53 protein-coding genes and 2 pseudogenes (2 of these 55 cut by a window edge) are annotated in these 57671 nt (G+C 41.6%); 42 read left to right on the forward strand and 13 right to left on the reverse strand.

What is annotated here, in order from left to right; genetic code table 11:
- The 12 genes from ACIROD_RS18995 to rbsB form a co-directional block, all read left to right on the forward strand.
- Positions 1–704, forward strand: the 3' portion of a protein-coding gene (locus ACIROD_RS18995; protein WP_101223952.1) for an aspartate aminotransferase family protein. Its footprint begins 649 nt before the window's first position; only the last 704 of its 1353 coding nucleotides appear in the window; the start codon falls outside the window, past its left edge; the stop codon is at positions 702–704.
- A gap of 7 nt (positions 705–711) precedes the next feature.
- Positions 712–2220, forward strand: coding sequence for a pyridoxal phosphate-dependent decarboxylase family protein (locus tag ACIROD_RS19000; RefSeq protein WP_402943097.1), 1509 nt, complete (start codon positions 712–714; stop codon positions 2218–2220).
- Positions 2221–2222: 2 nt separating this feature from the next.
- Positions 2223–4025, forward strand: coding sequence for an IucA/IucC family protein (locus ACIROD_RS19005; RefSeq protein WP_402943100.1), 1803 nt, complete (start codon positions 2223–2225; stop codon positions 4023–4025).
- On the forward strand, positions 4015–4599 hold the full coding sequence (locus ACIROD_RS19010) for a GNAT family N-acetyltransferase (protein ID WP_260358841.1): 585 nt from the start codon (positions 4015–4017) through the stop codon (positions 4597–4599). The genes ACIROD_RS19005 and ACIROD_RS19010 overlap by 11 nt, the downstream gene beginning before the upstream one ends.
- Positions 4574–5902 (forward strand): lysine N(6)-hydroxylase/L-ornithine N(5)-oxygenase family protein, encoded by a 1329-nt coding sequence (locus tag ACIROD_RS19015; RefSeq protein WP_402943104.1) that lies wholly within the window; start codon positions 4574–4576, stop codon positions 5900–5902. Before ACIROD_RS19010 ends, ACIROD_RS19015 begins: the two co-directional genes overlap by 26 nt.
- A 22-nt stretch (positions 5903–5924) precedes the next feature.
- Entirely contained in the window at positions 5925–7736 is a 1812-nt protein-coding gene (locus ACIROD_RS19020) for an IucA/IucC family protein (RefSeq protein WP_402943107.1), read from the forward strand.
- A gap of 319 nt (positions 7737–8055) precedes the next feature.
- Positions 8056–9042, forward strand: coding sequence for a LacI family DNA-binding transcriptional regulator (locus tag ACIROD_RS19025; RefSeq protein ID WP_402943110.1), 987 nt, complete (start codon positions 8056–8058; stop codon positions 9040–9042).
- Positions 9039–9923: a ribokinase gene (gene rbsK, locus ACIROD_RS19030; RefSeq protein ID WP_101223947.1), complete on the forward strand. Its 885-nt coding sequence runs from the start codon at positions 9039–9041 to the stop codon at positions 9921–9923. The genes ACIROD_RS19025 and rbsK overlap by 4 nt, the downstream gene beginning before the upstream one ends.
- Positions 9920–10312: a D-ribose pyranase gene (gene rbsD, locus ACIROD_RS19035; protein WP_063234273.1), complete on the forward strand. Its 393-nt coding sequence runs from the start codon at positions 9920–9922 to the stop codon at positions 10310–10312. Before rbsK ends, rbsD begins: the two co-directional genes overlap by 4 nt.
- Before the next feature lie 18 nt (positions 10313–10330).
- Positions 10331–11812, forward strand: a complete 1482-nt coding sequence (locus ACIROD_RS19040) for a sugar ABC transporter ATP-binding protein (RefSeq protein ID WP_101223946.1) — start codon at positions 10331–10333, stop codon at positions 11810–11812.
- Between the two features lies 1 nt (position 11813).
- Entirely contained in the window at positions 11814–12758 is a 945-nt protein-coding gene (locus ACIROD_RS19045) for an ABC transporter permease (RefSeq protein ID WP_101223945.1), read from the forward strand.
- 15 nt (positions 12759–12773) lie between these two features.
- A complete protein-coding gene (gene rbsB / locus ACIROD_RS19050) occupies positions 12774–13694 on the forward strand; it encodes a ribose ABC transporter substrate-binding protein RbsB (RefSeq protein WP_230176045.1) in 921 nt (306 codons plus the stop codon).
- Positions 13695–13877: 183 nt separating this feature from the next.
- On the opposite strand, the gene gdhA is transcribed toward rbsB, so the two are convergent.
- The gene (gene gdhA / locus ACIROD_RS19055) at positions 13878–15260 is read right to left on the reverse strand and encodes an NADP-specific glutamate dehydrogenase (protein WP_101223943.1); all 1383 of its coding nucleotides are present in this window, start codon (positions 15258–15260) and stop codon (positions 13878–13880) included.
- A gap of 160 nt (positions 15261–15420) precedes the next feature.
- On the opposite strand from gdhA, the gene gltC reads away from it, so the two are divergent.
- The 3 genes from gltC to ACIROD_RS19070 all read left to right on the forward strand — a co-directional run bounded on the left by gltC (position 15421) and on the right by ACIROD_RS19070 (position 19035).
- On the forward strand, positions 15421–16326 hold the full coding sequence (gltC, locus tag ACIROD_RS19060; RefSeq protein WP_101223942.1) for a glutamate biosynthesis transcriptional regulator GltC: 906 nt from the start codon (positions 15421–15423) through the stop codon (positions 16324–16326).
- Positions 16327–16732: 406 nt separating this feature from the next.
- Positions 16733–17725, forward strand: coding sequence for a PTS sugar transporter subunit IIC (locus ACIROD_RS19065; protein WP_101224027.1), 993 nt, complete (start codon positions 16733–16735; stop codon positions 17723–17725).
- Between the two features lie 110 nt (positions 17726–17835).
- On the forward strand, positions 17836–19035 hold the full coding sequence (locus tag ACIROD_RS19070) for a class I SAM-dependent rRNA methyltransferase (RefSeq protein ID WP_101223941.1): 1200 nt from the start codon (positions 17836–17838) through the stop codon (positions 19033–19035).
- An 82-nt stretch (positions 19036–19117) separates the two neighbouring features.
- On the opposite strand, the gene ACIROD_RS19075 is transcribed toward ACIROD_RS19070, so the two are convergent.
- Both ACIROD_RS19075 and ACIROD_RS19080 read right to left on the reverse strand, forming a co-directional pair.
- A complete protein-coding gene (locus tag ACIROD_RS19075; RefSeq protein ID WP_402943118.1) occupies positions 19118–19789 on the reverse strand; it encodes a lysoplasmalogenase in 672 nt (223 codons plus the stop codon).
- Between the two features lie 116 nt (positions 19790–19905).
- The gene (locus ACIROD_RS19080) at positions 19906–21174 is read right to left on the reverse strand and encodes a dicarboxylate/amino acid:cation symporter (protein ID WP_101223939.1); all 1269 of its coding nucleotides are present in this window, start codon (positions 21172–21174) and stop codon (positions 19906–19908) included.
- A gap of 166 nt (positions 21175–21340) precedes the next feature.
- Here ACIROD_RS19080 and ACIROD_RS19085 point away from each other — a divergent pair, with 166 nt between their 5' ends.
- The 3 genes from ACIROD_RS19085 to ACIROD_RS19095 all read left to right on the forward strand — a co-directional run bounded on the left by ACIROD_RS19085 (position 21341) and on the right by ACIROD_RS19095 (position 23645).
- A complete protein-coding gene (locus ACIROD_RS19085; RefSeq protein ID WP_402943121.1) occupies positions 21341–22147 on the forward strand; it encodes an alpha/beta fold hydrolase in 807 nt (268 codons plus the stop codon).
- A 276-nt stretch (positions 22148–22423) separates the two neighbouring features.
- On the forward strand, positions 22424–23179 hold the full coding sequence (locus ACIROD_RS19090) for a threonine/serine exporter family protein (RefSeq protein WP_230176051.1): 756 nt from the start codon (positions 22424–22426) through the stop codon (positions 23177–23179).
- Between the two features lie 16 nt (positions 23180–23195).
- Entirely contained in the window at positions 23196–23645 is a 450-nt protein-coding gene (locus tag ACIROD_RS19095) for a threonine/serine exporter family protein (RefSeq protein ID WP_170973997.1), read from the forward strand.
- A 106-nt stretch (positions 23646–23751) separates the two neighbouring features.
- Here ACIROD_RS19095 and ACIROD_RS19100 read toward each other — a convergent pair whose 3' ends face one another.
- Together ACIROD_RS19100 and ACIROD_RS19105 are read right to left on the reverse strand one after the other, a co-directional pair.
- Entirely contained in the window at positions 23752–25290 is a 1539-nt protein-coding gene (locus ACIROD_RS19100; protein WP_101223936.1) for a solute symporter family protein, read from the reverse strand.
- 13 nt (positions 25291–25303) lie between these two features.
- Positions 25304–25624 carry a DUF485 domain-containing protein gene (locus tag ACIROD_RS19105; protein WP_402944024.1) on the reverse strand — a complete coding sequence of 107 codons (321 nt, stop codon included), beginning with the start codon at positions 25622–25624 and terminating at the stop codon, positions 25304–25306.
- A gap of 273 nt (positions 25625–25897) precedes the next feature.
- On the opposite strand from ACIROD_RS19105, the gene ACIROD_RS19110 reads away from it, so the two are divergent.
- From ACIROD_RS19110 to ACIROD_RS19150, 9 genes are all read left to right on the forward strand, one after another.
- A complete protein-coding gene (locus tag ACIROD_RS19110) occupies positions 25898–26866 on the forward strand; it encodes an efflux RND transporter periplasmic adaptor subunit (RefSeq protein WP_402943126.1) in 969 nt (322 codons plus the stop codon).
- A 1-nt stretch (position 26867) separates the two neighbouring features.
- Positions 26868–27608, forward strand: coding sequence for an ABC transporter ATP-binding protein (locus ACIROD_RS19115; RefSeq protein ID WP_101223934.1), 741 nt, complete (start codon positions 26868–26870; stop codon positions 27606–27608).
- Complete coding sequence (locus tag ACIROD_RS19120; RefSeq protein ID WP_402943130.1) at positions 27535–28725, forward strand: ABC transporter permease; 1191 nt, start codon at positions 27535–27537, stop codon at positions 28723–28725. The genes ACIROD_RS19115 and ACIROD_RS19120 overlap by 74 nt, the downstream gene beginning before the upstream one ends.
- Before the next feature lie 110 nt (positions 28726–28835).
- Positions 28836–29507, forward strand: a complete 672-nt coding sequence (locus ACIROD_RS19125; protein ID WP_402943133.1) for a response regulator transcription factor — start codon at positions 28836–28838, stop codon at positions 29505–29507.
- Positions 29508–29517: 10 nt separating this feature from the next.
- Entirely contained in the window at positions 29518–30756 is a 1239-nt protein-coding gene (locus ACIROD_RS19130; protein WP_230176053.1) for a sensor histidine kinase, read from the forward strand.
- Positions 30757–30880: 124 nt separating this feature from the next.
- On the forward strand, positions 30881–31330 hold the full coding sequence (locus ACIROD_RS19135; protein ID WP_402943136.1) for a hypothetical protein: 450 nt from the start codon (positions 30881–30883) through the stop codon (positions 31328–31330).
- A 264-nt stretch (positions 31331–31594) separates the two neighbouring features.
- Positions 31595–32779, forward strand: coding sequence for a NupC/NupG family nucleoside CNT transporter (locus ACIROD_RS19140; protein ID WP_101223930.1), 1185 nt, complete (start codon positions 31595–31597; stop codon positions 32777–32779).
- Positions 32780–32924: 145 nt separating this feature from the next.
- Positions 32925–33884 (forward strand): peptide-methionine (R)-S-oxide reductase MsrB, encoded by a 960-nt coding sequence (msrB, locus tag ACIROD_RS19145; RefSeq protein WP_402943140.1) that lies wholly within the window; start codon positions 32925–32927, stop codon positions 33882–33884.
- 22 nt (positions 33885–33906) lie between these two features.
- Positions 33907–34761 (forward strand): STAS domain-containing protein, encoded by an 855-nt coding sequence (locus ACIROD_RS19150; RefSeq protein ID WP_402943142.1) that lies wholly within the window; start codon positions 33907–33909, stop codon positions 34759–34761.
- 64 nt (positions 34762–34825) lie between these two features.
- Here the strand turns inward: ACIROD_RS19150 and ACIROD_RS19155 are convergent, their stop codons facing one another.
- The 4 genes from ACIROD_RS19155 to ACIROD_RS19170 form a co-directional block, all read right to left on the reverse strand.
- Entirely contained in the window at positions 34826–36478 is a 1653-nt protein-coding gene (locus ACIROD_RS19155) for a glutamine--tRNA ligase/YqeY domain fusion protein (protein ID WP_230176057.1), read from the reverse strand.
- A gap of 299 nt (positions 36479–36777) precedes the next feature.
- Positions 36778–37518 carry an amino acid ABC transporter ATP-binding protein gene (locus tag ACIROD_RS19160; protein ID WP_095390614.1) on the reverse strand — a complete coding sequence of 247 codons (741 nt, stop codon included), beginning with the start codon at positions 37516–37518 and terminating at the stop codon, positions 36778–36780.
- 11 nt (positions 37519–37529) lie between these two features.
- A complete protein-coding gene (locus ACIROD_RS19165) occupies positions 37530–38195 on the reverse strand; it encodes an amino acid ABC transporter permease (protein ID WP_048685680.1) in 666 nt (221 codons plus the stop codon).
- 26 nt (positions 38196–38221) lie between these two features.
- Positions 38222–39001, reverse strand: a complete 780-nt coding sequence (locus ACIROD_RS19170; RefSeq protein WP_402943147.1) for a transporter substrate-binding domain-containing protein — start codon at positions 38999–39001, stop codon at positions 38222–38224.
- A 588-nt stretch (positions 39002–39589) separates the two neighbouring features.
- Here ACIROD_RS19170 and ACIROD_RS19175 point away from each other — a divergent pair.
- The 3 genes and pseudogenes from ACIROD_RS19175 to purU all read left to right on the forward strand — a co-directional run.
- Positions 39590–39688: pseudogene (locus tag ACIROD_RS19175) on the forward strand (DUF2599 domain-containing protein); the annotation flags it as partial.
- Between the two features lie 43 nt (positions 39689–39731).
- Complete coding sequence (locus ACIROD_RS19180) at positions 39732–40061, forward strand: hypothetical protein (RefSeq protein WP_249594599.1); 330 nt, start codon at positions 39732–39734, stop codon at positions 40059–40061.
- Between the two features lie 185 nt (positions 40062–40246).
- Positions 40247–41146, forward strand: coding sequence for a formyltetrahydrofolate deformylase (purU, locus tag ACIROD_RS19185; RefSeq protein WP_260358827.1), 900 nt, complete (start codon positions 40247–40249; stop codon positions 41144–41146).
- Positions 41147–41531: 385 nt separating this feature from the next.
- Here purU and ACIROD_RS19190 read toward each other — a convergent pair whose 3' ends face one another.
- The 3 genes from ACIROD_RS19190 to ACIROD_RS19200 form a co-directional block, all read right to left on the reverse strand.
- Positions 41532–42191 carry an SIMPL domain-containing protein gene (locus ACIROD_RS19190; protein ID WP_402943151.1) on the reverse strand — a complete coding sequence of 220 codons (660 nt, stop codon included), beginning with the start codon at positions 42189–42191 and terminating at the stop codon, positions 41532–41534.
- 138 nt (positions 42192–42329) lie between these two features.
- Positions 42330–42524 carry a YwbE family protein gene (locus ACIROD_RS19195; protein ID WP_402943154.1) on the reverse strand — a complete coding sequence of 65 codons (195 nt, stop codon included), beginning with the start codon at positions 42522–42524 and terminating at the stop codon, positions 42330–42332.
- A gap of 111 nt (positions 42525–42635) precedes the next feature.
- On the reverse strand, positions 42636–44156 hold the full coding sequence (locus ACIROD_RS19200; RefSeq protein WP_402943157.1) for an FAD-dependent oxidoreductase: 1521 nt from the start codon (positions 44154–44156) through the stop codon (positions 42636–42638).
- Between the two features lie 364 nt (positions 44157–44520).
- On the opposite strand from ACIROD_RS19200, the pseudogene ACIROD_RS19205 reads away from it, so the two are divergent.
- Positions 44521–44835: pseudogene (locus ACIROD_RS19205) on the forward strand (ParM/StbA family protein); the annotation flags it as partial.
- 108 nt (positions 44836–44943) lie between these two features.
- Here ACIROD_RS19205 and ACIROD_RS19210 read toward each other — a convergent pair.
- Positions 44944–45129 carry an FAD-dependent oxidoreductase gene (locus ACIROD_RS19210; RefSeq protein WP_363320564.1) on the reverse strand — a complete coding sequence of 62 codons (186 nt, stop codon included), beginning with the start codon at positions 45127–45129 and terminating at the stop codon, positions 44944–44946.
- A gap of 441 nt (positions 45130–45570) precedes the next feature.
- Here ACIROD_RS19210 and ACIROD_RS19215 point away from each other — a divergent pair, with 441 nt between their 5' ends.
- From ACIROD_RS19215 to ACIROD_RS19265, 11 genes are all read left to right on the forward strand, one after another.
- Positions 45571–46764 (forward strand): ParM/StbA family protein, encoded by a 1194-nt coding sequence (locus ACIROD_RS19215; protein ID WP_048680510.1) that lies wholly within the window; start codon positions 45571–45573, stop codon positions 46762–46764.
- Between the two features lie 8 nt (positions 46765–46772).
- Positions 46773–47315 carry a hypothetical protein gene (locus ACIROD_RS19220; RefSeq protein ID WP_048680506.1) on the forward strand — a complete coding sequence of 181 codons (543 nt, stop codon included), beginning with the start codon at positions 46773–46775 and terminating at the stop codon, positions 47313–47315.
- A gap of 493 nt (positions 47316–47808) precedes the next feature.
- Positions 47809–49527 (forward strand): right-handed parallel beta-helix repeat-containing protein, encoded by a 1719-nt coding sequence (locus tag ACIROD_RS19225; RefSeq protein WP_402943161.1) that lies wholly within the window; start codon positions 47809–47811, stop codon positions 49525–49527.
- 173 nt (positions 49528–49700) lie between these two features.
- Positions 49701–50873 (forward strand): glycosyltransferase family 4 protein, encoded by a 1173-nt coding sequence (locus ACIROD_RS19230; protein WP_402943164.1) that lies wholly within the window; start codon positions 49701–49703, stop codon positions 50871–50873.
- A gap of 99 nt (positions 50874–50972) precedes the next feature.
- Entirely contained in the window at positions 50973–52097 is a 1125-nt protein-coding gene (locus ACIROD_RS19235) for a DegT/DnrJ/EryC1/StrS family aminotransferase (RefSeq protein ID WP_402943166.1), read from the forward strand.
- Positions 52087–53064: a Gfo/Idh/MocA family protein gene (locus tag ACIROD_RS19240; RefSeq protein WP_402943169.1), complete on the forward strand. Its 978-nt coding sequence runs from the start codon at positions 52087–52089 to the stop codon at positions 53062–53064. Before ACIROD_RS19235 ends, ACIROD_RS19240 begins: the two co-directional genes overlap by 11 nt.
- Positions 53064–53690: a PIG-L deacetylase family protein gene (locus ACIROD_RS19245; RefSeq protein ID WP_157831073.1), complete on the forward strand. Its 627-nt coding sequence runs from the start codon at positions 53064–53066 to the stop codon at positions 53688–53690. The genes ACIROD_RS19240 and ACIROD_RS19245 overlap by 1 nt, the downstream gene beginning before the upstream one ends.
- Positions 53691–54422, forward strand: coding sequence for a WbqC family protein (locus ACIROD_RS19250; RefSeq protein WP_402943173.1), 732 nt, complete (start codon positions 53691–53693; stop codon positions 54420–54422).
- Positions 54423–54456: 34 nt separating this feature from the next.
- Positions 54457–55728 (forward strand): oligosaccharide flippase family protein, encoded by a 1272-nt coding sequence (locus ACIROD_RS19255; RefSeq protein WP_402943176.1) that lies wholly within the window; start codon positions 54457–54459, stop codon positions 55726–55728.
- Positions 55725–57008: a hypothetical protein gene (locus ACIROD_RS19260; RefSeq protein ID WP_402943179.1), complete on the forward strand. Its 1284-nt coding sequence runs from the start codon at positions 55725–55727 to the stop codon at positions 57006–57008. Before ACIROD_RS19255 ends, ACIROD_RS19260 begins: the two co-directional genes overlap by 4 nt.
- A protein-coding gene (locus tag ACIROD_RS19265) for a glycosyltransferase (RefSeq protein ID WP_402943181.1) crosses the window boundary here: on the forward strand, positions 57005–57671 show its 5' portion. It continues 455 nt past the right edge of the window; 667 of the gene's 1122 nt are visible here — the first part of the coding sequence; the start codon lies at positions 57005–57007; its stop codon lies off the right edge, out of view. Before ACIROD_RS19260 ends, ACIROD_RS19265 begins: the two co-directional genes overlap by 4 nt.

Below are 57671 nucleotides of genomic sequence, written 5' to 3' on the forward strand. Positions count from 1 at the left end.
CTGCCGGAATGATTTTGGAGGCAGTACAAGGCGAGGGAGGTTCCATTCCAGCTCCAATTCCATGGCTTAAGGAAATCAGGAGAATAACGAAAGAGAAGGGCATTCCGCTAATTATCGACGAAGTTCAATCAGGTATCGGCCGTACAGGGAAAATGTTTGCGTTTGAACATGCAGGTATCGTTCCGGATGTTCTTGTACTATCCAAAGCAATAGGCGGAAGTCTTCCATTATCGGTGGTTATTTATAACAAAGAACTGGATTTATGGTCTCCAGGTGCCCATATCGGTACATTCCGCGGAAATCAAATGGCGATGGCAGCGGGAACAGCAACTTTAAAATACATGAAAGAGACGAATCTTGTGGAGCATGCCGCTAAAATGGGAGAAATCTTAAAGGATATTTTAAAAGATTTGCAAAAAGATATTCCGCAGATCGGGGATGTCAGGGGCCGGGGATTAATGATCGGTGTGGAAATGATCAATCATGAAGAACCGCAAAATGCGAATGGGAGCCATCCTGCTGATTCGCAACTTGCCAGTGCCATTCAACAGGAATGTTTTCAAAGAGGGTTGATTCTCGAAGTTGGCGGCAGACATGGAAGTGTAGTGAGGTTCTTGCCTCCATTGATCGTTACGGAATCCCAGCTTCGCGAGGCCACTGCAATTTTTGAACAAGCTGTTCGTGCAGCTGTTGCAAGAGGGTGAATGATCAATGATCGAAATGATAAATAAAACGGATTTTTCCTATTCTCGATTTTTCCTGAATAACGAAGAAGGCTTCAATAACTACAGCCAGTCATTAAACATCATTGAAAAAAAGCTGACCAGCTTTTTAAAAGGGAATAATTCACCATACTCTGGGAAAAAACCGTATGAAATCGAAGCAAGATTAAACGAGCTGACACTCGCTTCTCCAAAAGGGAAGACACTTGAAGCGGTAGCGGATGAGCTGGCAGAGTTTGTTATTAATGACAGCATCAATGTACATAGCCCTGCTTGTATCGGACATTTGCATTGCCCGACATTAATACCTGCGGTGGCTGCTGAAATGATTATCGGTACGTTGAATCAATCCATGGATTCATGGGACCAAAGCTCGGCGGCAACCTTCGTTGAAGAGCGTTTAATAGATTGGCTTTGCAGTCAGGTAGGGTTGCCGGAAAAAGCAGATGGGATTTTCACAAGCGGTGGAACCCAATCTAATTATATGGGCCTGCTATTGGCTAGGGACGCTTATTGTAAGAAATTCTGGGGTGTTGACGTTCAACAGCATGGCTTGCCGGTCGAGGCGAAAAAATTGCGGATCTTGTGCTCCGAGGCTGCCCACTTTACGGTTCGTAAATCAGCGGCACAGTTGGGGCTGGGTGAACAGGCTGTAATCACGATTAAAACGGATTCAAATCACCGTCTGTCCGTAGCTGAATTAAATCAACAACTGCTGCATTTAGAGGAACAGGGTTTACTTCCCTTTGCCATCGTTGCAACTTGTGGAACAACGGATTTTGGTTCAATCGATCCGTTACACGAATTGTCCGAAGCTGCAAGGAAGAATGGGATATGGCTGCATGTCGATGCCGCATATGGAGGCGCGATGATTTTAAGTAAGGATTACAAAGAGTTAATCAGCGGAATTGAACGGGCGGACTCGATTACGGTCGATTTTCACAAATTATTCTATCAACCCATCAGTTGCGGTGCTTTTCTTGTCTCTGACAGCAACTCATTTCAATATATCCAGCATCACGCCGATTACTTGAATCCACAGGAAGATGAAGCGGAGGGCATGGTTCACTTAGTCAATAAATCGGTTCAAACGACGAGAAGGTTCGACGCACTGAAACTCTGGATGTCATTGAAGGTCGTTGGACTGGATGCCTTTGCCGAAATGATCGACTATACTTGTCACCTTGCACGTGAAGTGGCTGTGAAGATCGATAAAGAGGAAGGGTTCACAGTATTGAATAAAGAACCTGAATTGAATGCGGTTGTATTCCGTTATAATCCCGAAGGAGAAAGTGATCAGTTAGTAAATCTATTAAATAAACAGATTCAGCAAGAATTACTGAAAAGCGGACGTGCATTTTTAGCAAAAACACGTTTTGAAGGCCAGGTATATTTAAAAATGACACTATTGAATCCAATGACGAGGCTTGAACACATAGAGGAAATTTTAGACGAAATTCGAGTATTAGGTGAAATGTTCAAGATGATGGAGGAATGAATATGAATGGTAAGCAAATAGCTGAAAGGGCGACGATGCAAAGCTTTCTGAATTGTTATTTCCGGGAAACCGGAAATTGCAGTTTAGAAGAAACGAAAAACTGGCCGAGTTTGGAGGGATCCATTTCGGATTCATTAATGGTCAGTAAGCTCATATCCCAAGATATTGAATTGCTTGTTCCGCTTAAATATTGGTCGGAAACGGGGCGTCATATTTTTAACTTCCCGATTTACTATCAAACTGCATCCAAACAAGTGCATGAATTAGATTACGTGACAATGGTCTCGATTGTTTCTAAAGAATTATTGAATGAGCAGGGCCGGACGGATAGTGAAGATGAGTTGATGCTGCGCGTCATCCTAAGCAGCCAAAATATTCAACGGTATGTTGAAGCCAGGACAGAAGACGTTGATGCACTTCAAAGTCCTGATTTCACCTACATCGAAGCAGAGCAGTCGCTATTATTCGGGCACCTGTTCCACCCGACACCGAAAAGTAAGCAGGGAATTTCAGAAAAAGATGAATGGATCTATTCACCCGAATTAAAAGGGGAGTTTCAGCTGCACTACTTCCTGGCAGAACCTTCAATTGTCATCCAGGATTCCAGTGAAGTCACATCGGCAAGTGAGATCATTAAACAGGAATTAGCCGGTGACCTAGAGATTTCCAGTGAATTCCGAAGAACTTATTGCCAAAAGGAAAGCCAATATATCATCATCCCGGCACACCCGCTCCAGGCAAAAGTGCTTATCGAAAAAGAAGAGGTAAAGAGGCTACTCGAGCAAGGGACACTAGTTTATGCCGGACCGCTTGGGAAAAAATTCACGGCCACCTCTTCATTTAGAACGGTATATAGTCCCACATCGAAATATATGTACAAATTTTCCGTTCCGGTTAAAATCACGAATTCTTTACGTGCAAATCTGCAAAAAGAATTGGATCGTGGTGTCGAAATTGCAAAATTAATAGATTCTAAAGTGGGCGACGATCTAAAAGAACGGCACCCCTCCTTCCGTATCATCAAGGACCCTGCTTACCTAACGATCAAAACAACCGAGGAAGAATCAGGATTCGATGTTGATATTCGGGAAAACCCTTTTTATGAAAACGATAAACAAGCAATCCTGATTGCCGGCTTATGTCAGGATAATGCCTATGGTGCCCCATCAAGACTTGGAGCGATCATCCGCAAATTATCAGCTGATAAAAACCGCAGTACTGCAGAAGTGAGTAAGGATTGGTTCAAAACCTATCTATCAACGACATTGAAACCGATGCTTTGGCTATTTGAAGAGTATGGAATTGTTTTGGAGGCCCATCAACAAAATTCCATCATTCAGCTTCAAGATGGGTATCCAGCCACTTTTTATTATCGTGATAATCAAGGGTATTACTACTGTGAGTCCAAAGTAGACAGGCTGCTGAAGATCTTGCCTGAACTAAGTGAAAAAAGCTTCACGATTTGTTCTGATGAAGTCGCTGAAGAAAGACTTCAATACTATTTCTTCTTTAATCACCTATTAGGCCTGATCAATAATTTTGGTACGGAAGGATTAGTATCAGAAAAAACACTGTTACAGCTCGTTCAGGAACAACTGGAAACATGCAGCACGGAAAGCGGAGATGAAGGTTTGAATCGAGTTGTTTCAAAATTGCTTCATGCCCGGGAATTATCTTGTAAGGCTAATTTACTGACACGTTTTCATGATATGGATGAGCTTGTCGGTTCACTTGAGACACAATCCGTTTATACAACGATTGATAATCCGTTCGCACAGGGGGTTATGGCCGTCCATGAAAAATAGTTATGAAGAAATGCTTAAGGACTGTAATCAGCAGCTTTCATTTGTCAAAGTTGAATTTGAGAGGGATTTGGATACATTGCATAAATGGATGCATGAAGATCATGTGATACCCTACTGGAATTTGAATTTCACAAAAGAAAAATTCGCTGTTCATTTAAAAAAGGCATTGGCTGATACACACCAAACACTCTATTTAGGCTGTCTGGACTCCATTCCCATGAGCTATTGGGAATCGTATTGGGTAAAAGGCGATATCATCGAAGATTATTATGAAACCGAAGAGGGAGATCAAGGCATTCATTTACTCATTGGTGATTCGGATTACCTTGGAAAAGGACTGGCTTTGCCGTTTTTACGTGCAATGGTGAAATTCCAACTACTGACTTCAACAACAAACAAAGTGATGGCAGAACCGGATATCAGGAATGCAAAGATGATTCATTTATTTGAAAAATGCGGGTTTACCCCAATTAAAGAAATTAAGCTCCCAGATAAAACGGCATTGCTAATGTCATGTACACGGGAGAATTTCGAGAGGAAGTGGAACTATGGAGAAGCAACAATCTATCTATGACCTGGTAGGGATAGGGATAGGTCCCTTTAATCTTGGACTTGCGGCCCTTTTGGAGAAAACCCCGGAGTTGAATGCCGTCTTTTTTGAGAAAAAGCGGGAATTTAATTGGCATGAAGGGATGCTGTTGGAAGGGACAACTCTGCAGGTACCGTTCTTTGCCGATCTGGTTAGCATGGCAGATGTGACAAGTCCATATAGTTACCTGAATTATTTACAGCAGCATGATCGGCTTTATCATTTCTACTTCCTTGAAAAATTCTTGATTCCACGAAAAGAATATAACGATTATTGCCGCTGGGCTGCCCATCAACTTGATAGCTGCCGTTTTGGAAAAGCGGTGGAGGCGGTTGAATATATAGGGGATCAAGATGAGCCCTGCTATCAAATCAGTGTAAGGGATGCACAATCACAAAAGATCGAAGTCTATTATAGCCGTCATGTAGTCATGGGAATTGGCAGCGCCCCGACTGTTCCATCGGGTTTTCATCCATATATGGGAGAGAGCATCCTGCATTCGGCAGATTATTTACGGAATAAAGAAAATATCTTAAAGAAAAAATCCGTAACGGTTGTCGGATCTGGACAGAGTGCAGCCGAGGTCTTTCTGGATCTGCTTAATGAGCAGGAGGAAAATGGCTACCAGCTAAACTGGTATACAAGATCCAAGGGATTTTTCCCTATGGAATATTCAAAACTCGGATTGGAATATTTCACGCCGGATTACCTTGATTTCTTTTATCGGCTGCCTCAGGAAAAAAAGGATGAAATCCTGCCGAAACAGGATTTATTGTATAAAGGCATCAGCGCCACTACAATCGCAGCAATTTTTGACAAGATGTATGAAAAATCGATTGGAAATGCGGAACTGTCCATTGAACTTCGGGCAATGACCGAAGTTGCGGCAGTTACCCCTGCTGAAAATGGCTGGGAATTGAAATGCCGACAGTGGGTAGAAGATAGCGAATTTGATGTGGATACAGAGGCGATCGTTTTTGGGACGGGCTATAAATCAACCCTTCCGGCATTCCTTGAAACCATGGAGGACCATTTAGTCCGCGATGACTTGGGTCGACTTGCAATAACGAAAGACTATCGGGTAGGAATGGCCATCTCTACACCGAATCATCTTTTTATTCAAAATGGCGAGATACATACACATGGTGTGGGTGCACCGGATTTAGGCTTAGGAGCATTCCGAAATTCTATTATCATCAATCAATTGGCAGGTAAAGAAGTTTATCCATCCGAGCCAAAGGGTGCATTTCAGTCATTCCGTGTAAAAACACCCGTCATGGCTTACTAAGAGAAGGGAAGGGAGAATTTATATGCAGTTCATAAATGAAGTGGAACAGGCAGTTTCAGAAAAAAATTGGTCGATAGTAAACCAAAACCTGCTGGCCAAGATGATTTCTGAGTATATGTATGAAGATATGATCCATCCAGCTGTCCTGAACGAAAATACAGCAGGAAACTTATATGAGTTAAAGATAAATAAGGGGAAATCTTATCGGTTTTTGGCGAGGCCCCGTCTTTTTGACAGCTACGAAGTACAGGCTGAGTCGATCCAGGTATGTGAAACGGAAGGCTTTACACAGGCCAAGGATGCCATTCAATTCATTTTGGACATCCAGCCGTTAATTGGGATGACTGCAGAAACAACAGGACATTTAATGAAAGAATTCCATCATACGCTGCTTGCGGATCTCCAACTGCTTTCCAAACCTGAACAGGATGCGGATGATTTAGTCGAACTGGATTATGCATTACTTGAAGGAGAAATGAGCGGTCACCCTTGGATTGCTTATAATAAGGGAAGAATCGGTTTCGGTTATGATGATTATTTGCAGTTCGCTCCAGAAAACCAGAAGGAAGTTCAGTTATCTTGGATTGCCGTCCATAAAACGAGGGGTGAATTCAATTCAGTCGAAACGTTATCTTATAAGCAATTGATGGAGAATGAACTGGATGGGGAAACCCAAAAATCATTTGCAAAGATATTGACGGAAAAAGGGCTGAACGCAGAAAACTATTACTACCTCCCTGTTCATGAATGGCAGTGGAAAAATGTAATCATCCAGAACTTTACCGATGACCTGGCTAAAGGGCTGATCGTAGCTTTGGGAAATGGTCCCGATAAGTATTTGCCGCAACAATCCATCCGGACATTTGTTAATGTATCGAACAAGGATAAAAACCATGTCAAGCTGCCAATGAGCATTTTAAATACGCTAGTCTACCGTGGATTGCCAGCTGAACGCACAGTCATTGCCCCAAAAATCACAGCGTATATAAAGAACATTTATGAAAATGACTCATTCTTGAAAGAACAATGCAAAGTAGTGCTTCCTGGTGAAGTGGCCAGTCTAAATGTTGATCACCCGTATTATTCCAAGCTAGAGAATGTACCGTATCAATATTTAGAGATGCTGGGGGGGATTTGGAGAGAAAGTATTTACAGTTATATGGAGGAAGGCGAAAAGCCCATTACGCTTGCATCCCTTTTACATGTGGACAGCAAAGGTAAACCATATGTGGAAAGCCTTATTGAAAAATCGGGATTGACTGCAGAAGCCTGGACAGCTCAATTATTCGACGTCATCCTATCACCATTACTACATTTTATCTATCAATATGGATTGGTCTTCTCACCGCATGGTCAAAATACCATATTAGTTTTGAAGGATTACAAGCCTCACCGTTTGGCCATCAAGGATTTTGTAGATGATGTAAACATCAGTGATCAGCCGCTTCCTGAATTAAGCAGCCTTCCTGATGATTTAAGGAAAGTACTAAGAAGTGAGACTCCCGAGGGGCTTGTTCAATTCATTTTCACGGGACTATTCATCTGTCATTTCCGATACTTGTCAACACTTCTGATGAAGAGGTCCCTTTTGGATGAGAATGCTTTCTGGGAAGGCGTCGCCCTAACAATCCTGACACATCAGAAAAAATTCCCTATGTTACAGGATCGTTTCGATACATTCAATTTCTTTGCGCCAAAATTAACAAAACTCTGCCTGAATAGAAATCGGATGCTTCAATATGGGTATAGCGATGGTGAAGACCGTCCGCATGCATCTGAGTTTGGGTATGTGAATAATGCCCTTTATGAAAAGTTACCTGCAAAAACGCTATAAAGTTAAACTGGCTCAGACTTTTGAGCCAGTTTTCTTATGGGGTTTATCAATTTGACCGTTGATTTCCGCTCCAGGCACTCGCTTTCCGTGGGCGGTCAGGGAGCCTCCTCGGCTTGCGCCTGTGGGGTCTCCCTAGACACGCTTTTCCCGCAGGAGTCTCGTACCTTCCACTCCAATCAACTTAGCTTTACCGGTTAGGTAGAACTTCGAGTTTGGGTCAAATTCCCAAAAAAATATCTTTGGAAGAGGGCTTGCCGTGCATTTAAATTGGTGATAAGCTATGTGTAAACGGTTACACAAAATTATTGAGGGTGATATATTGGCAACTATTCGGGATGTGGCAAAGGAAGCTGGGGTTTCTGTGGCAACGGTTTCCAGAGTTATGAATGGCAGTGGTTATGCACATGAGGACACAAAAAAGGTGGTCATGGCAGCTGTTGAGAAATTAAATTATAAACCGAATGAAGTGGCAAGATCCCTCTACAAACGTAAATCCAAATTGGTTGGTTTGATTTTGCCGGACATTACGAATCCTTTCTTCCCAGAAATGGCTAGAGGTGTGGAGGATTATCTTCAGCAATTTGGTTTTCGGTTAATTTTTGGAAATAGTGATGAAAAGAGAGATAAAGAAATAGAATATATCGACACATTCCTGCAAAATAATGTAGTGGGCATGATTGCTTCAACTAGTGAAGAAGCCAATGAAAATTTCGATAATCTGGATATTCCAGTTGTCCTTCTCGACCGTACAGCAGAGAAATTACCAGCTGTTTATTCCGATCAAAAGACAGGCGGTAAGCTGGCAGCACGCGTATTGCTGGATAGAGGCAGTACGAATATCGTCCTCATTAGGGGGCCAGTCGAAATAAAGCCTGTTTATGAACGGTACATGGCAGCATACGAAGAATTGAAACAAGCAAAAGTTAACGTGCAAGTCATGGATTCATCCCTAACTCTTCAAGGCGGCCAAACTTGCGTGAAGCAGCTGTTCGAGCAATATCCGGAAACGGATGGAATTATAGCTTGTAATGATATTGTTGCAGCCGCCGCACTTCAAGAGATTTTAAAACGGGGAATACGGATACCGGAAGACATACAATTGATCGGCTATGATGATATCGCCTTCACAGCGTTATTGCACCCGCCGTTATCTACAATTAGGCAGCCAGCCTATGAGATGGGGGCACAAGCCGCGGAAATGCTAATTAAAAGGATCAATCAAGAAAAATTGGAAGTAACACATGAAAAGCTCCCTGTTTCTTTTGTGGAGAGACAAACAACGAGAAGGAAGGCGGAGAAGACATGATTAGAATTGCTGTAGTGGGAAGTTCCTCAATGGACTTAGTTGTGACATCAGCCAAGCGGCCAATGGCTGGTGAAACGGTTTTAGGGGAGTCATTTATCACGGTTCCTGGAGGAAAGGGAGCCAACCAGGCTGTTGCAGCGGCACGTCTTGGTGCAGAAGTGTCGATGGTTGGATGTGTAGGAGATGATGTGTATGGAGAGATCATCTTAGATAACCTGAAAAAAAATCATGTAAACACGAAGTATGTGGAACCGGTTACAGGTTCCGCTTCAGGGACAGCACACATTACCCTTTCGGAAGGTGATAACAGCATTATTGTCGTAAAGGGTGCGAATGATTTCATTACTCCTGAATATGTACAAAAGGCGAAAAAGGTAATAGAGGAATCGGATATCGTGTTGGTTCAGCAGGAAATACCTGAGGAAACGGTGGAATATCTGGCTGAGTTGTGCAGCACGCTTCAAAAGAGATTACTTTTGAACCCAGCTCCCGCCCGCAAGCTAAGTGAGGCTGTCATTCAACAGGCATCATTCCTTACTCCAAATGAACATGAATTCGAAATACTATTCAATGGGAGAGATAGAACGGAAGTCTTGACTGAGCATCCCAATAAATTATTCATTACCGAAGGAAAAAATGGCGTCCGTTATTTTGACGGACATGAAGAAAAGGTTGTTCCAAGCTTTGAAGTGGAAGCGGTGGATACGACAGGCGCAGGGGATACATTCAATGCTGCCTTTGCCGTGGCTGTTGCAGAAGGAAAAAGTTTTGACGAATGTTTGGTATTCGCGAACCGGGCAGCATCCATTTCCGTGACGAAGTTAGGAGCCCAAGGCGGCATGCCGCAAAGGATAGAGGTCGAGAGGGGCTTTGAAGCATGAAACGTCAAGGAATCATCAATAGTTCAATAGCCAAGGTCCTGGTTGACCTTGGTCATACCGATTATATTGTCGTAGGTGATGCCGGGCTGCCGGTGCCACCTGGAGTTTGTAAGATAGACTTAGCATTGACGCCTGGAACACCATCATTTCAAGATGTCGTCCGGGCAATTCACGAAGATATGGTTGTTGAAAAAGTTATCGCTGCCACAGAAGTGAAGGTTAAAAACCCGGAACAGCATCAATATATGGAGCAGCAATTCGGAGCAGCGATTGAATATGTTTCCCATGAGGATTTTAAAAGGCTGACAAGCAACGCGAAAGCAATAATCCGGACCGGGGAGACGACGCCATATTCAAATTGCATATTGCAGTCTGGAGTATTCTTTTAAAGAAATGAGATGATGAGCATGCAAATCGAAATGCACAATATTTATAAAGCATTTGGTCAAAACAAGGTATTGGAAGGTGTTCATTTTTCTTTAGAGGCTGGGGAAGTACATGCGCTAATGGGAGAAAATGGTGCGGGGAAATCAACCTTGATGAACATTTTGACCGGGCTGCATAAACAAGATCAAGGAACGATCGAGATTAACGGTAAAGAAACCTCATTCAAGGATTCAAAGGAAGCGGAAGAGGCGGGAATGGCCTTCATCCGTCAGGAATTGAATATTTGGCCAGAAATGACCGTGCTGGAGAATCTATTTATCGGCAGGGAAATGGTGAATGCCTTCGGTGTCCTGAAGACGAAACAAATGAAAGCGCGTGCAAACGAGATTTTTAAAACACTTAATATTTCCCTTCCTTTTGATAAGGAAGCCGGATTTTGTTCTGTCGGGGAACAGCAAATGATTGAAATTGCCAAGGCGCTCATGACGGATGCCGAAGTCATCATCATGGACGAGCCCACAGCAGCTTTAACTGATAGGGAAATAGAGAAGCTCTTTGAAGTGATGAAGGGTCTTACCAAAAAGGGTGTATCGCTTGTTTATATTTCTCATCGGATGGAAGAAATATTCGCCATTTGTGACAGGATCACCGTAATGCGTGACGGAAAAACCGTCGATACGAAAAGAATTGCAGATACAAATTTCGATGAAGTCGTTCAAAAAATGGTAGGGCGGGAGCTGGAGGATCGTTTTCCTCATCGTGAAGCGAACCTTGGCGACATAGTCCTTGATGTAAAGGGTTTAACTAAAAAGGGGCTTTTTGAAGATATCCATTTCGCGGTTCGCCAAGGTGAGATTGTCGGTGTCGCCGGATTGATGGGAGCAGGAAGAACAGAAATAATGCGTGCCCTTTTTGGTGTCGACCAAATAGACAGGGGTGAAATCGCCATTGAAGGCAAGAAGGTTTCCATACGAAAACCAACGGATGCAGTTCGACACGGCCTGGCTTTCATTACGGAAAATCGTAAAGAAGAGGGATTGATCCTGGACTTTTCCGTAAGGGAAAATATCGGCTTGCCGAATCTCAAAAGTTTTGCTCCTAACGGAATCGTAAAAACGGAAGATGAGATGAACTTTGCCGAAATGATGATTAAGCGGCTTCATGTAAAGACATCTTCTGCTGAAACGGTAATCGGCAATCTATCCGGAGGAAATCAACAGAAGGTGGTAATAGCCAAATGGATCGGGACTTCCCCTAAAGTTTTAATTATGGATGAACCGACCAGAGGCATAGATGTTGGCGCAAAACGTGAAATTTACGAGTTGATGAATGAATTGACGGAGCGAGGCATCGCCATAATCATGGTTTCGTCAGAGCTTCCGGAAGTCATTGGAATGAGTGATAGAATCCTTGTCGTTCACGAAGGTGAGATAGCTGGGGAATTGTTAAAGCAGGAAGCGACGCAAGAAAAAATTATGGCATTGGCGACAGGAGGGAACTAGGATGAAACTTGAGGCTACAGGGAAAAGCGGGATTTGGCAGAAATTCGGTCCTTTACTCGCCCTGGTACTTTTATTTATCGTAATAACCGTTTTAAATCCATCATTCATGGAACCGAATAATATATTGAATTTATTGCGTCAAACCTCCATCAATGCACTTATTGCATTTGGAATGACCTTTATCATATTGACAGGCGGCATCGACTTGTCCGTCGGTTCCATTTTAGCTCTATCCAGCGCACTTATGGCTGGTATGATGGTCTCGGGATTAGATCCGATTTTAGCAATATTAGTAGGCATTCTACTAGGTGCAATAATGGGTGTAATCAATGGGATACTCGTTTCAAAGGGAAAAATGGCCCCTTTCATCGTGACACTGGCCACCATGACGATTTTCCGGGGATTAACGCTTGTGTATACGGATGGAAAGCCGATTACCGGAATTGGCGATTCCGTTATGTTCCAGATGCTTGGGAGAGGTTACTTCCTTGGAGTGCCAGTACCGGCCGTTGTGATGGTCATCGCTTTTTTAATCCTATGGTTCCTGCTTCATAAAACATCTTTTGGCCGTAAAACTTATGCCATTGGAGGAAATGAAAGGGCTTCCCGTATTTCGGGGATTAAAGTTGACCGAGTCAAAGTGGCCATCTATGGTCTGGCCGGTACGATGGCGGCCATTGCCGGTGCCATTTTGACATCCCGTCTGAATTCGGCACAGCCGACGGCAGGCCAATCCTATGAAATGGATGCCATCGCAGCCGTGGTGCTGGGCGGAACGAGCCTTTCAGGCGGTAAAGGGCGGTTGTTCGGAACGCTGGTCGGTGTCCTGATCATCGGTACCTTGAATAACGGCATGAATTTACTTGGTGTATCCTCTTTTTACCAGCAAGTGGTGAAAGGTGCAGTTATATTAATCGCGGTCTTACTTGACCGTAAAAAATCATAAGAAGAGGTGTAATCAATGAAAAAATTAGTATCGATCATCATGGTTCTTTCTTTAATGGTCTTGGCTGCCTGTTCAATGGATTCTGGTCTAACAGATGATAAAAAGGAAAAGAAAGACTCCATGAAAGACGTGAAAGTCGGAGTCAGCATCTCTACTTTAAACAATCCATTCTTCGTTTCCTTAAAAGATGGTATTGAAAAAGAAGCAAAAGAAAAAGGCATGAAAGTCACAGTTGTTGACGCCCAAGATGATACGGCAAAACAAATCAGCGGAATTGAAGATCTAATCCTTCAAAAGGTTGATGTCCTTCTTGTGAATCCTACTGACTCTGCGGCAATATCTTCAGCCGTTCAATCAGCTAATGAAGCGGGCATTCCCGTTATCACGATTGACCGCTCTTCAGACGAAGGGGATATTGAAACGTTCATCGCTTCCGACAATGTGGCTGGCGGGGAAATGGCTGCAGAATATCTAGTTAAGGAGCTTGGCGAAAAAGCGAAAGTAGTGGAACTTGAAGGGGTATCCGGTGCATCTGCAACTCGTGAACGCGGGAAAGGTTTCCACAATATTGCGGACAAGCAGTTAGATGTCCAGACAAGCCAGACGGCGGAATTCGACCGGACAAAAGGGCTTAACGTCATGGAAAATATCCTGCAAGGCAATAAAGACATCCAAGCGGTATTCGCCCATAATGATGAAATGGCACTAGGAGCCATTGAAGCAATCAAGGCAGCTGGAAAAGACATCATCGTGGTTGGTTTTGACGGAAATGATGATGCATTGAAAGCAGTTGAAAACGGTGAACTAAAAGCTACAATCGCCCAACAACCGGCACTTATCGGTGAAGAAGCGGTTAATGCGGCTGAAAAAATCTTAAAAGGCGACAAAGTGGATGACACAATATCCGTTCCATTGAAATTGGTCACCAAAGAATGATTGTCAAACAAACAATGAGGGTGCCGGAACTTTTCCGGCACTCCTTTTTTAATTCCATTGATGTTATCTGATTGTGGATATTCAGCTTGAATTGATATGAATGAGAGAGTATAAGAAAGTGAGATCCTTCTTTTACAAAAGTAAGGCGGCCCATGTCGGACCGCCTCCTAAATCAACTGATTGCTAGAGTATACCTTGAGTCAGCATCGCATCCGCCACTTTAAGGAATCCGGCAATATTGGCCCCAACAACTAAGTTGCCAGGCTCACCATATGCTTCTGCAGCCTCTACACTGTTTTTATAGATGTTTTTCATGATTTCATGCAGCTTGGCATCGACTTCTTCGAAAGTCCAAGGCATCCTGGCGCTGTTTTGGGCCATTTCGAGTGCAGACACGGCTACACCGCCAGCATTGGCTGCTTTTGCTGGTCCAAAAAGGATGCCGTTATTAAGGAATACTTCAATGGCCTCAAGGGTTGAAGGCATATTAGCACCCTCACCGACTGCCTTCACATTATTTTTGACCAGTAGTTTTGCTGCTTCTTCATCGATTTCATTTTGTGTGGCACAAGGCAGTGCGATGTCGCATGGTACAGACCAAATACCGTAGCTCCCTTCATGATATACAGCTTCCGGGTGCGCATCGACATATTCGCTCAAGCGTTTTCGTTCCACTTCTTTTAACCGTTTAACTGTATCCAGGTTAAGACCATTTTCATCATATATGTAGCCATTTGAATCGCTGCATGCAACCACTTTTGCGCCTAGCTGTGTAGCTTTTTCAATGGCATAAATGGATACATTGCCAGATCCGGAAATAACTGCAGTGCTGCCATGGAATTGTAACCCTTTGTCATTGAGCATCTCCTCGACGAAGTAAACCGTTCCATATCCAGTCGCTTCTGTACGGGCCAAGCTTCCTCCGTAACTTATACCTTTACCAGTTAGAACACCGGCATGGTAGCTGCCTTGCATCTTTTTATATTGACCGAACAGGTATCCAATCTCTCTTGCACCGACTCCGATGTCACCAGCCGGTACGTCTGTATCAGGGCCGATATAGCGAGATAGTTCCGACATGAAGCTTTGGCAAAAACGCATGATTTCTGCGTCCGATTTTCCTTTTGGATCGAAGTCCGACCCGCCTTTTCCCCCGCCGATCGGCTGGCCAGTAAGAGAGTTTTTAAAGATTTGCTCGAAACCAAGAAACTTTATGATGCTGGAATTGACAGTGGGATGGAATCGGAGACCGCCTTTGAATGGTCCGATTGCACTGTTGAATTGCACACGAAAACCACGGTTTACTTGAACATTGCCCAGGTCATCAACCCAAGAAACACGGAAGGTGATCATTCTTTCGGGTTCAACCAGCCTCTCCAATATCCCGCTTTTCATATATTCTGGATGTTTTGCAAAAACAGGGATCAGTGAAAGGAATATCTCCTTTACGGCTTGATGGAACTCATTTTCGTGAGGATTACGCTCCTTTACCTGTGCGTATACTTGACTTACAAACTCTTTGGCAACTTGTAATTCCTCATGCTCGACTTCTTGTGAAGTGGTCATTGTTCTCTCTCCCTTAAGGTAATATAGTAGTTTTAAAATACTAATTGAATAAGATATCGGTTTTTATATGATACTTTCATGATATAATTTAAAAATAAAACAAACAATCTGAATATTAGATAAGTAGCATGCTGTTTTGATATGGAAGAGGGAGCTTAGAGTGGAATTAAGGCAAATCGAATATTTCATTGAAGTGGCAAAGCGTGAACATATGACGGAAGCAGCAGTGAACTTGCATGTTGCCCAGTCAGCTGTCAGTCGTCAAATCTACAATTTAGAAGAAGAATTAGGCGTGCCACTATTTATCAGGGATGGCCGAAAGATTAGATTGACGCCTATCGGACATACCTTTTTAGCGAATATGGAGCAAGCTATGGATATAATCGATCGTGCCAAACGTGAGATGGCTGAAAGCCTGCACCCAGAAAAAGGGACAATCCGGATTGGCTTTCCCAGCAGTTTAGCTTCTTATGTATTGCCAAGGGTCATTTCCGACTTCAGGGAAAGTTATCCGCAGGCAAAATTCACATTGAAACAAGGTTCATATCGATACCTGATAGATTCGGTAATTAAAGGTAACATTAACATGGCATTGATCGGTCCTCTGCCGATGAATGAAAAGAAAATCAAAGGTGAAACGCTATTTATTGAGAAGTTAGTTGCCCTTTTACCAGAAAGTCATCCTTTGGCCTTAAAGAAATCACTACACTTGAATGAGCTTCAAGGAAACCCGTTCATCCTATCTCCAAAGGGTTATGTATTAAGGGATCTCGTTATGAAAGCTTGCAAACTGCATGGCTTTGAACCGGAAGTGGCATTTGAAGGAAAAGATACTGATGCCATAAAAGGCCTGGTGGCAGCAGGCCTGGGTATAACCTTGATACCTGAGATTTCCTTAGTCGATAGCTTGCCGCGTTTTACGGTTAAATTGCCGCTGGAGGAACCTTCTGTTACCAGGGCTGTAGGTGTCATCGTTCCAACTGATAGGGAACTGATGCCCACGGAGAAATTGTTTTACCAATATTTGAAGGACACTTTTGCAAAATTGGAAGGTTTTCAAAAATAGGATGGGTATATTAGTAAAGTCATAAATCCAGCTAATGGGAGAATCCTTAATCGGGTTCTTTTTTTTGTTGCAAATGTACCGAAATATCTCCATATAGACATCTTAAAATGGGTATAAATTATTTTGGAATAATAATTTATTAGTTTTTATTGAATAGTAATGTGTTAAATCTTTATTTTTGAAAGCGCTTTTATTTTTTCAGAATAAAAATACCACTTACATTATCAGAAAATTCATGTTATTATACGAACAGACATTAGCAGACATTTAGGCAGCGGTACGATATACTTGATAGGCTTTTTTAATGAAGACCTTTATTTTTTTTTCGATTTTCCTAAATTGAATATTCAGATAATAGATAAGGAGTGGAGATAAAGTGAGCAGGAAAGAATACATCAGCGATCGAATGTACAAGGCATCAACAGGGATAGCCAACGCAGTCTTGGTTACATTAGGGATCGGGTTATTGTTTGAATCCATAGGGGGCTATTTAGGCTGGGAGGTCTTCATGGCAATAGGCGGGGCTGCCAAGGTCTTGCTAGCGCCAGCTTTAGGAGCAGGTATCGCATATCAGCTCGGAGGAAATTCATTAATTATCTTTAGCGCCATGGCTTCAAGTGCTGTTGGAGGTGCTGCCATTCACAGAACTGCTGAGGGTGCCTTCACGATTGTAACGGGTCAGCCACTAAGTGCTGTCTTGGCGGCAGTGATTGCAACATATATAGGTAAGCGCCTAATCGGCAAAACGAAGTTGGATATCATGGCCATCCCAATGGGCGCTGTTCTGGTCGGTGGAGTTTCTGGATATGGCCTGGCTCTTGTCACCACTCCGCTCCTAACATGGATAAGCAGTCAAACCACCGCTGCGGTCGAGGGTTCTCCCTTAATCGGTTCCATGGTCATAGCCTTGGTATGGAGCATTTTATTGATGACACCGGCGTCTTCCGCTGCACTGGCGATTGCCCTGCAATTAGATCCCGTTTCCAGTGCTGCAGCTCTAATCGGATGTACCGTTCAGTTTGTCGGATTCACTGTCATGTCTTATAAAGATAATGATATGGGGGGGTTCCTGGCACAGATGGTCGTTACACCAAAAGTCCAATTTCCTAACTTGATCAAAAAGCCATTATATGTAATTCCCCCTTTTGTGGCGGCAATCATCTGTGCGCCTATCGCTACCCTGGCATTCGATTTTCAAGTGCCGTATGAGCTTGGAGGCATGGGGTTAAGTTCAATGATTGCCCCGATTGCCATCATAACTGGTCAGGGGCTGTACACGTTCTTGGTTTATGTGGCAGTTGGTATGGTATTGCCAGCTGTAATCACACTTGCCTTGCATCGGGTATTGAAGATGATGGGTAAAGTTAAGCCAGGCGATCTTCATTTGGAAGTTTCATAATCATAGTTTTCTTGGAAACCAGCCTGGTTAAGGAACCGGGCTGGTTTTTATTTATAAAGGGATTAGGGTAAAATGGGGAGGAAAGCAATTGCATAGATAGGATGATATGGATGGGAAAAGAAATTGATATAAAAGTGAAAGCTAAGTTCGTGAGTAAAATCGCAAAGGGTTTTCCCTTGATTGTTAAAGAGTCGATAGCCAACCTTAATGACCTTCAGGAAGAGGGGTCCTTGGTGCGTTTGGTGGATGAAAACAACCGCTTTCTGGCAAAAGGTTATTATGGTAAACAGAATAAGGGCTATGGCTGGGTATTGACCCGAAGAGAAAATGAAAAGATCGATCAATCCTTCTTCAACGGCAAAATCCAGGCAGCATATGAATTCCGAAAGTCTTTTTTTGAAGATGGGGAGACTACAGCTTTCCGCTTGTTTAATGGGGAAGGTGATGGAATTGGCGGTTTAATCATTGATCATTATGATGGTCACTATGTCATTAGCTGGTATAGCAAAGGGATATATTCCTTTAAGGACTACATCATTAAGGCATTGCAGGAAACGGTCGAGGTCAAATCGATTTATCAGAAGAAACGCTTTGATACAAAGGGGCAGTACGTGGATGAAGACGATTTTGTCATGGGCGAACAGCCGGCATTTCCGCTTCTTGTAAAGGAGAATGGAGTCCATTTTGCTGTTTATCTGAATGATGGGGCAATGGTCGGTGTCTTCCTTGATCAACGCGATGTCAGAAGGAAAATCCGGGATGAATACGCAAAAGGGAAAACCGTGTTGAATATGTTCTCCTATACGGGGGCATTCTCCGTGTTTGCCGCTTTAGGCGGTGCTGTTAAAACAACTAGTGTCGACCTGGCGAATCGCAGTTTACCAAAGACGATCGAGCAGTTCAGTGTGAATGGAATAGATCCCGAAGCTCACAATATCGTGGTGATGGATGTTTTCAAGTATTTTAAATATGCAGTGAAGAAGGCTTTGAAATTTGAAATGGTCATCCTCGATCCGCCAAGCTTTGCCAAATCGAAGAAGTTTACTTTCAGTGCCGGGAAAGACTATGCCAATCTATTGAAGGATACCATTTCCATTACGGAAGACAATGGGATCATTATCGCCTCAACTAATTGCAGTACGTTTGACATGAAAAAATTCAAGAGCTTCATTGATGTTGCTTTTAAGGAAATGAATGGAAAATATGAGATCATGGAAGAATTCTCATTACCGGCTGATTTTAAAACGATAAGGGAATATAAGGAAGGGGATTATTTAAAAGTAGTCTTCATTAAGAAAATTAAAGGTTAAGTAAGGGCGTCACAGTTCAAGCAGGGCTGTGAACGCCTTTTTTAATATAAATGTTTCATGTGGAACGATTGGACATTCAGATTCACTGGATAGGCCGTTCACTTTTCAAACCTTTCGATAAATGAAAGGAAGGTTTCATGCGAATGCTGTTAGCGATGCAAAACTGGGCTGCATAGTAGGTAAGCATGATCATTGGGCCAGAATAGGCAACATCATCGATAAATTTGTTCCAAGATAAAATGGAGTCGGAAATCACGAATAGGACCCCGCCGATGATTGCGGCCGTATTTCCGGTCATAAATGCCGCCCAGCCCATGAGGGAGATGACCGTTACATAACAGATCACAGGGATGATGAGGTTATGTTCACCTCTTTCGATTAACGAATGTACAATTTCACGGCTAATCCAAGTGGAGTAAATGCTAATCGGAACAATCGTCGCAAATCGGTGCCATGAAAAGTTCCATAGTCCAAGGAATGCCGTAATATAGAAAAGGTGGCCGATCAAGAAGGCGGAAAGCCCGATGACGAACCAAATCAACAAACCATCTCCAAGCATACAAAAGAATAAACCAAGAAAGATTAAGGATTGGTAACGATCCCGTCTTCTCACATTTGTCCGGGCGTAGAGCAAAATCAATAACATGGGGAGTATCTTGAACAGTATTTTGATGATCAAAGGCTCTTCCGGTATAAGAAAAATATATGCTAGTCCCGTGATAAGGATTGCGGCAGGTAGGCATTTCTTTAACATTCCATTCCCTCCTTCAATCTTTAATTCTATGTAAGGGGAAGGAACCCCTTGTCAAAAGTCGTGAAAATGAAAAAACTGGCTCCTGTTTAACCAGGAGCCAGTCAGTTATAAGGGAATCATACAGCTGAGTTTTCTTTAACGAAAGCTTGTTTTAACCAGTTTTTCCCCTCAACAAGCCTTGTGACAAGCATGGCACAAACCGTGTTTCCTGTTGAGTTAAGCAGTGTAGCGGGAGCATCGATGATTGTTGATATAACGGCAATGATAGGCAGGACTTCCACAGGGAAGCCGAATACACTAAGAATCAGCATTTCCCCAATCATGCCGCCTCCAGGAATGGCACCCATAACAGCTCCAACCAAAAAGGCAACAGCAAGTATACTTAAAATGCTTGAAATACTTGTCATATCCTTTCCAAATAAGCTGAATAGGAAAACGATTTTCAATACCCCGCCGAATACCGAACCATCTTTATGAGTGTTGGCTCCGAGTGGGATGACAGTCTCCGCTATATCCTTTGGCACGCCCATTTTCTTGACCGATTCCAGATTGACTGGAATGGAAGCGGCACTAGAACAAGTGGCGATGGCTGTAATGGATGGTGTCAGGGCATTTTTCCAAAATAATTTAACTCCATCTTTCCCGCCTGCGATAAAGGCATACAAAGTGAAGAAGCCAAAATAATAAATCAAGGCCAAGACTAGATAAAGAATGAAAGTGCGAGCATAGCCTTCTAAAATCTGCGGCCCAAGCTGCCCGATAATCGCCGCAAAATAAGCACCAAGTCCAATTGGAGCATAGTACATCACAATTTTGACGACCTTCATCATGACAGCTGTACCCGCTGTCAAAAACTCAGTAATCGGTCTTGCTTTCTCACCGACCAGTGCAGTGGAAAGTCCGATTAGTACTGAGAAAACGATAAGCTGAAGCATATTGCTTCTGGAGAACAGTTCTGGGAAATCGGAAACGGTTACCGTGTTGACCAGTTGACTGAAGAAAGATACTTCTTCTATGGTCTCTTCAGGGGAACTGTTTTCCATCAGTTCTTTAATGGCTGTCGTATCTGTGCCTTCCAACGGATTGACAATGGTTGTCCCAATAAATCCAATGACGGCAGCCAAAGCGGCTGTTGTCAGGAATACGAGAACGATACTTCCCATGATTTTTCCGAGACGCTTCATTCCGCTCATATTGGCAATCGCTGAAGCAATGCTGAAAAATACCAATGGCACGATGATCGTGAACATCAGATTTAAGAATAAGTCCCCTAGAGGCTGTATGATCGAGGTTTTATCCCCGAAAACTACACCCGCTATCCCGCCGATAATAATGGCAGTGAGCAGTATTAAAGAGGATCGATAGTTTTTGATAAAACTCTTCATTAAAATTCCGTCCTTTCAGGATGAAGATATCAATAAAAATATACTTCATTATCAACTCTAAAATCAGGTTTGACAATATATTTTTATAGGAAGGAATGTTAAAAGAAGAAATGCAATAAATAATAATGGGGAATGAATGGTGAAAATATCAAGAAGGAGGGATAGAATGGCATTTATTGAGGTGGAAGAAGGCGTTCGGTTATTTTATGAAGAAAAGGGCCAGGGGAAACCGATCATCTTTATCCATGGTGTGTGGATGAGCAGCCGGTTCTTTAAAAGGCAGCTTCCGTACTTTTCAGAAAAATATAGAACGATCTTACTTGATTTAAGAAGCCATGGCCAGTCAAATCATGTACATTACGGAAATACGGTCTCCGTTTATGCAAAAGATCTTCATGCGTTCATAGTTGAACTGGGATTAAGGGATGTCATACTTGTAGGCTGGTCGATGGGGGCATTTGTCGTCTGGGAGTATCTTAAGCAATTCGGTGAGGAAAATATTCATTCAACCGTGATTGTGGATGAATTGGCATCTGATTTCAAGTGGCCCGATTTTAATATCGGCGCATTTGATATGGATACGTTGATTGCCTTCATGACTGAAATACAAACGAATCGTTCCTCGTTTTTGCAAAGCTTCCTTGCTTCCATGTTCAACAATGAATTAACTGCAGAGGATGCAAGCTGGATGCTTAAGGAAGTGACCAAAATGCCGGAATCCATCGCCAGTAGCATTCTATTTGACCAATCGATTGTGGACTATCGTGAATTCTTGCCAGAAATCAATATTCCGACACTTCTCTGTTTTGGAAGGCATGAAAAAGTCATTCCTGTAGCTGCAGGCGAACATTTGCATAAAAACATTCCTAACTCCAAACTAGTAATCTTTGAAGATAGTTGTCATTGTCCATTTATGGAAGAAAGCGATTTGTTTAATGAAACAGTGAATTGCTTCATTCAAAAGGGAGTATAGACGTACAGGATAGGAAAAGGGGGATGCAGTGCCTGCATTCCTTTTAATTATGAATATAATTGAATTTTCTTTTAACTAAACGGTTTTGGCAGGAAATAAAGGGAATACTGGTACTAAGAAAGATAGTAGTGAAGGTTAATGGAATTGATAAATTAAATAGGTAATATTTTTATATCCTTTTCACAGGAATTGGGCTATTATGAGGTGGATTTAAATTGGTGTGATCGTTATCTGTTATTGAGAGAAACTCATGCAGAAAGTGATGGAGAGGATAAAATGGATGATCGTTTACCATACAATGAAATTATAGATGTATGTTTACTTGCGGGAAAAATCATGCTTCAGAACGGAGCGGAAACATCAAGGGTGGAAGATACGATGGTTAGGATCGCTGCAGCGTTTGGGTGCGGTGAATCACACAGTTTTTCGACCCCTACTGGAATTATTTTTTCGCTGGATGGCATGCATCCAGCTTCAAAATTGATCCGGGTTTCCCAACGATCTACAGATTTACATAAGGTAACGCTGGTTAACAGTATATCCCGAAGCATTTCCAGCAAGGAAATGACACCCGAGGAAGCATATTTACGGTTAAAACAAATCGAAAAGGCCGGGATGGGGTATCCCATGTGGGTACAGGTCTTTGCTGCATTTATAGCGAGCGGCTGCTTTTTAATCATGTTCCAAGGACAGTGGAGTGATTTCATCTGGTCCTGTATAGCTGGAGGAATGGGATTCTCTTGCCTGCTTTATTTGCACTGGTTACTGGAAGTTCGTTTCTTTGCTGAATTCATCGCCTCTTTAGTCGTAGGATTAGTAGCTATGTTCTTTGTCCAGATTGGAGTTGGAAGTCATCTGGACACGATAATCATTGGAGCGGTGATGCCGCTTGTGCCAGGGCTGTTAATTACGAATGCAGCCAGGGATTTAATTGCAGGGCATTTGGTTTCGGGTCTATCCAAGGGTGCGGATGCAGGATTGACTGCTTTAGCCATTGGGGCAGGAATATCGGCTGCGTTTGTTTTCTTATGATTTTAGGGGAGGAAGAATGATGATTGCACAGCTTATTACCAGTTTCATTGCCTCAGCCGCCTTTGGAGTCATCTTCAATGTACCAAAAAATTCATTGTTTCAATGTGGTTTCGTAGGGATGTTGGGGTGGATCTTATACTTTGCTTTGGTTGAAAATGAGATAAACAGCATCATTGCAACTTTAGCGGCTGCATTTATCGTTGCGGTCATCAGCCAGTATTTTGCTAAAAGGTATAAAACGCCGATTACGATTTTCAATGTATCGGGAATCATCCCCCTCGTGCCTGGAGGTTTGTCATATGATGCGATGAAGCATTTTGTCGGAAATGATTTTTATGTCGCCGTTCAGCTGGCGGCCAAGGTCTTCATGCTGGCTGGTGCCATTGCGATGGGGCTGATCTTTGCAGAAGTCATGAACCAGTTAGTAACTAAGTACAATAGAAGGAAGTTAAGATTGAGAAGCTAGCGGGAATATTCCTGATGAATATATCTGAATAAAAAGAAAGGAGAGCAGGTCGAACACCCTGATCTCCTTTCTTTTTTTGATATTTTAAAATAATAATAAATCTAGCTTATATGGGATCTTTCATCCCAGTGTTAGCAGTGACCAAGATTTCGTCGTATTTTTTGGCATCAGCTTTCTTGCTTGACAGAAGTGTTCCGGCGATGGCTGCGATAAAACCAATCGGGATGGAGATGATGCCTGGATTGGCAAGCGGGAATAATGGCTCCCCAACGAATATTGCCGCTCCCTCTACCGGTGACCAGACATTGGGACTTAGGAATACAAGCAATAAAGAACTGACCAGTCCAACTATCATGCCCGTGACAGCCCCGGCAGTGTTAAAACGTTTCCAGAATACCGTGAAGACAATAATTGGCAGATTGGCACTGGCAGCGACGGCAAAGGCAAGTGAAACAAGGAAGGCGACATTCATGTTTTGGGCAAATAAGGCAAGGATGATTGAAAGGACGGATACTCCGATGGATGCCCAACGAGCTGCAACGACTTGTTCCTTGTCAGTGGCTTGGCCTTTCCGGATGATGTGGCCATAGAAGTCATGGGCAAAAGCAGATGCTGCCGATAGGACGAGACCTGCTACAACCGCTAAAATGGTTGCGAAAGCAACAGCAGAGACGAAGGCGAACAGGAAGTCACCCCCAATAGCTTCGGCAAGCAGCGGAGCAGCCATATTACCGGCTGCATTCGCGGCTATGATTTTGTCGTATCCAACAAAAGCTGCCGCTCCAAAGCCGAGGAAAATGGTCATTATATAAAAGATGCCAATGATCCACGTGGCATATACTACGGACTTACGGGCTGTGATGGCGTCTTTCACCGTAAAGAAACGGATGAGAATGTGAGGCAGTCCAGCTGTACCGAGTACAAGCGCTAAATTAAGGGATAAAGTATCCAAAGGATCCTTGAATTTGTTACCTGGGTTGAGGAAATCCCCGCCCAAAGGAGTGGCTGTTTTCATTTGCTTGAACATCTCGATCACGCTAAAGTCGAATTTCGCCAACACGATGATGGAGATGATGAATGTACCTGCCATCAATAAAACGGCTTTAACGATTTGGACCCAACTGGTGGCCGTCATACCGCCAAATACGACATAGACGGTCATTAAAATACCTACAATGATGACGGAGTAAAGATAATCAATTCCAAGTAAGAGTTTTATAAGTGCACCTGCACCGACTAATTGGGCGATCATATAAAAGGTTGAAATCGAAATGGTGTTAAGGGCAGCAACCCCGCGTACTTTCTTTTCATTGAAACGGGCAGCGATCATGTCCGCCAATGTATACTTGCCAAGGTTACGGAGCGGTTCGGCCACGATATAAAGAACGACCAGATACGCAACGAGAAAACCTATGCTATAGAAAAAACCATCAAATCCGGAGAGTGCGACCATGCCGGCTATCCCCAAAAATGAGGCGGCGGACATATAATCTCCCGCAATGGCCCAGCCATTCTGCCAGCCAGTAAGGCTGCTGTCAGCCGTATAAAAGTCCGCGGTCGTTTTGGTGCGCCGTGAAGCAAAATAGGTAATGACCAATGTTAGTCCGACAATGATTAGAAATAAAATAAAAGCAAGTATATTCATTGTGAATTCACCTTTATCCTTTCGCTTCTTTAACGATTTTTTCTACTAACCGGTCAAATGTCGCAGCTTTTTTGGAATAGAGGATGCATAATGTCCAGGTCATGATAAATTGAGCGAAGGCAAAGATCCAGGCCCAGCTGATTGCCCCGAAGGCAATTGAGTTAAGAACTTTAGAATAGGAAGTTAGTATGGGTAGGGTGAAATAAAAGACCATGAAAAAGATGGATAGCGGGACGATGAAATTGCGTTTTTTCCTTAAGAGTTCTTGAAAAGATTGTGATTGGACGATCTTGGTGTAGTCCGTGGAAGCGCTTACCTCGGTTTCCTTAGCGATTGAATCGTTTGATGCCAAGTTGGTTCCCCCTTCATCATCATTGATTTGGTTTTCATTACCAATTTCCGATAACAGTATCAGTATATATTTTTCAGAATATATTGTAAATTTAAATGCTGAAAATAAACCATTTTTCGTTCGACATAGTTTTTTATTGTTACGTACAAGCAAAAGCTGCTTGCTGATTGATATCAAACACATGGCCATTAAGGAAAAGTTAAGCTTCTTTCACGATACTGGTTTCAATGAAGGAAATCTGAAAGGAGAAAAGTGATGAAAAAGTTGATAATGATAGGCACGGTTTTAGTTCTTGCGATTGGTGGATGCGTTTGGTTTTTCATGAAGGACAATGCTGAGCCTGTAATTGCAAAGTCGGTGACGGCTACAGTTGAAAAGGGAGATCTTGAAGTTCAAATAAGCGGTTCCGGATCGGTCGCCGCAATCAATAGTGAGGACATCACTTCCTCGGTAACGGATGAAGTGGATGAAGTCCTTGTAGCGAAGAATGAATTGGTTGAGAAAGGCGATGAACTCATTACCTTCACGGATGGAAGTGACCCGATAACGGCACCATTCGATGGTACCGTGACAACATTGGATGTAGAAGAAGGAGATCGTGTATCAAGCAGTGAAGTGGTGGCACATGTTACGGATTATAAAAAATTGAAAACCACGATCAGTGTTGATGAATTGGATGTCCCAAGTGTTAAAAAAGGACAAACAGTTGAAATTAAAGCCAGTGCTTTTGAAGATGAAACGTTTACGGGTGAAGTGACCAGTGTAGCAAAGGAAGGTACATATGAGAATGGAGTTTCTACGTTCGATGTCACTATCAAAATTGACAAACCCGGCGATATAAAAATTGGGATGTCGACTGAGGTGAGCATTTTGACGAATAGTGTAAAAGATGCTTTATATGTTCCGATTGAAGCAGTCCAAATTGAAGGTGAAGAGAAATATGTGAATATACAACAATCCGGTACAACTGAAAAAGCTGCCAGTACAAAAAAAGTGGTTGAGACTGGGATCAGCAACGATAAGTATATTGAAATAACTTCGGGTCTTGAAGAGGGACAGTTCGTTTCCTTGCCTATCACCATCAATGAGAGCTCCACTGGCAGTGGCGGCGAAGGAATGAGGGGTGGGCAAGGAGGCGAAATAAGAATGCAGAGCGGCAGCGGAGTTCCGAGCGGCGGGATGCCAAGCGGTGGCGGAATGCCGAGTGGCAAGGGAGGTCAGTAAAATGGCGAAACCCATCATAAAAATTAAGAACATGTCTAAATCTTATGAATTAGGCGGTGAAACGGTCAACGCCCTTCAAGATGTCTGTCTTACAATCGATAAAGGCGATTTCATTTCGATCATCGGTCCTTCCGGATCAGGGAAATCGACGTTCATGAATATGATTGGCTGCCTTGACAAGCCTGACATAGGTGAATATCTTCTCGATGGAAAAGAAGTGGAAAAGATGAAGGATAATGAGCTGGCTGCCATTCGTAATATTAAAATCGGATTTATCTTTCAAAATTTCAACCTGTTGGCAAAACTGACAGCGTTGGAGAATGTCGAACTTCCCCTGGTTTATAGAGGGGCAAGCGTGAAGGAAAGAAGAGAAGTGGCCAATGCATGCCTTGATATGGTCGGCCTGAGTGACCGGAAGAATCACCTGCCGACCCAACTGTCGGGTGGACAGCAGCAAAGAGTTGCGATTGCAAGGGCACTTGCCGGTAACCCTCCCGTTTTATTGGCGGATGAGCCGACGGGGGCACTTGATAGTAAAACGAGTAAAGAAGTGCTGCAGATGCTGAAAGAATTGAACGGAAAGGGACAAACAATCATTCTTATAACCCATGACTTGGAAGTTGCTAAAGAAGCGACTCGTGTCGTCCGGATACAGGATGGTCAGCTATTTGAAAACGGAGGTGATTGGATTGAACCTGAGCGAATCTATGAAGATGGCTATACGCAGTATCAAAACCAATAAAGTCAGAGCATTTTTAACCATGCTTGGGATCATAATTGGAGTTGCCTCCGTAATCGTCCTTGTTTCGATTGGACAGGGTTCCTCACAGTCCGTTCAGGATGAGATCAATAGCCTGGGAACGAACCTGATAACGGTTAGTGTCACGGATACCGACTCCGTGGAGCTGACGGATGATACAATTGAACAGTTTAAAGAGCTGAACGGGATATCGGAAGTGGCGCCTGTGGTCACTGGACGCGTTTATGCTAAGAATGGAGAAGCTACGGAACAGGTTTCAATGACCGGTGCAACTTCATCCTACTTATCAGTCAGGGATCTGGAGCTCAGTCAAGGCCGGTTTTTGACGGATATGGAAACGGAATTACGCTCCAAGGTCGTTGTCCTTGGAGCAGATACAGCCACCACGCTTTTTGAAAATCAAAAAGCCGTGGACCAGAACGTTCTCATCGGCGGCGTTTCCTATCGCGTGATCGGTGTGCTGAAATCGGTAGGCACCTCAATGGGATCGAGCGGGGATGATGTAATCATCGCCCCGATCACCACTGCCGAAAGGGCTACAGGCAGCACGACAATCGGAACCGTCTATTTAAAAGCGAAGAACGAGAATATCATAGATAGGGCGATGTACCAGGTACAAGGTACGATGACCACATCATTCCCAGAACAGAGTGATAACTATTCGGTGTCCAATCAAGAAGATCTGATGGATACAATGAGCTCCGTGTCGGACACGTTCACACTCATGCTTGGCGGTATTGCGAGTATTTCGTTACTGGTAGGCGGAATCGGGATCATGAATATCATGCTGGTTTCCGTCTCGGAGAGGACGAAGGAAATCGGGATTAGAAAAGCAATTGGGGCAAATCGGAAATCGATCCTTCTTCAGTTTTTAATTGAAGCGATGGTCTTGAGCTGCTTCGGAGGACTGTTGGGAGTTGGAATTGGCTTGGGAATCGCAAAATTGATTTCAGTTTTTTCAAGCTTAACGATTAGTTATTCATGGTCGGTGACATTGTTTGCCTTCTTATTCTCCATTTTAATCGGGATAATATTTGGCGTATTTCCTGCCAATAAAGCATCCAGATTAAATCCAATTCAAGCACTGCGTCACGAATGAACATACAATTTGAGAGAAAGCAGGCGATTAAAAGCCCGCTTTCTTTTGCATATGAAAAAGGATAAAATCAACATATATATCACAATTGAAGCGGCTGGGAGGTACCCTGAATGAAGGTTTTGGTGGTAGAGGATAATGTTTCATTATTAGAATCGATCCGACAGATTCTGACTGATGAATATGAAGTCGATACAGCAGACAATGGGGAAGATGGGCTATTCATGGCTCAGCAAAGTATATACGATATCATCATTTTGGATGTAATGCTTCCGGAAATCGATGGATTTGAAATCGTACGGAAAATCAGGGACGCAAAAATCGATACAAGTGTCTTGTTTTTGACGGCAAAAGATGCTCTTGAGGATCGTGTCAAAGGATTGGAAATGGGTGGCGATGATTATTTAGTCAAGCCGTTCCAGGCACCGGAACTTAAGGCCAGGATTCGTGCCCTGCTTCGAAGGAGCGGCATTATATCGCTTGCGCAGCATGTAAAATACCGTGGTATTGAACTGCTGGAAAAGGAAAAGGATATTTTAGTTGATGGAAAGGTCATTAAAATGACCTTGAAACAGTTTGAATTACTGGAGTACCTAATTCAAAATAATGGGAAAATATTGACCCGTGAGCAAATTTTCGACCGTATTTGGGGGTTTGATTCAGATACAACGATTGCCATTGTCGAAGTGTTCATCCATCACCTTAGAAAAAAATTGGAACCTTTCAATTATCATAAAGATATTCAAACCGTACGCGGTATTGGTTATATGCTAAAACAACCATAAGGGGATCATTATGTTCCAAAAAACACGGCTTCAACTAACATTATTGAATTCTATCGTCTTTATTGTCTTAATAGCCATATTAAGCAGAACGATTTATTTCTATACGGAAGACCAGATCTATAAGGATGTAAATGATTCACTTATAAAGGATTACAGGGATTTCAATAATGGCGGCATGCCAGGCGGACGTCCGCAAGGTGAGTTTCTCTTAGGTCCGGGGCCAAGTGTCATCGTTTGGGGACCGGATGATACGATCATTGAGCCAAGACTGAGTGTAGACAATTTTTTTAAGGTCAATGAACAACAATTTTTCCCTAAAACATTTGATGACATTGAAGAAATATCAGTGAATGGATACACGTATCGGGCCCTTTCCACCCAGGTCGATACAGGGTATGGAGAGATGGCCGTACAATTCATCAGGAATGTGGATACAGAAAAGGAAATGCTCGATCGCTTGCTGCTCATATTGTTTGTTGGTGGAGGAATTGGAAGTCTAGTGGCGGTTGGCGCAGGCTATCTTCTGGCAGGACGGGCTTTGATCCCGGTCAAGAAATCCTGGGATCAGCAGCAGCAGTTTGTCTCGGATGCTTCGCATGAAATTAGAACGCCTCTTGCTGTCATTCAATCGCGGGCTGATTTGCTGTTTCAATCACCGAACGCGACAATCGAGGAAAAAGCCGTTGATATATCCATCATTTCGAAAGAAGTCCGGCGATTGAATAAGCTTGTAAACGGACTTTTGACCTTGACCAGAACGGATTCAAATCAAATGGAGGTTAAGAAATCAAACTTTTTCCTTGATGACTTACTTATGGATATCGTGGAACAGTATACGGATATAGCATCTTTTCAAGAAAAATCAATCATTAGCCATGCTCCCGAACAGGTGGTGTTTCATGGTGATAAAGAGAGAATTCATCAGCTGTTGGTGATATTGGTGGATAATGCCATGAAATTCACCGAGGAAGGCGGGAAGATTTCCCTATCCTGCATCAAGAATGCTTCATCCATCATTCTTACTGTGGAGGATAATGGAAAAGGCATTCCGCAGGAAGATCTCCCCTTGATTTTTAACCGTTTTTATCAAGTGGAGCAATCCCGTTCAACAAATGAAGGCTCAGGCTTAGGTCTATCCATAGCCAAATGGATTGTAAACACACATCAAGGGAACATCAAGGTTACGAGTGAACTGAATGAACGCACCCGTTTCGAAATCACTTTTCCGAGAAATCAAAGGAAAAATTAATCCGCCTTAAGAAGTTATCCAATAGTAAAAGACCCTTACTTTCTTCCTTGTTGCTTAAGGAAAAGTTAAGGGTCTTTTTAGATAATCATCTTATAAATACAGTATTTTCGGAGGGGAATCATTAATGAAAAGACTTGGTAAGTTACACTTTTTGGTTGGAATATTGGCTTCGATCCTTTTAATGGCCCAAGCAGTCATCGGGATCATGATGTATGTGGATGGCAGCGGCACTGAACCCATGAACCGACAGGCGGTGATGGGTCAGCCTGCCGATCGCAACACAACAGAAACGGATGATACGGTAGAATCGGCTAATAGCAGTACGGCGACCGATGATTCATCTACGGAAACGGCATCTAATGATACTCAGGGCACTCCACAAGGAGGGCCAAATGGTTCCGGGACTCCAGGGGAGATGCCAAGCGGTGGCGGTTTCCAAGGCAGAGACTCTTTTGCAGGGAAATTCATCGACTTTTATCAAGGGGCAGGTGGCTTGGCCGCATCCTTCATCATCTTTGTAATTGGAGGCGCTGGATTAGCGACTACGATGATATCCAGAAAAACAGCTGCCTAAATAGTCGAAACTATTTAAGGAAAGAGAAGGTTCCCTTCGATGGGGAGCCTTCTTTTTTAATTCACGAAACGCTTATTGTCACTAATTGTTATTTTAAAAAGGGAAATAATAATTGCACTTAAAAAAATATTAGTTTAATATAGACTTCTGGAGAGGTACGTACATGTATTTTGGATGAAAGAGAAAACGTTTGCATAAATTTTTTGAGGGTATCCTACTATTAATGCACGAACATTAAATTCACCCTTAGTGGAGGCAGAATATATGAAATTTCTGATTGCAATTTTAGGACTGCTTATTGTTTTTGGACTAGCTATCTTAGCCAGCAGTGACCGGAAGAAAGTTAAAATTAAACCGATCATTCTCATGGTGGTCATTCAGCTTATTTTAACTTATTTATTATTAAACACGAAGTTTGGCTTAGTGATCATCAATTCGATTGCCGATGGTTTCGGGAAACTCTTAGAATGGGCAAATGAAGGGATAACCTTTGTATTTGGCGGGATTGTGAACGAAGGAGCGTCGCCTTTCTTTTTAAATGTCCTTCTTCCTATCGTATTCATCTCAGCATTAATCGGGATTTTACAGCACTTCAAGATCCTTCCGTTCATCATGAAGTGGATTGGATTCCTTCTAAGTAAGGTGAATGGAATGGGTAAATTGGAATCTTACAATGCGGTAGCATCAGCAATAGTGGGCCAATCCGAGGTTTTCATAACCTTGAAAAAACAACTCGGTGCCATTCCGCCATCTCGCATGTATACGCTTTGTGCATCAGCGATGTCAACTGTATCGATGTCGATCGTCGGCGCATATATGACTATGATTGAACCAAAGTACGTTGTGACGGCAATTGTTATTAACATGTTTGGTGGATTTATCATCGCATCCATTATCAATCCTTATACCGTAACGGATGAAGAGGATATTCTCCCTGTTGAAGAAGGGGCAGAGAAGCAGTCTTTCTTCGAAATGCTTGGGGAATATATCATGGATGGATTTAAAGTTGCTATCACTGTAGCAGCGATGTTAATTGGTTTCGTTGCATTAATCGCAGGGATCAATAGCTTATTCGACATGATCTTCGGCATCAGCTTCCAAGACATCATGGGGTATATCTTTGCACCGTTTGCCTTTATCATGGGTATACCGATTTCCGAAACCGTGACTGCTGGCGGAATCATGGCGACGAAACTGGTAACCAATGAATTCGTTGCCATGCTGAGCTTAGGGGACGCATCAGCAGCCTTGAGTGAAAGGACGATAGGGATCGTTTCGGTTTTCTTGGTTTCATTCGCCAATTTCTCATCAATTGGAATCATTGCCGGTGCAGTCAAAGGACTTCATGAAAAACAGGGAAATGTTGTAGCCCGTTTCGGCTTGAAGCTGCTTTACGGTGCGACTCTTGTCAGCATCCTATCAGCGATCATTGTAAGTGTGATACTTTAAATAACGAATCTATCATAAAAGGGCACTTGGGTCTACTCCTAAGTGCCTCTTTTATATTTGTACAGCAAAGATACAATATTTTGAAGGTGTTTGGCTTGCTGGTATATAATACATAAAATGACAGGCGTGAAAGGGGAGTTTTAGCATGACGATGGATGGAAAAGAAACGGCTATCTTTGCAGGAGGCTGCTTTTGGTGCATGGTTGCTCCCTTTGATGAAATGGATGGTATTATTTCAGTGACATCGGGTTATACAGGCGGTGAATTTGCCGCACCTAGTTATAAACAAGTGATTACCGGTTCGACCGATCATGTTGAAGCGGTTCAAGTGGTATTCGATCCATCAATCATTTCCTATAAAACCTTATTGGAGATATTCTGGCATCAAATCGATCCTACGGATGACGAGGGGCAGTTCTCGGATAGGGGAAAGCAATACAAAGCAGCCATTTTCTATCTTAATGAACGTCAGAAACAGGAGGCAGAACAATCGAAGGAAGACTTAATTATGAGCGGGCGGTTTAAGAAACCTATTGTTACGGGTATTCTACCATCGGGGAATTTTTACGCCGCTGAGGAATATCATCAAGAGTTCTATCGAAAAAATCAATTTCGCTATGCATTATATCGTAAAGGCTCAGGACGGGATGCTTTCATTAAAGAAAATTGGCCTAAGGATAATGCACACCTTAGAAAAACCTTAACGGAGAGTCAGTTTCATGTCACCCAGGAAAATGGCACGGAGCCGCCTTTCGATAATGCCTATTGGGATCACTTTGAAGAAGGCATCTATGTGGATGTCGTTTCTGGGGAGCCTCTATTCAGTTCGCGGAATAAGTATGATAGCGGCTGTGGGTGGCCTAGCTTCACGAAGCCCATCATGTCGGCAAGTGTCAATGAAAAAATCGATCTCAGCCACCGAATGACCCGGACTGAGGTGCGCAGCAGGGACGCCGATTCCCACCTTGGACATGTTTTTCCTGATGGCCCAAGCCCTAAAGGCACAAGATATTGCATAAACTCTGCGGCCCTTCGATTCATTCCTAGAAATGAAATGGAGAAAGAGGGATATGGTGACTTATTATTACTTTTTAAAATGAAATAACTAGGGAGATAGGGGAACACAAATGGATAAAATAGATGAAAATTTATATCAATATATCCTTGATAACTCGTCGAAGATTACGGAAAACTGGCTGGCTTTAAGGGAAAAGCAGTCTGGATCCATCTATTCAATGGATTCTAATGAGGAAATCGAAAAGCTTCTTAGGGAACAGAATACATTGACGATCAAGACAGTGACCAGTGCTTTGCTTGAAGATAAAACTGCTTTTATTGAAACGATGGAGCAGTGGGCCACACTTGTCGCGAAGAGCAGGGTTGAATCTGACACCCCTATTTACGAAGTGTTGGAAGCGCTTAATAAGGTTCGCGAAACATATTGGGCCTTCATCACTGATTATATGCTCATGGATACGAAGATAACGAAGGATACAATTATCCGGTGGAGCCGGCTTATTAATCATGCCTTCGATCAATTGAACCGTGAGTTCACAGAGCAGTATTACCTTTTGACAAAAGAACGACTCCTTGTTCAACAGGAGCTGATTAATGAACTGGGCGCACCTGTCATTCCCATTGTTGATGCCATTGCGGTATTGCCGTTAATCGGTGAAATCGATACCTATCGGGCAAAGGAAATATTGAATGGGACTCCAAACAAATGCATTAGCAAAAATATTACACACTTATTCATCGATTTATCGGGGGTCTCCCTTTTGGATACGATGGTTGCCCAACAGATCTATCAATTGATAAGTACCCTGAACCTGTTAGGAATTCAATCGACCATTTCCGGGATTCGTCCTGAAGTGGCCCAGACATCGATTCAGTTAGGTCTTGATTTTAGTCAGGTTTCGACACATAGTACTCTTAAACAGGCTCTTTCCAAGCAAGGGATCAAACTTTACGAGAAAAAATGATATAAGGGTGCAGAAAATGAAAAAGAACCAGATCCCGCTAGGAATCTGGTTCTTTTTCGTGATTCTATAACTTGAATGAACTTTTCAACCCGACGATTTGGTTGAAGACCAAGTGATCGGCCGCAGTGAGTTTTGAATCAACATTATAATAGCCATGCCTGAAGAATTGGAATTTATCCTGAGGCTTAACATCTTTCATGTTAGGCTCGACAAATCCTTGTAAAATTTCTATAGAATCAGGGTTTACCCGGTCCAGGAATGATTTTTCTTCCTCTTCATCATTTTCCTTATCCAGGATTAAAGGCTGATAGTTGCGGAATTCCGCTGAAACGGCTTGTGAAGCTTCTACCCAGTGCAATGTACCTTTTACTTTACGGCCAGTGAAACCCGATCCGCTTTTCGTTTCAATATCGTATGTGCAGCGAAGTTCGATGACGTTACCGGCATCGTCTTTTATCACTTCTTCACATTTAATGAAATAAGCATGTTTCAAACGAACTTCATTGCCCGGGAAAAGTCGGAAATACTTTTTCGGCGGGTTTTCCATGAAATCGTCCTGTTCGATATATATTTCACGTGAAAACGGGATTTGGCGTGTGCCCATTTCCGGAACTTCCGGATTGACCTCAGCATCCAGCCATTCTATCTCGCCTTCCGGATAGTTGGTGATGACCACTTTAAGCGGGTTCAGGATGGCCATAGTCCGTGGAGCCTTCAGCTTCAAGTCTTCCCGCACGAAATGATCAAGCATTTGAGAGTCCACGACACCGCTTGTTTTGGCGACGCCTATCTCTTGGCAGAATGCACGAATCGCTTCTGGTGTATACCCGCGTCTCCGCAAGCCTGAAACAGTAGGCATCCGCGGGTCGTCCCAGCCGTCCACGAAGCCCTCATCGACAAGCTGCTTCAGTTTTCGCTTGCTCATTACTGTATTGGTTAGGTTAAGACGGCCAAATTCATATTGTTTTGGTTTGCTTTCCATTTCACAATTCTCAACGATCCAGTCATAAAGAGGGCGTTGATCTTCGAACTCAAGGGTACAAATGGAGTGTGTGACTCCCTCGATGGCATCTTCAATTGGGTGGGCAAAGGCATACATTGGGTAGATGCACCATTTGTTGCCGGTATTATGGTGTTCAGTATGGGAGATACGGTATATGACGGGATCACGCAAATTAATGTTAGGTGAGCTCATATCGATTTTTGCACGCAATACTTTTTTGCCGTTTTCGAATTCGCCGCTGCGCATCTTTTCAAATAGTTCAAGATTTTCCTCGACGGTTCTATTTCGGTAGGGGCTGTCTTTCCCCGGCTCTGTCAGCGTTCCGCGATATTCACGGATTTGGTCGGCATTAAGGTCGTCCACATATGCCAGTCCTTTATTGATGAGCAGCACAGCTCTTTTATACATTTCATCAAAATAGTCGGAAGCGAAGAAAAGGTTATCCCAGTCGTAACCGAGCCATTTTACATCTTCCTTTATGGAGTTAACAAACTCAATATCCTCTTTCAACGGATTCGTATCATCGAAACGAAGGTTAGTTTTCCCATTGAAATCATCAGCCACCCCAAAATTCAAAATGATTGATTTGGCATGTCCGATATGTAAATATCCGTTCGGCTCGGGAGGGAAGCGGGTGATGACATGATCATGTTTTCCGGACTCTAGGTCATCTTTTATAATATTTTTAATAAAATTCGAAGAGTTATTTTCCAACTGAATTCGACCTCTTTCATTTATATACTTCTTTTAATTTTACCTGTATATATACCATAAATACAGATATTTTTCCATGTTCAAGCCGGAATCAGGGTTTATCTGAAACAATTCATCAAGTATTTAGTTTGTACAATCGGAGCCGAAATATCCCTGAAACTTTAATCAGGTAATTTAGGGAACTACCTAACTGGATATTAAGGAAACCAATAAATCCTTTTTCATTCAAAAAAAGCAATACAGGAATTCACGCCTGTATTGCTTATAATCTCGCTAGCAGACAGATTTTAGAATTGAAATCAAAAGACTGTCGTTTGCAAAAATTCTTTTGTACGCTCTTCCTTTGGATTGGTGAAGAATTCTTTTGGCGGTCCGCTTTCGACAACCCTACCATTATGCATGAAGACAATCCAATCCCCGACTTCACGTGCAAAGCTCATTTCATGTGTAACGACTACCATTGTCATCCCTTCCAAGGCAAGTTCCTTCATCGTGGCAAGAACTTCACCGACAAGTTCGGGATCCAGAGCCGAGGTGGGCTCATCAAAGAGCAGGATATCAGGTTTCATGGCAAGGGCGCGGGCTATGGCAACACGCTGTTTCTGGCCACCTGAGAGCTTGCTTGGATAGACATCCGCTTTATCTGATAAACCGACTTTTGCAAGCAATGCCTTTGCTTCTTCAATCGCTTGGGCCTTAGGGACCTTTTTGACGTGTGTCGGTGCTTCGATGACATTTTCCAGTACGGTCATATGAGGAAAGAGGTAGAAATGCTGAAATACCATTCCGACTTTTTCGCGGATTTTATTAATATCATGGGTACCCGGATTGATTTCCGTTCCTTCAATGAGGATTTGGCCGCTGTCTTTCTTCTCTAAATAATTCAAACAGCGGAGCAGGGTGCTTTTTCCGGAACCGCTTGGTCCGATCAGACAGACAACATCGCTATCGAGTACCTTCATATCAATATCTTTAAGTACATGCAGATTTCCATACGATTTATTTAAATTCCTTATCCGAATCATTTCTTTTTGTTCCATTTCAATTCCCCCTATCGATCACTAATGGACAGTTTCTTTTCGAATAAATTGACGATAATGGTCAGGAATGCCACTAGAATCAAGTAGTAGACCGCTACAATCAATAAATAAGTCATTTCATCGAAATTATTCGAGCCTAACGTAGTCGCCACATTAAACAGCTCATTCATGGATATGAAGGCTGCAAGTGATGAATCCTTCAGTCCGATGATGAATTGGTTGCCAAGCGGCGGCAATGCGCGGCGGAAGGCTTGAGGCAAGATGATCCTCCTTAAGGTGAGCGAATTGCTCATGCCAAGGGAGCGTCCGGCCTCCATTTGGCCTTTGTCGATGGATTGAATCGTCCCACGTAAAATCTCTGAGATATACGCTCCATTATGGAAGGCCAGGGCAAGTGACGCCGCCCAGAAGTCCGGCAGTAAGAAGAGATTGCTGATACCGAAATAGAGTATGAATATCTGTACGATTAAAGGTGTTCCACGTACCAGGAATACATATGTATCTGAAATCCATGCAAGAATTTTTATATTGGATATTTTTAAAAGTGCAAATAGCAAACCGATGACGATACCTACCAATATGGAGACTACCGTCAGTTCCAATGTGAGGAGCATGGCTCGGATGAATACGTCCGAGGAGCTAAATAATGTATCAAAAAAATGTGAAAAACTTGGCAATGTAATGACTCCCTTTCTATCAATCTTTATTCAGGCTTAGTTGTGATGTCCTCACCGAAGTATTTTTTGCTGATTTTCGCAAGAGTTCCATCTTCCCGGAGGTTTTCAAGTGCTTCGTTGATGCGTGCAAGCAGCTGAGGGTTGTCGTTAGGCAGTACGATGGCTTGCTCGCTTCGTTCGATCAATTGCCTTCCTTCAATGTCGAAACCTTCCTTGGTCGCTTCCTTGCCGGTTACGAAGTCGGTGATGACGGCATCATGACGCCCTCCGCTCAATGCTTTCAGGGCGGTGATATCACTGTCATAGGTTTTTACATTGGTTGTATATTTTTCTGCTGTGGTTGCGTACGTAGAGCCTTTAGAAGCCGCAACTTCCTTACCCTTTAAATCTTCAACCGTTTTAATATCACTATCCGAACGGACAAAAATTTGAGGACCTGAATAGTAATAAGGGGTAGAGAAGGCAACATGTTTACTTCGTTGTTCATTGATTGTATGACTGGCAACCGCGGCATCTGCCCGACCGGTTTTAACACCTTCCACGATACCTTTGAACTTTATCCGTTTAGGCACTGGCTCTAGGTCGAGTTCCTTTGCAATTGCATCGCCAACTTCAATATCGAACCCGGTTACGGTCATGTCATCATTGACATAACTGAATGGCTTGAATTCACCTGAAGCAGCGAAAACAAACTGGTCCTCATTGATCAGCTTACTCCCGTCCTCCAGCTGGTCCTTTTCAGCACAGCCGGACAGAAGACCAAGAACAGCCAGAATGGATACAATGAATGTAATTGATGATTTCATGATAATTTCATTTCCCCCTTTGAAAAAAACTAATAGAATGGTCTATACCCTTATAAGGCAGTGAATAACCTTATTAACTAGGGAAAATAAAAACTGAAATAAAAACGGTTGTCCAGATCATGCCGACATTTCATTCAAGAATCCCCCTTAACTATGCATTTCATAAAGGTTCTCGGCCTTTGCCTTCATTTCCTTTAAATTCACCAGTTATTTATTGGAAGAATGATAGCGCCTATTAATAGAGGGTGGGAACTAATGGTATCTTTTCAATTCCATATAGGTAATTTCTATTTCAATATAAAAAAGCCGACCGTGACCATGCCGACTTTTCCGCGATTAAAACCTATGAATATGAATAGAGGATAGCTTTATAAAATGGAAACTCCATTTGATTTTGTAAGTGTTACTAAAGTAGAACTAGTGACTCTTGGAATAAAAGACCCTCATTTCATATCATCACTTTCTCTTTATTTACTCAAAAATGAAACCCATTGTTCCAAAGTAGGAATGTATAACAAGTTCCTTTTATATACGATTAAATTATTACAATTCAAAGGAGGAACTATATTGATTTAATGTCATGCTGTAAATCCATTAACAATTTACAAGTCACCTTGGAACTTAGAACCTTGGCGTCCAGATTTATCGCTAGCATTAACCTATAAAAACAAATGTAACCCAGAGTAGTAGGGCTACATTAATTTTTATTTGAAATAAGAGGTGATTTCATATGTTTAGCAGTTCCAATCAAGCGATATTTGATCCAGGTTATATTTTTTTACTGTTAATTATTTTAGGGATTGTCTATTTAGTTTACTTTGCGTTAATTGTAGTTACTATAAAATTAAACGCTCTAACTATAAGTACTTTAACTATATCTTTCATTACTTATTTGATTGTTGGATTTTATATGGCGGGAGCCGGTTATTATATGGATGAACATCCAGATTATAACTTAGTGTTTATTGGCTACGGATTCCCGGATTTAATTTTATTGGCGTTCCCTTATATCTTTTTATCTCTAGCAGCAAGTCTAGGTGAAAAAAAACGAAATAAATAATAAAATAAAAAAGCACCTCTAAACTGAGACACCTCGTTTCAATATTAGTCATTTTTGCGATTACTGCCCCCCTGTTAAAGTAGGGGGGTCTTTGCATTCAATCCCGAATTGATTGACTGACTTTAATTTTGGCCATGAATTGAAGTATAATATAGCAAAATAGAAGAAGGGCAGTTGGGAAAATGGTGAGCAACTTTGTGCAAGAGCAGTTACAGGAATTTCGCGAAAGAAATCAAGATAGAGGCCGTTTGATTATAAAATGTCCGGACCAGCCGGGAATTGTTTCGACAGTTACGGCTTTTCTTAAAGAATATGATGCAAATATTGTTGAATTGAGTCAGTATTCGATGAATCCTGAGGGCGGTACCTTTTTCACCAGGATCGAGTTCGATTGTCCAGGATTGAAGGATAAGGCAGCGGATATGCAACTGGCATTCCAGGAAGTTTCGACAGCATTCTCGATGCAATGGACATTTAACCATGTCAGTGATTTGAAGAGAACGGCCATCTTCGTTTCCAAGGAACCTCATTGCCTTTTGGAATTGCTATGGGAGTGGCAAAGCGGGGATTTATTGGCTGACATTGCGCTAGTCATCAGCAACCATGAAGATACGAGGGAAATTGTCGAATCGATGGGCATCCCGTTTTATTACATTCCTGCCAATAAGGATATACGCAAGGAAGTGGAGACTAAACAGCTTGGACTTCTGGAAGAATTCAAGGTGGACCTTATTGTATTGGCCAGGTATATGCAGATATTGACGCCGGACTTCGTAGCGGCCCATCCGAACAGAATCATCAATATCCATCATTCATTTTTACCTGCCTTCATTGGAGCCCGGCCTTATGAACGAGCTTATGACAGAGGTGTTAAGCTGATTGGAGCGACATCCCATTATGTGACGAATGATTTGGATGAAGGTCCAATCATCGAACAGGATATTGAACGTGTGGACCATCGTGATTCTGCCGCGGATATGAAGAAAATCGGTCGTTCAGCTGAACGCAGGGTGCTGGCACGTGCCGTTAAATGGCATTTGGAGGACCGCGTCATTGTTCATGAAAATAAAACGGTAGTCTTTTAAAATGAAAATCCCCCCTTTGAGTTGCCGAGGGGGGTTCCGTTTGCGACAAAAGGAGGTTCGGATTGCTCCCATCCTAGAAGCATGATTTTAGCATAATACTGAATTATCAGTCATGTTTTTTAACTTGATTATAGGAATGATACCCTTACTAGATTGAAGAAATTTGCGACACTCCTGCCGAATAACTGGCTAGCCGAGACCCCGGAGACGCTTGCTGGCGAGGAGGCTTGGCAGACAGTCGGCGGAAAGGGAGCGGATTTCTGAAATCAGCTGGAACTTTTTTAAACGAATTGAAAGTAAACTAGTTCTTCTCTAAATTGTCTACAGTCAGAACCCCCCCCTTTGGGTTGCCAAGGAGGGTTTTTAGGATGGAATTTAGTGAGTGCTAGTACGTGTATTCCACCCTTACCGAGGCAGTGATGTTCAGTTCACCAGGCTGAATCGGGGTAGTCGCCATTTTTGAAAAGGTACTTGTTTGATAAAGCATTGGGGTTGCCGTTTCGGATAGCTCTTCAACCTTATTAGGGACTGGGTTCAATGAGATTCCCAGTGTTCGAGCCATGGAGAGTGCTTTTTCATATGCATTTTTTAAGGCGAGAGAAAGTGCCTGGTTATAGTATGCATCTGGATTTGATAAAGAGAAGCGGATGCTGGTGATTGAATTGGCGCCGCTTCTGACGGCCGTGTCGATTATGCTGCCTATTTTCTCGATGTCGGACGTTTGGGCTTGTATGATGTGCTGGACTTTATAGTTCTTGAACAATTCCTTTCCGTCAATATAATCATATTGTGGATCGATTCTGTAATCACTCGTTTTCAATTGCTCTTCGGGAATGCCTGCGGATTTAAGTGATGCGATGACATTTGCGATAGCTTGGGAATTGGCTTGCTGGGCCTTTTGCGGGTCCTTATCCTCTGTTATGACTCCAAGGGTGATCGTGGCTTGATCCGGAGCAGCAGATAGCGTCTCTGAGCCGGAAACTTTCAATATATGATCATCATTGCGGTAATAATCCCTTTCGGGGGCATTGTATTCTTGATTCATTTTGACACCAGCCTTTATAAGAGATAATCTCACCCCTATTGTACGAATTATGAACGGGAAACATGATTGAAATATCCCCATCGTCATTAATTCGTTCGAATGATCATAAAAAAACACTCGGCCAAGACCGAGTGCGCATTAATTATGAATGACTTGAACCCTGCCAACCTGCCCATCAGTCAACCTTACTTTAATTCCATGAGGGTGAGTGCTGGAGTTGGTTAAAATATCCTTTACAGTGCCGCTTGTCAGTTTTCCGGTGCGTTGATCTGCTTTAAGTACAATGTCCACAGAGGCACCTGGGGTAATATCTTTCCGGTTTTTACCGTTCATGTTCAATTCAATCCTTTTCAGAGTTATTTGCAACCATTCAATCATGCAGTAACTTCAGTATAAGGAAAACGGCGGGCCCAGTCGACTTTTAGATAAAATCACAATTGGCACTTAGTGAATTTTTTTCAATGGTTCGACAGCAGGGCCATTCAACACTTCACCAGCGATGGAGTAGCGGGAGCCATGACATGGGCAATCCCAAGTACGGTCGCCGCTATTCCAGGCAACTTCACACCCCATGTGTGTACATGTGGAATCAACGATATGAAGCTGGCCATCATGATCACGGTAACACCCAGCTTTGTCTCCATTCACCCTAACGATTGCTCCTTCATCAATTCCTAAGTCTTCCGGCGTTTTTTGAATGACGGCCAATTTGCCTTTAATCAGATGCTTCGCCACATCAGCATTATCTTGGACTATATTCTTCACGCCTTTTAAACGGGCAGGATCATACAATTCCGCATACCTGTTATCTATTTGCAAAATCCGGTCAGTTAAGATCTTGGCGGCAATCGATCCATTCGTCATTCCCCATTTCGCATAGCCGGTAGCTATCAGGACGTTTTGTTGGTTGGCTGTCACTGGACCGACGAAGGGGATATTATCCGGTGTCACGATATCCTGTGCCGACCAGCGGTAGGGAATGTCCTTCACATCGAAATACTGGGAACTGAAGTCCTTCAGTGCTTCATAATGCTCGATCGTCGAGATTCCCTGGCCTGTTTTATGGCCATCTCCGCCAACAAGTATAAGTTTTTCCCCATTGTCCAATTCCGTATAGCGAAGGGAGCGGCTAGGGCTGTCTGCACTGTAATACATCCCGCCTGGATACTCCTGTTCAGTCCTGATGCCAAGCACATAGGACCTACTTACATGAACACGGGCAAAGTATAAGCCCTTTTCATCATTAAAGGGGAAGTGGGAGGCAACGATTACCTGATTGCTTTTGATTGTATGTCCAGTATCGGTCATAACGGTCGGTGGATCGCCGTCTTCAATCTTCATTGCCGTTGTCCGTTCATAAATGGTGCCTCCGCTTTCGAGAATTGTCGAAATGAGGGCCGTTAAATATTTTAATGGGTGAAACTGTGCTTGATCTTTCATTATCACAGCAGCTTTACATGGAATGGAGAAAGGGATATTCTCCGCATAATCCCCCCGAATGCCAAGTTTTTGATAGGCTCTCAGTTCTTTTTGGATTTTGCTTATATATTCGTCCGTATTTGCGTACACATAGGCATCCTGTGCAGTCAAATTACATTCAATGGATTGTTCTTCTACCAAGTCTTTAATCAGCTTCATTCCATCTATATTGGCTTCATAATAAAGTTTGGCATTTTCTTCACCATGGTCAGTGATCAGCTGGTCGTAAATCAGGCCATGCTGGGCTGTGATTTTTGCTGTAGTGTGTCCTGTCGTTCCAGTAAGGATTTCGCCTGCTTCAATCAGTGTGACTTTAACACCTTGTTTAGCTAGTAGGTAAGCAGATGTGATTCCGGTAATTCCGCCGCCTACTATTAAGACATCAGTGGTTAAATCTGTATCTAATTTAGAAAAAGTAGGGAATGTCAACGCACTGCGCCAATAAGGTTCCGGAAATCGGGGAAGGTCTGTATTTTTTTCAGTCATTTGAATACCTCCATACAGTTCATTAGTGAATCGTCCATTTATTACCATACCCAAATCCGCTATTTATACGCTTATTTTTGTAAGAAGAAAGACTAAAAAAATACATTATTTGGTTTGTTTACAATTATGTATACATGCAAACAAAAATAGATGATTTGTACACAAATATGTATATATGTTTACAAATGCGTACACATGGCTATATATAAGGTGTATGCATGTTTGTTCCTAATGTATACAAAAATGAATACAATTCGACAAATGAAAATAAAGCTACAGCTTATGAAGCATCGACTAATATAGAAATCTCTTCTATCGAGAGTGCTCCACCTAATTTTTTCTATGAAAAAGGGGGTGTTTTTAGATGAGTTCTAGAATCACAGCAGTAGACGTAGGAAATGAGGCAATTAAAACTATTTTTGGAAAGCTAGAGCCTAAAACTATATATACCAAATGTCATTACCAAAAGACATGAAGATCGGCCAGTCATAGGAATCGAAGAACTCGATGTAAAAAAAACTTGGAAGGGTTACATATTAGAGTCCATTCACCAGCCTTGCAAGACAATAATGTCATTTATCTTGTCGGAAATTTAGCGACAAAAAGTGATAACCCAACAGAACTAGATTTGGGGAGCAGTAAATCAGAGGAGGACCAAACATTAGTATTTGCGTATACATAAGCATCTTGTACATTCAATAGAATGGTTCTTCTATCAATCCTTTGATTGCTCCGTTCCTTCAGTGTTGGCCTCATATAGTATAGTCTGGCCTATTCCTCACTGTGATCAGTAATAAATTGGTCGTAAATCAAGCCGTGCCTGGACCGTGATTTTTGCGGTTGTGTGGCCTGTTGTTCCATTAAGGGTCTCATCTGCCTCAATGAATGTGGCTTTCACACCTTGCTTGGCTAATAGATAAGCTGAAGTGATACCCGTAATTCCGCCACCAACAATTAAGACATCAGTTGTTATATCAAAACGAAGGAAGGATAAAGTGCTGCGCCAATATGGCTACGGATATTGAGGAAGTTCTGTATTTTTTCGGTGATTTTAATATCTTCCTACGTTTCATTAGTGGTTTGTCCAATTTATTACCATGACCAAATTCTTCTTTTTACGCTTTCTTTTATATGAAGAAGATTATTAAAAGTTAGTTTTTTTTGTTTGTTTGCAATATCGTATACATGTAAACAAAAATAGCTGGTTTGTACGCAAAAAAGTAAACATGTTTACAAATGAGTACACATGGCTATATATAACGTGTGTACATATTTGTTCCTAATGTGTACACAAATGAATACAATTCGACAAATAAAGCTACAACTTATGAAGCATTGACTAATATAGAAACCTTTTCTATGCTTAATAGAGTGCTCCACCTAAATTTTTTTATGAAAAAGGGGATGTTTTTAGATGAGTTCTAGAATCGCAGCAATAGACGTAGGAAATGATGCAATTAAAGCTATTTTTGGAAAGCTAGAGTCTGAACTATATATACCAAATGTCATTGCAAAAGACATTGAAGATCGTCCGGTCATAGGAATCGAAGAACTCGATGAAAAAAACCCATTGGAAGGGTTACATATTAGAGTCCATTCACCAGCATTGCAAGACAATAATGCCATTTATCGTGTCGGAAATTTAGCGACAAAAAGTGATAACCCAACAGAACTAGATTTGGGGAGCAGTAAATCAGAGGAAGACCAAACATTAGTCATGCTTTTTGCGGCTATTGCATTGGATGCTGCCAAGCAAGGGAATAATGATAAGTTCAAAAAAGTAAATAACGTTGTCGAAGCGAATTATACGCTTGGAACAGGTCTACCTCTTCGGGAAGTTAAGGAAGGGAAAGATGTTGGGTACCGTTCGAAGCTACTGGGATCCGTTCACCAAGTAGAATTTTTAATTACACCTAAATACCAAGGTATTAAGGTTAATATCAAATTTGATGAAGTGAAAGTCTATCCAGAGGGCTTCGCCGCATACATTAATTTAGTCATGGACAATGATTTGAATATCATTAACCGTGAATTAATAGATAGAAGAATTCTCATTCAAGATATTGGCGGACTATCGACAGATATCGCGGTCATTAAAAACCGTAAAGTTGACGATGATAAGGCGCAAGGGTTCAATCTAGGAGTAGCTGAGGCTCTTGAATCTATTCGTGAAGAAATCAGAAAAAAACACGGTGTCGAGCTGGATAGCAGGCGAGATGTCGTTGAAATCATCACGAAGAAAAACGATCGTAACCATATTATGGTTCGCGGAAGCCGGACAAGCGTCCATGATATCGTTGACCGGATTTTAGGAGAACTTGCGAAAAAGCAATATCGCCATCTGCGCAACGTATGGCAGAAAAACTCGCAAACGGAAATCTGCTATTTTGTTGGCGGAGGTTCGATTGTCTTGAAAGATTACCTGAAAACGCTCAATCAGAATTTTGATGGCTACAATATCGACTTTTTTGAAGATGAACGGGAAAGCGTTTGGATGATGGCCAACGCCTATTATAAATTGATTTCGGATTTTAATCGCCGGAATTCAAAGGAACAGCAGCAATCCCACCAAAAGAAGAAAGAACAAAGATCAGGTGCTGTTAAATAGGTGAGAGAATGAAAAAAACAGCTTCTTCTGAAATCAAAAGAGGACAAGCCATCACTTTTCGTATCCCTTCAGATGTATCAGATTATACGTTAAGGCAGCTGCAGAAATTGAAGGAAACGGAAAGAAGGAATTTTTCCAGTAAAATTGCCGAGTATGTTCTCGATGGAATCGGACAATCGACCCATCAGGAACGGGAAATGATTGCCCTGCCCATGCCGAACAAGCTTAGCAAATCTCAGCGTGACTGGCTCAAGCATTCCCACTCAGAAGCTATGCTTGGAACGATTATGTACCATCTTTTATCCGATCCTTTACGCGCAACAGCCTTGCTAGCCTCATTAGACAGCAATGTAATTAATGAGGAGATTTATTTGCAGGATGAGCCCGAAGAACAGGATAATGAAGTGGTGCAGGCAGAAATATCTAAGAAAGATTTGGATGACTTTGATTGGAGTTTGGAAAAAACCACACAACAAGTGGAGGAACCAGAACCTGAAGAGGAAAATCTTGATGATCTTCTTGGTGATTTTCTCGATCAAATGAACCAGTGAGTGAACATATAGGAGGATATCTGACTACAAGTTGGATATCCTCCTTTTTCTTTGCGGGGGTTATGAGGAATGACACATAAAAAAGAGTATATCAAGCTGCAGCCTTTCCCGGCCAACATCGGGGAAAGGTTTTTTCTGTCGATGACGAGTCCCTCTTGTAATCGCCGGACACATTCCTCCTTAGAATAAAACAGACATCAAACGGCCGTTACTTTTCAATAGTGAAGCTTTCCTCAAACACAATCCGGTTTATACCTTTTATGATCGATTGAAGTTTTTTTGTGAAAATTGTCGAATGAACTATACGTTTAAGCGACTGTTCCAAGATTAAAACATCTTATGTTGATTTTGAGAAACCCACATTTCAAATCCCTTGTAACATTAGATAGGCACCACTCTTTTCTAGGTCGACTAGGATGTCGTGTCTGGTTTCTGCCCTGGAAAATGCAAAACAACTGTAGAAAAAATGAATAAAAGACATGGGAGTATTCAGATGAAACGATTATATGAAATAACAGGAATATTTACTGTGTTTATCGTGGCGCTCTTCTCCCTTCAATCAACTGCAGTCGGGGCAAACGAGATCTGCAGTCCCACAACGGGCACCGCGATTCAGTTATTGGACAATAAAGGGGAGTTAAAACAAACGCTGTCACTAGACGCAAACCATTCCGCGACATCGATCCGGACGATCCTTAATAATGCCATTACAAAGGTTTCCGCCTATCCGCAAGATGTATCGAATGGGAAAAGGGGAACGGTCCGTTTGTCAAAAGGCCAGTTTACGGCGAGTGCATTTATTGCAATGAAAGAAGGGGTCATTTTAGAAGGGACGGTTGAGAACGATCGCCCCGTCACGACAATGTGTACCCAGCCCTCAAGCAATTCTGTCACGATTAAAATCATGGTGAGCCATACTGGTGTCAAAAACCTGATACTAGAAGGAAAACGAAGGACGGAAGACCCCAAAACTGGGAAACCGAGAAACTATTTTGAAGCAAGGAACAGGGGCATTGAGGTCACTGCAATCGATCAATCCAAATCCACGGCGGATTTGGTGTCTGTTTATTCGGCTGTGAATGATTTGCACAGGCTTCAAAATATCCTGATCGAGGATGTTCAAATTTCCGGGTATGAGGGATATGGCATTTACTTAGAACATGTGAATGGAGTCATGATTAAAGGGTCTGATTCAAGAAAAAGAAACAAAATGGCCATAAAGGATATTGGATATGCAGGCATCGGCGGTTATTCCGCGAGTAACGTGACTGTAAGGCATGCGACGGTGAGAAACCTTGGGCCTGGGGAGACGGTGGGCAATACCAAACAAAGCTATGGCATCGCCTTTAGTCACCGGAAAGACAGTGCCGGAGATGCAATGACTCAATCAAAGTTCCAGCGAAGTGACACAATCGCAGTCGAGGGGAATGTGGTGGCGAATAACCCTCGATGGGAAGGGATTGACACCCATTCAGGCCAAAATGTTTCCTTCACGAATAATGTCATCTTAAACACGCGTTTTCCAATCATTGTCGGAGGAATGGATTACAAGGGAGGATCTATCTCAGCTTACCCACCCGGCAATATTACGATTGAGGGGAATAGAATCAATTCTTTTAATGATTATGCGTATTACGATATAGGTAAAAATGCAACAGTCAGCGAACGGGGCATTACAGTCAACGGAACGCAATACCATGATCTTACTGAAACAAAGATGGGCTTCCTGCAAACGGTCGTGATTAAAGGCAATTATGTGAATGATGTCCGGGCTAATGTCGAGGAATGGGGAGGCATCAGTATTCATGTGACCAAAAATGCCCTTATTGAAAGCAATATCATTGAAAATGGCCTCAACAATGGGATCGCGATGCTTAGCTCCAACAAGTTCACCAAAATCAAAGGAAACATCATAAACCAAATTCATAAATCCGATGAAAAGTTCATTTCAGCGGGCATTGGCATCAGAGGGTCGCATAATAACGGCAGCCCTACAAATGACTATGCCATCACCTCTTTGAACATGAAAAGCAACGTCATTGAAGGGGATAACAGATTTACCGAAGTTGGGCATGAAATCCATGTACAAGACAAAACGGTTTATAACCGCCTGGATGACTGGATTGCCATCTCGGCATTCCTTGATTGGAACAAACCTAATGTGAAAAACATCATTGAAGATGGTGAAGCCCATCCGAATTATCAAGAGTAAGGGAGTGCTGTACAAGATGCTAGTGGGTTTCAAAGTTAAAACGCCCCATTCTAAAAAAGGGACATGCGCCACCTATATTAAGTGTTACATTTGTTTTCTGGGGTGAAGCAATAGGCAAAGCATTACTCTGTAAGTCAAATTGAATCACAGTGGGTAAAAGAGGAAGTGAAAAAGTGAAGATTCTTTATTTGCATCAATATTTCAATACCGATAAAGGCAGTACCCGATCTTATGAAATAGCTAAATTTTTAGTCTCTAAAAATAATAAAGTCACCATCATCACCGGAAATTCCATAGATTCGCGTGAGGGAATAAAGATCCTATCAACCAAAACTAAATATAAACAAGAATATGGTTACCTGAAAAGATTATTATCGTTTGTTCATTATATGTATAAAAGTTTTTTCATTGGGGCGAAGGAGAAGGAGGTAGACGTTGTTTATGCTTCCTCGACCCCTTTGACAATTGGATTGATAGGTATGCTTCTTGCAAAGGTGAAGCGCAGCGAATTTGTTTTTGAAGTAAGGGATTTATGGCCAGATATACCTATTGAGCTGGGAATCATCAGACATGAATGGTTAAAGGGAATTTTATTGAAGCTAGAAAGCATGATTTATTCTTCAGCGGATAAAATCATCGTGCTTTCGCCTGGAATGAAAGAGGATTTATTGAGAAAAGGAGTCAAACGGGAAAAAATTGCTACGGTTACTAACTTTGCGGATATAAACTATTTTTCTCGAATTCGTTCCGAAGATAAAGAAGAAGCATTGGATAAATTAGGTTTAAAAGCGAAGTTTATCTGTTTATATGCAGGCACATTAGGATTTATCAATAATATCGATTATATTTTACAGCTTGCCGAAAAGACGGATGACCCCGATATTGTCTATCTAATTGTAGGTGATGGAAAGGAAAAAGAACGCTTAATTCAAGTGAAAGAGAGCAAAAGATTAAACAACGTCATTTTCTTGGATCAGGTATCTAAAAAAGAAGCGTACTTATTAATGGCCATATCTCATATAGGTCTGTGTTTTGTACGTGATAATGAAATATTGGATAGGAATAGTCAAAATAAACTTTTTGATTTTTGGGCAGCCGGAAAACCAACATTAATAAACTATAAAGGCTGGCAGCATGAGGTCATGACAAAATATGATGCAGGTCACGGTTTTGAATATAGTGAAGAATCACAGATGATAGAGTATGTAAAAGCAATGAAAAATGACAAACGAATGTATCTGAAAATACAAGAAAATATAAAGCGTTTAACCCTGAATTATGAGAAAACCAAATTGATTTCAAAACTGGAGCGAACACTGTCGGAATTGGTTGTTAATGATCATTGAATATTCATGAACAATGGGTCATACAGAATTTGATATATTTGTCTGCATCTCACTTAAGGTCTATTGAAAGATCTAATTTTGGAAAAAGGATGGAGTTCCATGGAGACTATCGTAAATACAAAGCCAGTGATAACAGGTTGGGTAAAACGGGAATACCTTAAGAACATCGAGCGGATTTTGGATTCTGGCAGGTTAATTTTAGGTGAGTATACTCGGAAATTTGAAGAAAGCGTCAGACAATACAGTGATTCTAAGTATGCTGTCGCACTTTCCAGTGCCACGGCCGCCATTGAAATTATTTTAAAATATCTAGATGTTGAAGGCAAAGAAGTGATCATGCCAAGCAATACGTTCATTTCTCCAGTATATGCGGTGAAAAATGCGAAAGGAAGGGTCGTTCTTTGTGACATTAATTTAGAGGATTTCAATTTGGATTTAAATAGCCTGAAGAACGCCGTGACTCCTAAAACGAAAGTTGTCCTAATTACGTATATTGCCGGAAGGATCCCTGATAACATCTTTGAGATTAAAGAGTTTTGTGATGAGAATGATCTTTATCTAATCGAAGATGCTTCACATGCTTTTGGTGCCACTATAAATGGATATAAAGCAGGCACAATTGGATTTGCTGGGGTTTTTTCAATGTACCCCACTAAAATTGTTACAAGTGCAACAGGCGGTGTCATTACATCGGATGATATAGATTTAATCAAATACTGTGAGTTGTTAAGGCACCATGGGAATGAAAATGGTGCAGTCAATCAAGTATTATCCGGTGACATGCTTCTCAGTGAATTTAATGCATTGCTTGGTTATCTGCAAGTTCAGGAAGCTTATGGGATGATCCAGGTCAGGCAGGAAATCTTCAGTTTCTATCAAGAAAATTTGAACGAGATTTTTCATGAACACGGTCTTTACTTCCAAGCTTCATCTGACCACAATATATCTTCATTTTATAAAATAATCGTCATGTCTAAAAGCAAAGAGCAATGCGAAACATTTAAAAAGCATTTAAACGAGTGTCATATAAGCACCGGGCATTGTTATGGGGTCCCATTACATTTACAGCCCACATTGCTAGAGGAATATCCCCTTGCGTCTCTCCCGAATGCCGATAGATTTCGTGAATCTCATTTCACGTTGCCATGTCACTTGGATTTGTCAGATGAGGATCTGAAATACATTGTAGCGAAATGTAAACAGGCAGCGGAACATGGCGATTAAAAATAGGATTGGAGTGGTGGGGTCAGGTCCAATAAGCTGTGCCATGATTGATGCCATTAATGAAAGTTCAAATGGAGAGGTGATGGGAATTTGGGGGAGAAGATTTCATTATGCCAAGGAGCTTGCAAAAGAAAAAGGAGTTCCTAAAGTTTATGGATCCCTGAATGAAGTGTTTGAAGATGATGAGCTGGATACTGTTTATATAGCCACTCCAAATGCCTCCCATTATGATCAAGCGATGGCAGCCATTGAGCATGGAAAGAACGTTATTGTGGAGAAAACGGCATTCATGACAGCCGATCAGGCCAACCGAGTTTTCGATGCTGCAGAAAAACAAAATGTTTTTGTGTTTGAGGCAGTTAGATCCATTTATGAACCCAACTTTCAAATTTTAAAGAAAGCTATTAAAAAGTTAGGGAAGATCCATGGGGCAACCCTAAAGTACCAAAACTATTCCAAGCAGTATTCGGCCTTATTAAAAGGGGAGAAAGCTCCACTTTTCGATGATAATCATGGTGGCGGGACATTAAGAACGATTGGAATTTATCCTATTTATGCGGCCATCCAATTATTTGGTGTTCCCGTTAAAAGTTATTATTTTAAACAATTGATCGTAAAAAACATTGATTTAGGCGGTACGTGCATCTTTGAATATGAAGATTTTAAAATAACGATGTTGATTTCAAAAATTAACTTAACGAATGATTCAATATCGGAAATTTACGGAGAGAACGGAACCTTGCGTTTTCACTCGTTATACGATATCCGCACAATAAGCTACCGCAGTATCATTAATGACATTGAAGAAACGATAAGTGAACCTATCAGTGATAACAGTTTGCTTTATGAAATCACTGAATTTTCAGAATTGATTTTAAAGAAAAATGTAACGGCCTACATGGAACAAAAGAACATTACGCTTAAAGCGATATCTATCATTGAACAAGCTTTAAATGGAGGAACATGATGAAAAAAATATTGCTAGTAACAGCACACCCGGATGATGCGGAAATTAGTATGGGCGGTACCGTTCGTAAGCTGCTGAACCAAGGACATTACATTATCAACATCATATTTTCCATCCCTTCGAATATCGAGGTCAGGAAACAAGAGGCAATGGAGTCATCAAAGAATTTCGGATATGAGGTACAGTTTTCTAAGTACTGCGAGGGTAATAACGTTGAGGATATCCCTCTCCATAAATTAATAAAAGAGCTCGACGATATCATCGAAAAGATGGAACCAGACGAAATCTACACACATTGGATGAATGATAGTCATCAAGATCATCAAAAGTTATCAAAGGTGGTAAGAAGCTGTTTCAGGAAAAAACAATTTACACTATATGAATTCGAACAAATCAACCAAAATAATAACATCGCTGCCAATCAATTTCACCCGAATATTTATAGTGATATTACAGAGTTCATGGAAGATAAAAAACGTATGATTACCGTGTTCCAATCACAGCTAACCGGGTATATGGGGCATTATTTAGTGAATGCGGAGCATATCGGCAGTTGGAGGGGTTCCCAAGTGAATTGTAAATACGCGGAGACATTCCTATTAATTTTTTCAAAAGAGGTTTTGTAGGTGGGAAAAAAGAAGATAGTCACAATTCACCAGCCGAATTTCCTGCCCTGGATTGGTTTGATTCATAAGGTTTTCCAATCGGACGTTTTTATATATTTGGCCGATGTGAAATACTCTTCAAGTAATTTTCAAAATAAAACATATATTCTAGGTGCTGATGGAAAAGAGTCAAGGCTAACTGTACCGCTTCAAAAAAAGCCTGAAATGTTACATGAAAAATTAATCAGTTATCATTCCCCGAATCAAAAATGGAAAAGGAATCATTTGAAGCAAATATCCGAAGTTTATAAAAAAACTCGGCACTTTCAAGATTTCTTCCCGTTGTTGGAAGAAGCATATCAAAAAGAACACGTTTTGTTAGTCGATTTAAATATTCATTTATTTGAATTGATTTTAAAATATTTAAATTATGAAGGAGAAACACACCTTTCCAATGATTTTAACACTTCCTTTGGAAAAACAGAGAGATTAGTCAGCTTAGTTAAGCAAACCAGAGGTACATGCTATTTAAGCGGGAAAAGCGGAAAGGATTATTTGGAAGAAGAATTGTTTCATAATGAAGGTATTGAAGTCGTTTATCAAAAGTTCATACATCCCGTGTATTATGTGAAAAATGAAAAAGAATGTGTAAAAAATTTATCGATTCTAGATTGGATCATGCACTATCCGGCGGATCAAATAAAAGAAACGTTTACGGAAGATAATGTAGGCAAATCAGAACAATGTAAATGAGTATATAAAATAGAGATGTGGCGTGGTTGAAAATATGAAAATAAAAAATGAATTTATGAATAAAATCCTTTTATTATTAACAGGGAATTCACTTGCACAGCTTATTCTATTCGCAAGTTCCCCCATACTGACAAGAATATATACACCAGAAGATTTTGGTGTGTTTTCAACCTATACGTCACTTTTGGCCATTCTCATGTCATTTGCATCTCTTTGTTTAGAAAAGGCGATTCCTTTAGAAAAAAACCATAGTAATACGGTTCACTTGATGTACATTAGCATGTTTACGATTGCCGTCGTTTGTATCCTGAATATAGGTTTAGGCTTCCTTAATCTATCATTATTTCGATTATACGGTATAGAAACTTCGATAATGAATGACTTTTTGCTTTCAGTTGGCCTGTTTTTTGCTGGAATCTATCAAGTGATGAGTTACTGGATGTTAAAAGAAGATAAGTTTAAAGGGTTAACTCACTCTAAACTGCTTCAATCGATTAGCAATGTAATAAGTCAGTTCTCACTTATTTCCATTAATCATCAAGGAATAGGTTTAATAGCGGGAGATATGATTGGACGGGGAATAACCCTTGTGTACATTTGGCGATATTTCTTAAAGCGAATGCATTGGCCAAAAGTGAACTATAGGAGAATCGGTTATTTGCTTAAAAAATATGAGAAATTCGCCAAATACTCCACATGGTCAACCCTCTTAAGTTCCTTATCTATGCAAATCATATTTTTGTTATTGATGCGTCTATACGGACCTGACGTGACAGGGCATTTTTCCATGGCTACAAAAACGATCGGTTTACCCATTAGTTTGTTGGGAGCGAGTATTTCGACAGTATTCTATGCCGAAGTGGCAAAAAGCATTTCAAATGAACCGGGAAGAGTTTTACATTTGTATAAGAGCATTATTACTAAAACGGCCATGTTAGGTGTGCCGATAATGGTAATTTTGGCATGGATGGCACCCGGTCTCTTCAGCTTTGTTTTTGGAGGAGAGTGGCGTGTTTCCGGTGAATATGTGACATTGATGTCTTTTATGTTTTTAAGTCAAGTGATTGTCATGCCAGTTTCCCAAATATTGTTTTTAATCAAAAAACAACGGACTCAGCTCTTATGGGATGTTTCAAGGCTGTTACTGTCTTCTATTGGAGTACTGGTCATATTCATTTCAGGGGGTTCAGCTGAAACAGCCATTTTATACTTTAGCATTTGTATGGGGGCCAGCTACTACTTTTTTGCTCTCCTTGGCTATAGGGCGATACATTCCATAGATCGAGAGGATAATCTAAAAAAATGAAGCTGATTCAACTGGGTCTGGTAGGATTATACGTCTGGTTACTGGATATATCCTACGTTTACTTTATTTCCCCTGAATATGCTTATATGGGGTATATATATCGGCAACATCCAAGTGCAGTCATGATAGTAATTTCCATGTTTTTTATTATATTGCCAGCCATATTCATAAAAAAGGAACTGGATAAGCCGTCGGAACTCGTTTTCTGGATTTTGTATTTTATTGTCTATATACCGGTAGTATGGGTTCCGAACTATTTATTTACGCTGCAGCCTGATTTTATATATGCGAATGTTCTTTTGTTTTTTTGTTTACTTATCATTGGAAATGTAAATAGATTGCCAGCCATGAGGATTACACCTCCTAATGTTAATCTCGGTCTATTAAAAATCATTTTTGTTATAACATTATTGATTTTTTTTCTTTACATCTTCAAAGTTTCGGGCGGAATTAGTCTAAAGCCTCCTATAAATTCCGAGGATATCTATGATAAGCGAATGGCCTTTCGAACGAAACTAACCCCTCTTGCAGGCTATATTATACAGTGGCTTGCAAAAGTATGTAATCCATTAATCGTGACCATTGGCTTATGCAAAAAAAAATATACCTATGTGGTTATCGGACTAGGGCTGCAATACCTTTTGTACACCGTCAATGGCTTGAAGTCCACTCTTTTATCGACTGGATTATTAATCATTGTATTCATTGCTTTTCGGAAGAAGGGAAGGGATTTTTCCATACTTTTTTGTATAAGTCTTTGTTCGCTGTTAGGCATCAGCATTTTTCTTGATTTTATCCTTGATCAGGCATATTTTTCTAATTTATTTGCCAGAAGGATGATCATCACACCGGGCTTGCTGACAAGCTATTATGTAGACTTCTTTTCAACTCATCCAAAAGCCTTGCTATCGTATAATATTTTAGAAAAATTCATAGATCCTGTTTATGACAAGAGTCCGCCATACATTATCGGTACAGAGTACTTTGGCAGACCAGAAATGGCAGCCAATGCCAATATGTTCGCCGATGCTTTTGCTAATTTCGGTTATATTGGATTCTTGGTTTATACAGTGATCTTGGCAGCGATATTATGGTTTTATGATAGCTTGACGCAAAATGAAAAGTGGCAAGGTGTCGGCATAATCCTGTTTGTTGTACCTGCATGGTGTTTAGCGGATACTGCGCTTACCACAACGTTTGTGACAGGCGGGATGTTTTTTACTTTCGTTATCATGTATTTATTGTTAGGGTCAGATTTACAAAAGGGAGATAACAGATGAAGTTATTTTATAATATTAGTTCGGTGCACCCATGGAATGATACGAGGATTTATTTCCGGCAAGCCTTTTCTTTTGGAGAAACGGGAATGTACAAGGTGAAGCATATAGCGATTGAAAATAACTTGATCCCTGAAAACATCCCTGCCAATATCGAAGTTGAATTGTTGACTAAGAGATCAAGGAAAGGGCGAATGTTGAATTGGATTGCTCTTTACCGCAAGATCAATAAAGATAAACCTGATGTGATTCAGTTTCATGATCCGGAGCTGCTGATTTTAATGAACATCATAAGAAGGATTCCCCGTTATCATCCAGTCATTGTTTATGACATGCATGAAAATGTACCAAAGGTCCTTATGAGAAAAAAAATCCCCGGAATTGCATTGAGTATATATCGTCTTTTGGAGAAACGATTGCTAAGGGCATGCAGCGGAGTCGTGTTTGCAGAAATGACGTATAAAGAGGATTATCAGTTCTTAACTTGTCCAACAACAGATGTGTACAATTACCCGAAAATTCCTGAAATGAAAGAAAACAAAGGAAAAGAAGATGTTTTCACCTTTATCTACCTAGGAAGCATCTCTGATATACGTGGCGGGGAAACCATGCTGATTCTTGCAAAAAGATTAGTAGAATTAAAGAAAGTGTTTCATATGAAGATCA

It is taken from the genome of Peribacillus sp. NPDC101481, assembly GCF_044767165.1.
Taxonomy (GTDB): Bacteria; Bacillota; Bacilli; order Bacillales; family DSM-1321; genus Peribacillus.

Excerpts from the sequence above, each read along its gene's own strand:
- ACIROD_RS19115 (WP_101223934.1), top strand. The coding sequence starts at position 26,868 with ATGGCGAAACCCATCATAAAAATTAAGAACATGTCTAAATCTTATGAA.
- ACIROD_RS19245 (WP_157831073.1), top strand. The coding sequence starts at position 53,064 with ATGAAAAAAATATTGCTAGTAACAGCACACCCGGATGATGCGGAAATT.
- ACIROD_RS19090 (WP_230176051.1), top strand. The coding sequence starts at position 22,424 with ATGGATGATCGTTTACCATACAATGAAATTATAGATGTATGTTTACTT.
- rbsD (WP_063234273.1), top strand. The coding sequence starts at position 9,920 with ATGAAACGTCAAGGAATCATCAATAGTTCAATAGCCAAGGTCCTGGTT.
- ACIROD_RS19160 (WP_095390614.1), bottom strand. The coding sequence starts at position 37,518 with ATGGAACAAAAAGAAATGATTCGGATAAGGAATTTAAATAAATCGTAT.
- msrB (WP_402943140.1), top strand. The coding sequence starts at position 32,925 with ATGACGATGGATGGAAAAGAAACGGCTATCTTTGCAGGAGGCTGCTTT.
- ACIROD_RS19080 (WP_101223939.1), bottom strand. The coding sequence starts at position 21,174 with ATGAAGAGTTTTATCAAAAACTATCGATCCTCTTTAATACTGCTCACT.
- ACIROD_RS19075 (WP_402943118.1), bottom strand. The coding sequence starts at position 19,789 with ATGTTAAAGAAATGCCTACCTGCCGCAATCCTTATCACGGGACTAGCA.
- ACIROD_RS19100 (WP_101223936.1), bottom strand. The coding sequence starts at position 25,290 with ATGAATATACTTGCTTTTATTTTATTTCTAATCATTGTCGGACTAACA.
- ACIROD_RS19095 (WP_170973997.1), top strand. The coding sequence starts at position 23,196 with ATGATGATTGCACAGCTTATTACCAGTTTCATTGCCTCAGCCGCCTTT.
- ACIROD_RS19135 (WP_402943136.1), top strand. The coding sequence starts at position 30,881 with ATGAAAAGACTTGGTAAGTTACACTTTTTGGTTGGAATATTGGCTTCG.
- ACIROD_RS19255 (WP_402943176.1), top strand. The coding sequence starts at position 54,457 with ATGAAAATAAAAAATGAATTTATGAATAAAATCCTTTTATTATTAACA.
- ACIROD_RS19015 (WP_402943104.1), top strand. The coding sequence starts at position 4,574 with ATGGAGAAGCAACAATCTATCTATGACCTGGTAGGGATAGGGATAGGT.
- ACIROD_RS19125 (WP_402943133.1), top strand. The coding sequence starts at position 28,836 with ATGAAGGTTTTGGTGGTAGAGGATAATGTTTCATTATTAGAATCGATC.
- rbsK (WP_101223947.1), top strand. The coding sequence starts at position 9,039 with ATGATTAGAATTGCTGTAGTGGGAAGTTCCTCAATGGACTTAGTTGTG.
- ACIROD_RS19130 (WP_230176053.1), top strand. The coding sequence starts at position 29,518 with ATGTTCCAAAAAACACGGCTTCAACTAACATTATTGAATTCTATCGTC.
- ACIROD_RS19020 (WP_402943107.1), top strand. The coding sequence starts at position 5,925 with ATGCAGTTCATAAATGAAGTGGAACAGGCAGTTTCAGAAAAAAATTGG.
- ACIROD_RS19180 (WP_249594599.1), top strand. The coding sequence starts at position 39,732 with ATGTTTAGCAGTTCCAATCAAGCGATATTTGATCCAGGTTATATTTTT.
- ACIROD_RS19070 (WP_101223941.1), top strand. The coding sequence starts at position 17,836 with ATGGGAAAAGAAATTGATATAAAAGTGAAAGCTAAGTTCGTGAGTAAA.
- gdhA (WP_101223943.1), bottom strand. The coding sequence starts at position 15,260 with ATGACCACTTCACAAGAAGTCGAGCATGAGGAATTACAAGTTGCCAAA.
- ACIROD_RS19150 (WP_402943142.1), top strand. The coding sequence starts at position 33,907 with ATGGATAAAATAGATGAAAATTTATATCAATATATCCTTGATAACTCG.
- ACIROD_RS19195 (WP_402943154.1), bottom strand. The coding sequence starts at position 42,524 with ATGAACGGTAAAAACCGGAAAGATATTACCCCAGGTGCCTCTGTGGAC.
- ACIROD_RS19040 (WP_101223946.1), top strand. The coding sequence starts at position 10,331 with ATGCAAATCGAAATGCACAATATTTATAAAGCATTTGGTCAAAACAAG.
- ACIROD_RS19235 (WP_402943166.1), top strand. The coding sequence starts at position 50,973 with ATGGAGACTATCGTAAATACAAAGCCAGTGATAACAGGTTGGGTAAAA.
- rbsB (WP_230176045.1), top strand. The coding sequence starts at position 12,774 with ATGAAAAAATTAGTATCGATCATCATGGTTCTTTCTTTAATGGTCTTG.
- ACIROD_RS19005 (WP_402943100.1), top strand. The coding sequence starts at position 2,223 with ATGAATGGTAAGCAAATAGCTGAAAGGGCGACGATGCAAAGCTTTCTG.
- ACIROD_RS19260 (WP_402943179.1), top strand. The coding sequence starts at position 55,725 with ATGAAGCTGATTCAACTGGGTCTGGTAGGATTATACGTCTGGTTACTG.
- ACIROD_RS19000 (WP_402943097.1), top strand. The coding sequence starts at position 712 with ATGATCGAAATGATAAATAAAACGGATTTTTCCTATTCTCGATTTTTC.
- ACIROD_RS19065 (WP_101224027.1), top strand. The coding sequence starts at position 16,733 with ATGTACAAGGCATCAACAGGGATAGCCAACGCAGTCTTGGTTACATTA.
- ACIROD_RS19220 (WP_048680506.1), top strand. The coding sequence starts at position 46,773 with ATGAAAAAAACAGCTTCTTCTGAAATCAAAAGAGGACAAGCCATCACT.
- ACIROD_RS19085 (WP_402943121.1), top strand. The coding sequence starts at position 21,341 with ATGGCATTTATTGAGGTGGAAGAAGGCGTTCGGTTATTTTATGAAGAA.
- ACIROD_RS19215 (WP_048680510.1), top strand. The coding sequence starts at position 45,571 with ATGAGTTCTAGAATCGCAGCAATAGACGTAGGAAATGATGCAATTAAA.
- ACIROD_RS19200 (WP_402943157.1), bottom strand. The coding sequence starts at position 44,156 with ATGACTGAAAAAAATACAGACCTTCCCCGATTTCCGGAACCTTATTGG.
- ACIROD_RS19045 (WP_101223945.1), top strand. The coding sequence starts at position 11,814 with ATGAAACTTGAGGCTACAGGGAAAAGCGGGATTTGGCAGAAATTCGGT.
- ACIROD_RS19240 (WP_402943169.1), top strand. The coding sequence starts at position 52,087 with ATGGCGATTAAAAATAGGATTGGAGTGGTGGGGTCAGGTCCAATAAGC.
- ACIROD_RS19110 (WP_402943126.1), top strand. The coding sequence starts at position 25,898 with ATGAAAAAGTTGATAATGATAGGCACGGTTTTAGTTCTTGCGATTGGT.
- ACIROD_RS19010 (WP_260358841.1), top strand. The coding sequence starts at position 4,015 with ATGAAAAATAGTTATGAAGAAATGCTTAAGGACTGTAATCAGCAGCTT.
- ACIROD_RS19170 (WP_402943147.1), bottom strand. The coding sequence starts at position 39,001 with ATGAAATCATCAATTACATTCATTGTATCCATTCTGGCTGTTCTTGGT.
- ACIROD_RS19225 (WP_402943161.1), top strand. The coding sequence starts at position 47,809 with ATGAAACGATTATATGAAATAACAGGAATATTTACTGTGTTTATCGTG.
- ACIROD_RS19140 (WP_101223930.1), top strand. The coding sequence starts at position 31,595 with ATGAAATTTCTGATTGCAATTTTAGGACTGCTTATTGTTTTTGGACTA.
- ACIROD_RS19190 (WP_402943151.1), bottom strand. The coding sequence starts at position 42,191 with ATGAATCAAGAATACAATGCCCCCGAAAGGGATTATTACCGCAATGAT.